Annotated in this window: 57 protein-coding genes and 1 pseudogene (2 of these 58 running past the window's edge); 30 read left to right on the plus strand and 28 right to left on the minus strand. The window is 73.1% G+C overall.

Annotated elements, in window-relative coordinates:
* The 5 genes in view from ACF3NS_RS08395 to ACF3NS_RS08415 are tightly spaced (at most 22 nt apart) and all read left to right on the plus strand, a layout consistent with a single transcriptional unit that may run on beyond the window.
* Nucleotides 1–1,048: the 3' portion of an ABC transporter permease gene (locus ACF3NS_RS08395; protein WP_154593175.1), read on the plus strand. Its footprint begins 80 nt before the window's first position; 1,048 of the gene's 1,128 nt are visible here — the last part of the coding sequence; its start codon lies off the left edge, out of view; its stop codon occupies nt 1,046–1,048.
* Nucleotides 1,045–2,313: an ABC transporter permease gene (locus ACF3NS_RS08400; RefSeq protein WP_154593174.1), complete on the plus strand. Its 1,269-nt coding sequence runs from the start codon at nt 1,045–1,047 to the stop codon at nt 2,311–2,313. The genes ACF3NS_RS08395 and ACF3NS_RS08400 overlap by 4 nt, the downstream gene beginning before the upstream one ends.
* A gap of 5 nt (nt 2,314–2,318) precedes the next feature.
* The gene (locus ACF3NS_RS08405; RefSeq protein ID WP_154593173.1) at nt 2,319–2,744 is read left to right on the plus strand and encodes a cytidine deaminase; all 426 of its coding nucleotides are present in this window, start codon (nt 2,319–2,321) and stop codon (nt 2,742–2,744) included.
* 22 nt (nt 2,745–2,766) lie between these two features.
* Nucleotides 2,767–3,615, plus strand: a complete 849-nt coding sequence (locus tag ACF3NS_RS08410) for a nucleoside phosphorylase (RefSeq protein ID WP_392465493.1) — start codon at nt 2,767–2,769, stop codon at nt 3,613–3,615.
* A gap of 2 nt (nt 3,616–3,617) precedes the next feature.
* The gene (locus ACF3NS_RS08415; RefSeq protein ID WP_392465494.1) at nt 3,618–4,301 is read left to right on the plus strand and encodes a hypothetical protein; all 684 of its coding nucleotides are present in this window, start codon (nt 3,618–3,620) and stop codon (nt 4,299–4,301) included.
* 78 nt (nt 4,302–4,379) lie between these two features.
* Here the strand turns inward: ACF3NS_RS08415 and ACF3NS_RS08420 are convergent, their stop codons facing one another.
* From ACF3NS_RS08420 to ACF3NS_RS08430, 3 genes are all read right to left on the minus strand, one after another.
* On the minus strand, nt 4,380–5,702 hold the full coding sequence (locus ACF3NS_RS08420) for a DUF4921 family protein (RefSeq protein WP_288798756.1): 1,323 nt from the start codon (nt 5,700–5,702) through the stop codon (nt 4,380–4,382).
* Between the two features lie 120 nt (nt 5,703–5,822).
* Entirely contained in the window at nt 5,823–5,987 is a 165-nt protein-coding gene (locus ACF3NS_RS08425; RefSeq protein WP_392465497.1) for a hypothetical protein, read from the minus strand.
* A 9-nt stretch (nt 5,988–5,996) separates the two neighbouring features.
* A complete protein-coding gene (locus ACF3NS_RS08430) occupies nt 5,997–6,614 on the minus strand; it encodes a malonic semialdehyde reductase (RefSeq protein WP_392465500.1) in 618 nt (205 codons plus the stop codon).
* A 72-nt stretch (nt 6,615–6,686) separates the two neighbouring features.
* On the opposite strand from ACF3NS_RS08430, the gene ACF3NS_RS08435 reads away from it, so the two are divergent.
* The 7 genes from ACF3NS_RS08435 (at nt 6,687) to ACF3NS_RS08465 (ending at nt 12,635) form a co-directional block, all read left to right on the plus strand.
* Nucleotides 6,687–7,997: an MFS transporter gene (locus ACF3NS_RS08435; RefSeq protein ID WP_392465501.1), complete on the plus strand. Its 1,311-nt coding sequence runs from the start codon at nt 6,687–6,689 to the stop codon at nt 7,995–7,997.
* The gene (locus ACF3NS_RS08440) at nt 7,994–8,734 is read left to right on the plus strand and encodes a DinB family protein (protein WP_392465502.1); all 741 of its coding nucleotides are present in this window, start codon (nt 7,994–7,996) and stop codon (nt 8,732–8,734) included. The genes ACF3NS_RS08435 and ACF3NS_RS08440 overlap by 4 nt, the downstream gene beginning before the upstream one ends.
* A 381-nt stretch (nt 8,735–9,115) precedes the next feature.
* The gene (locus ACF3NS_RS08445; RefSeq protein WP_392465503.1) at nt 9,116–9,808 is read left to right on the plus strand and encodes a benzoate/H(+) symporter BenE family transporter; all 693 of its coding nucleotides are present in this window, start codon (nt 9,116–9,118) and stop codon (nt 9,806–9,808) included.
* Between the two features lie 6 nt (nt 9,809–9,814).
* Nucleotides 9,815–9,973, plus strand: coding sequence for a benzoate/H(+) symporter BenE family transporter (locus ACF3NS_RS08450; protein ID WP_289032939.1), 159 nt, complete (start codon nt 9,815–9,817; stop codon nt 9,971–9,973).
* A 9-nt stretch (nt 9,974–9,982) separates the two neighbouring features.
* On the plus strand, nt 9,983–11,266 hold the full coding sequence (locus ACF3NS_RS08455; RefSeq protein ID WP_392465505.1) for a thymidine phosphorylase: 1,284 nt from the start codon (nt 9,983–9,985) through the stop codon (nt 11,264–11,266).
* Nucleotides 11,263–12,465 (plus strand): MalY/PatB family protein, encoded by a 1,203-nt coding sequence (locus ACF3NS_RS08460; RefSeq protein ID WP_154593169.1) that lies wholly within the window; start codon nt 11,263–11,265, stop codon nt 12,463–12,465. Before ACF3NS_RS08455 ends, ACF3NS_RS08460 begins: the two co-directional genes overlap by 4 nt.
* Entirely contained in the window at nt 12,462–12,635 is a 174-nt protein-coding gene (locus ACF3NS_RS08465; protein ID WP_154593168.1) for a hypothetical protein, read from the plus strand. The genes ACF3NS_RS08460 and ACF3NS_RS08465 overlap by 4 nt, the downstream gene beginning before the upstream one ends.
* 25 nt (nt 12,636–12,660) lie before the next feature.
* Here the strand turns inward: ACF3NS_RS08465 and ACF3NS_RS08470 are convergent, their stop codons facing one another.
* Complete coding sequence (locus tag ACF3NS_RS08470) at nt 12,661–12,789, minus strand: hypothetical protein (RefSeq protein ID WP_283809780.1); 129 nt, start codon at nt 12,787–12,789, stop codon at nt 12,661–12,663.
* A gap of 108 nt (nt 12,790–12,897) precedes the next feature.
* Here ACF3NS_RS08470 and ACF3NS_RS08475 point away from each other — a divergent pair, with 108 nt between their 5' ends.
* Nucleotides 12,898–13,254 carry a cupin domain-containing protein gene (locus tag ACF3NS_RS08475; RefSeq protein WP_392465506.1) on the plus strand — a complete coding sequence of 119 codons (357 nt, stop codon included), beginning with the start codon at nt 12,898–12,900 and terminating at the stop codon, nt 13,252–13,254.
* A 2-nt stretch (nt 13,255–13,256) separates the two neighbouring features.
* Here the strand turns inward: ACF3NS_RS08475 and ACF3NS_RS08480 are convergent, their stop codons facing one another.
* On the minus strand, nt 13,257–13,496 hold the full coding sequence (locus tag ACF3NS_RS08480; RefSeq protein WP_154593166.1) for a hypothetical protein: 240 nt from the start codon (nt 13,494–13,496) through the stop codon (nt 13,257–13,259).
* Between the two features lie 165 nt (nt 13,497–13,661).
* Here ACF3NS_RS08480 and ACF3NS_RS08485 point away from each other — a divergent pair, with 165 nt between their 5' ends.
* Nucleotides 13,662–14,813: an adenosine deaminase gene (locus tag ACF3NS_RS08485; RefSeq protein WP_392465509.1), complete on the plus strand. Its 1,152-nt coding sequence runs from the start codon at nt 13,662–13,664 to the stop codon at nt 14,811–14,813.
* Nucleotides 14,814–14,829: 16 nt separating this feature from the next.
* Here ACF3NS_RS08485 and ACF3NS_RS08490 read toward each other — a convergent pair whose 3' ends face one another.
* On the minus strand, nt 14,830–15,651 hold the full coding sequence (locus tag ACF3NS_RS08490; RefSeq protein WP_392465512.1) for an RDD family protein: 822 nt from the start codon (nt 15,649–15,651) through the stop codon (nt 14,830–14,832).
* Nucleotides 15,652–15,725: 74 nt separating this feature from the next.
* On the opposite strand from ACF3NS_RS08490, the gene ACF3NS_RS08495 reads away from it, so the two are divergent.
* The gene (locus ACF3NS_RS08495) at nt 15,726–16,721 is read left to right on the plus strand and encodes a stage II sporulation protein M (protein WP_392465513.1); all 996 of its coding nucleotides are present in this window, start codon (nt 15,726–15,728) and stop codon (nt 16,719–16,721) included.
* A gap of 36 nt (nt 16,722–16,757) precedes the next feature.
* Complete coding sequence (locus ACF3NS_RS08500) at nt 16,758–17,129, plus strand: DUF4440 domain-containing protein (RefSeq protein ID WP_311966506.1); 372 nt, start codon at nt 16,758–16,760, stop codon at nt 17,127–17,129.
* A gap of 230 nt (nt 17,130–17,359) precedes the next feature.
* Here the strand turns inward: ACF3NS_RS08500 and ACF3NS_RS08505 are convergent, their stop codons facing one another.
* The 8 genes from ACF3NS_RS08505 to ACF3NS_RS08540 are packed head-to-tail and all read right to left on the minus strand — an operon-like array spanning nt 17,360 to nt 26,165.
* A complete protein-coding gene (locus tag ACF3NS_RS08505; protein WP_392465516.1) occupies nt 17,360–18,652 on the minus strand; it encodes a DUF58 domain-containing protein in 1,293 nt (430 codons plus the stop codon).
* A 10-nt stretch (nt 18,653–18,662) separates the two neighbouring features.
* Complete coding sequence (locus ACF3NS_RS08510; protein WP_154593162.1) at nt 18,663–19,622, minus strand: MoxR family ATPase; 960 nt, start codon at nt 19,620–19,622, stop codon at nt 18,663–18,665.
* On the minus strand, nt 19,619–20,950 hold the full coding sequence (locus ACF3NS_RS08515; protein WP_392465518.1) for a DUF4350 domain-containing protein: 1,332 nt from the start codon (nt 20,948–20,950) through the stop codon (nt 19,619–19,621). The genes ACF3NS_RS08510 and ACF3NS_RS08515 overlap by 4 nt, the downstream gene beginning before the upstream one ends.
* The gene (locus tag ACF3NS_RS08520) at nt 20,947–21,600 is read right to left on the minus strand and encodes a DUF4129 domain-containing protein (protein WP_288798800.1); all 654 of its coding nucleotides are present in this window, start codon (nt 21,598–21,600) and stop codon (nt 20,947–20,949) included. The genes ACF3NS_RS08515 and ACF3NS_RS08520 overlap by 4 nt, the downstream gene beginning before the upstream one ends.
* A 4-nt stretch (nt 21,601–21,604) precedes the next feature.
* Nucleotides 21,605–22,831 (minus strand): hypothetical protein, encoded by a 1,227-nt coding sequence (locus tag ACF3NS_RS08525; RefSeq protein ID WP_288798801.1) that lies wholly within the window; start codon nt 22,829–22,831, stop codon nt 21,605–21,607.
* Between the two features lie 45 nt (nt 22,832–22,876).
* Nucleotides 22,877–23,554, minus strand: a complete 678-nt coding sequence (locus ACF3NS_RS08530) for a uridine kinase (RefSeq protein ID WP_288798802.1) — start codon at nt 23,552–23,554, stop codon at nt 22,877–22,879.
* Nucleotides 23,551–25,314, minus strand: a complete 1,764-nt coding sequence (locus tag ACF3NS_RS08535) for a phospho-sugar mutase (protein WP_154593157.1) — start codon at nt 25,312–25,314, stop codon at nt 23,551–23,553. Before ACF3NS_RS08535 ends, ACF3NS_RS08530 begins: the two co-directional genes overlap by 4 nt.
* A 5-nt stretch (nt 25,315–25,319) precedes the next feature.
* Complete coding sequence (locus tag ACF3NS_RS08540; RefSeq protein ID WP_154593156.1) at nt 25,320–26,165, minus strand: purine-nucleoside phosphorylase; 846 nt, start codon at nt 26,163–26,165, stop codon at nt 25,320–25,322.
* A 79-nt stretch (nt 26,166–26,244) separates the two neighbouring features.
* Here ACF3NS_RS08540 and ACF3NS_RS08545 point away from each other — a divergent pair, with 79 nt between their 5' ends.
* Nucleotides 26,245–26,412 carry a hypothetical protein gene (locus ACF3NS_RS08545; RefSeq protein WP_154593155.1) on the plus strand — a complete coding sequence of 56 codons (168 nt, stop codon included), beginning with the start codon at nt 26,245–26,247 and terminating at the stop codon, nt 26,410–26,412.
* A 25-nt stretch (nt 26,413–26,437) separates the two neighbouring features.
* Nucleotides 26,438–27,874: an NAD(P)H-quinone dehydrogenase gene (locus ACF3NS_RS08550; protein ID WP_392465521.1), complete on the plus strand. Its 1,437-nt coding sequence runs from the start codon at nt 26,438–26,440 to the stop codon at nt 27,872–27,874.
* A gap of 74 nt (nt 27,875–27,948) precedes the next feature.
* Here the strand turns inward: ACF3NS_RS08550 and ACF3NS_RS08555 are convergent, their stop codons facing one another.
* On the minus strand, nt 27,949–28,299 hold the full coding sequence (locus ACF3NS_RS08555) for an antitoxin (RefSeq protein WP_288798808.1): 351 nt from the start codon (nt 28,297–28,299) through the stop codon (nt 27,949–27,951).
* 163 nt (nt 28,300–28,462) lie between these two features.
* Here ACF3NS_RS08555 and ACF3NS_RS08560 point away from each other — a divergent pair, with 163 nt between their 5' ends.
* Nucleotides 28,463–28,987, plus strand: coding sequence for a type 1 glutamine amidotransferase domain-containing protein (locus tag ACF3NS_RS08560; RefSeq protein ID WP_154593152.1), 525 nt, complete (start codon nt 28,463–28,465; stop codon nt 28,985–28,987).
* Nucleotides 28,988–29,238: 251 nt separating this feature from the next.
* Here the strand turns inward: ACF3NS_RS08560 and ACF3NS_RS08565 are convergent, their stop codons facing one another.
* A complete protein-coding gene (locus ACF3NS_RS08565; RefSeq protein ID WP_392465523.1) occupies nt 29,239–31,020 on the minus strand; it encodes an acetyl/propionyl/methylcrotonyl-CoA carboxylase subunit alpha in 1,782 nt (593 codons plus the stop codon).
* A gap of 118 nt (nt 31,021–31,138) precedes the next feature.
* On the opposite strand from ACF3NS_RS08565, the gene ACF3NS_RS08570 reads away from it, so the two are divergent.
* On the plus strand, nt 31,139–31,990 hold the full coding sequence (locus ACF3NS_RS08570; RefSeq protein WP_154593150.1) for an aldo/keto reductase: 852 nt from the start codon (nt 31,139–31,141) through the stop codon (nt 31,988–31,990).
* A 431-nt stretch (nt 31,991–32,421) separates the two neighbouring features.
* Here the strand turns inward: ACF3NS_RS08570 and ACF3NS_RS08575 are convergent, their stop codons facing one another.
* From ACF3NS_RS08575 to ACF3NS_RS08590, 4 genes are all read right to left on the minus strand, one after another.
* Complete coding sequence (locus ACF3NS_RS08575; RefSeq protein ID WP_392465525.1) at nt 32,422–33,432, minus strand: VWA domain-containing protein; 1,011 nt, start codon at nt 33,430–33,432, stop codon at nt 32,422–32,424.
* A gap of 58 nt (nt 33,433–33,490) precedes the next feature.
* Nucleotides 33,491–33,775 carry a hypothetical protein gene (locus ACF3NS_RS08580; RefSeq protein ID WP_392465527.1) on the minus strand — a complete coding sequence of 95 codons (285 nt, stop codon included), beginning with the start codon at nt 33,773–33,775 and terminating at the stop codon, nt 33,491–33,493.
* 107 nt (nt 33,776–33,882) lie between these two features.
* Nucleotides 33,883–35,559, minus strand: a complete 1,677-nt coding sequence (locus tag ACF3NS_RS08585; protein ID WP_392465528.1) for an excalibur calcium-binding domain-containing protein — start codon at nt 35,557–35,559, stop codon at nt 33,883–33,885.
* Nucleotides 35,560–35,708: 149 nt separating this feature from the next.
* Nucleotides 35,709–36,095, minus strand: a complete 387-nt coding sequence (locus tag ACF3NS_RS08590; RefSeq protein ID WP_154593571.1) for a MerR family DNA-binding transcriptional regulator — start codon at nt 36,093–36,095, stop codon at nt 35,709–35,711.
* A 110-nt stretch (nt 36,096–36,205) separates the two neighbouring features.
* Between ACF3NS_RS08590 and ACF3NS_RS08595 the strand changes: the two genes are divergently transcribed.
* Both ACF3NS_RS08595 and ACF3NS_RS08600 read left to right on the plus strand, forming a co-directional pair.
* Nucleotides 36,206–37,399: an acyl-CoA dehydrogenase family protein gene (locus ACF3NS_RS08595; RefSeq protein ID WP_392465530.1), complete on the plus strand. Its 1,194-nt coding sequence runs from the start codon at nt 36,206–36,208 to the stop codon at nt 37,397–37,399.
* A gap of 38 nt (nt 37,400–37,437) precedes the next feature.
* Nucleotides 37,438–38,988, plus strand: coding sequence for an acyl-CoA carboxylase subunit beta (locus tag ACF3NS_RS08600; RefSeq protein WP_288799503.1), 1,551 nt, complete (start codon nt 37,438–37,440; stop codon nt 38,986–38,988).
* A gap of 66 nt (nt 38,989–39,054) precedes the next feature.
* On the opposite strand, the gene ACF3NS_RS08605 is transcribed toward ACF3NS_RS08600, so the two are convergent.
* The 7 genes from ACF3NS_RS08605 to ACF3NS_RS08635 all read right to left on the minus strand — a co-directional run bounded on the left by ACF3NS_RS08605 (nt 39,055) and on the right by ACF3NS_RS08635 (nt 47,196).
* Complete coding sequence (locus ACF3NS_RS08605; RefSeq protein ID WP_154593568.1) at nt 39,055–39,852, minus strand: MerR family transcriptional regulator; 798 nt, start codon at nt 39,850–39,852, stop codon at nt 39,055–39,057.
* Nucleotides 39,853–39,885: 33 nt separating this feature from the next.
* On the minus strand, nt 39,886–40,527 hold the full coding sequence (locus ACF3NS_RS08610) for a Maf family protein (RefSeq protein WP_392465532.1): 642 nt from the start codon (nt 40,525–40,527) through the stop codon (nt 39,886–39,888).
* A 110-nt stretch (nt 40,528–40,637) separates the two neighbouring features.
* Nucleotides 40,638–41,363 (minus strand): alpha/beta fold hydrolase, encoded by a 726-nt coding sequence (locus tag ACF3NS_RS08615; RefSeq protein ID WP_392465535.1) that lies wholly within the window; start codon nt 41,361–41,363, stop codon nt 40,638–40,640.
* A gap of 7 nt (nt 41,364–41,370) precedes the next feature.
* Nucleotides 41,371–43,230, minus strand: a complete 1,860-nt coding sequence (locus ACF3NS_RS08620) for a Na+/H+ antiporter (protein WP_392465537.1) — start codon at nt 43,228–43,230, stop codon at nt 41,371–41,373.
* 301 nt (nt 43,231–43,531) lie between these two features.
* Complete coding sequence (locus ACF3NS_RS08625; RefSeq protein WP_392465540.1) at nt 43,532–45,238, minus strand: DUF885 domain-containing protein; 1,707 nt, start codon at nt 45,236–45,238, stop codon at nt 43,532–43,534.
* 37 nt (nt 45,239–45,275) lie between these two features.
* Nucleotides 45,276–45,548 (minus strand): acyl-CoA carboxylase epsilon subunit, encoded by a 273-nt coding sequence (locus ACF3NS_RS08630; RefSeq protein WP_154593562.1) that lies wholly within the window; start codon nt 45,546–45,548, stop codon nt 45,276–45,278.
* Between the two features lie 43 nt (nt 45,549–45,591).
* The gene (locus ACF3NS_RS08635) at nt 45,592–47,196 is read right to left on the minus strand and encodes an acyl-CoA carboxylase subunit beta (RefSeq protein WP_392465543.1); all 1,605 of its coding nucleotides are present in this window, start codon (nt 47,194–47,196) and stop codon (nt 45,592–45,594) included.
* A gap of 74 nt (nt 47,197–47,270) precedes the next feature.
* Between ACF3NS_RS08635 and ACF3NS_RS08640 the strand changes: the two are divergent.
* The 4 genes and pseudogenes from ACF3NS_RS08640 to ACF3NS_RS08655 form a co-directional block, all read left to right on the plus strand.
* Nucleotides 47,271–47,576, plus strand: a pseudogene (locus ACF3NS_RS08640) (biotin--[acetyl-CoA-carboxylase] ligase); the annotation flags it as partial.
* A gap of 82 nt (nt 47,577–47,658) precedes the next feature.
* Nucleotides 47,659–48,033, plus strand: coding sequence for a biotin--[acetyl-CoA-carboxylase] ligase (locus ACF3NS_RS08645; RefSeq protein ID WP_392469102.1), 375 nt, complete (start codon nt 47,659–47,661; stop codon nt 48,031–48,033).
* Nucleotides 48,034–48,094: 61 nt separating this feature from the next.
* Nucleotides 48,095–49,261, plus strand: a complete 1,167-nt coding sequence (locus tag ACF3NS_RS08650; protein ID WP_392465544.1) for an adenylate/guanylate cyclase domain-containing protein — start codon at nt 48,095–48,097, stop codon at nt 49,259–49,261.
* Nucleotides 49,258–50,061 (plus strand): enoyl-CoA hydratase/isomerase family protein, encoded by an 804-nt coding sequence (locus tag ACF3NS_RS08655; RefSeq protein WP_392465545.1) that lies wholly within the window; start codon nt 49,258–49,260, stop codon nt 50,059–50,061. Before ACF3NS_RS08650 ends, ACF3NS_RS08655 begins: the two co-directional genes overlap by 4 nt.
* A 38-nt stretch (nt 50,062–50,099) precedes the next feature.
* On the opposite strand, the gene ACF3NS_RS08660 is transcribed toward ACF3NS_RS08655, so the two are convergent.
* Nucleotides 50,100–50,606 carry a GtrA family protein gene (locus tag ACF3NS_RS08660; protein WP_392465547.1) on the minus strand — a complete coding sequence of 169 codons (507 nt, stop codon included), beginning with the start codon at nt 50,604–50,606 and terminating at the stop codon, nt 50,100–50,102.
* Nucleotides 50,607–50,629: 23 nt separating this feature from the next.
* Here ACF3NS_RS08660 and ACF3NS_RS08665 point away from each other — a divergent pair, with 23 nt between their 5' ends.
* The 4 genes from ACF3NS_RS08665 to ACF3NS_RS08680 form a co-directional block, all read left to right on the plus strand.
* Nucleotides 50,630–51,853, plus strand: a complete 1,224-nt coding sequence (locus ACF3NS_RS08665) for a 5-(carboxyamino)imidazole ribonucleotide synthase (protein WP_392465549.1) — start codon at nt 50,630–50,632, stop codon at nt 51,851–51,853.
* Nucleotides 51,850–52,380 (plus strand): 5-(carboxyamino)imidazole ribonucleotide mutase, encoded by a 531-nt coding sequence (gene purE, locus ACF3NS_RS08670; RefSeq protein ID WP_392465552.1) that lies wholly within the window; start codon nt 51,850–51,852, stop codon nt 52,378–52,380. Before ACF3NS_RS08665 ends, purE begins: the two co-directional genes overlap by 4 nt.
* 75 nt (nt 52,381–52,455) lie before the next feature.
* A complete protein-coding gene (locus tag ACF3NS_RS08675) occupies nt 52,456–53,439 on the plus strand; it encodes a glycosyltransferase (RefSeq protein ID WP_392465555.1) in 984 nt (327 codons plus the stop codon).
* Nucleotides 53,436–54,142: the 5' portion of a hypothetical protein gene (locus tag ACF3NS_RS08680; protein WP_392465558.1), read on the plus strand. It continues 607 nt past the right edge of the window; 707 of the gene's 1,314 nt are visible here — the first part of the coding sequence; it begins with the start codon at nt 53,436–53,438; the stop codon falls past the right edge of the window. Before ACF3NS_RS08675 ends, ACF3NS_RS08680 begins: the two co-directional genes overlap by 4 nt.

The following is a 54,142-nucleotide window of genomic DNA, read 5'->3' on the forward strand; positions in this document are numbered from 1 at the left end:
CCTGGTGCTCGTCGTGGCCGGCGACCCGGTGGGCGCCGTCTGGACCGAGCTGCTCCGCCAGCCGAGCCCCCGGCTGATCGCCAAGATCGTCAACGGCGCCGTCGTCTACTACCTCGCCGCCGTGGCCCTGGCCATCGGCTTCCGGATGAACCTGTTCAACATCGGCGCCGAGGGGCAGTACCGCGTGGCGGTCTTCGCCGCCGCCGTGTTCGGGGCGCAGGGCTACCTGCCGGGCTGGGCCAACGTCGTCGCCACGACCCTGGTCGCCATGCTCGTCGGCGCCGGGTGGGCCGCGATCGCGGGCTATCTCAAGATCAAGCGCGGTGTTTCCGAGGTGATCTCCTCGATCATGCTCAACGCCATCGCGACCAGCGTCGTGGCCTTCCTGCTGACCAAGGCGCGGGACACCTCGGCCGGCGCCGGCAGCAACGTCACCAACACCAAGCCCCTGCCGCAGGACTCGTGGGTGCCCGGCCTGCAGCTCGTCAGCGGCACGACCACCAAGGTCTACGGCCTGATCGTGCTCGCGCTCGTCGTGGGCCTGCTCTACTGGCTGGTCCTCGGCCGGACGCGGTTCGGCTTCGACCTGCGCGCCGCCGGTCAGTCCGAGAGCGCGGCGATCGCGAGCGGAGTCGACGCCCACCGCATGATCATGTCGACGATGATCCTGTCCGGCGCGATCGCGGGCCTGATCGGGCTGCCGCTGCTGTTCGGCCAGGACCACGCCTACGGCACCAACTTCCAGCCAGGGATCGGTTTCGCCGGCATCGGGATCGCGCTGCTCGGGCGCAACCACCCCATCGGGATGGCCCTCGCCGCGCTGCTGTGGTCCTACCTCGACCAGCAGGGCAACGGGCTGCAGATCAATGCCGGCGTCTCCTCCGAGCTGGTCTACATCATCCAGGGCGTGATCGTGCTGGCCGTCGTCATCGCCTACGAGCTCGTGCGGCGGGCCAACGTCCGGCTCGAGCAGGCCAAGGTCGCCCGCGAGCTCGCGGCCCGGTCGACACCCCCCACGTCCACCTCCATGCAAGGAGCGAGCGCATGAGCACCACCGCCACCCCGGTGACGGAGCGGCCGGACGGGCGCAGCGCCGTGCCCCGTCGTCGCCGGCGCCTGTCCGGCCTGCAGATCGCCGGGCTCGTCCTGCTCGCACTGCTGTTCGTCTCCGTGATGCGGGTCGTGACCGGCGAGAACGACCTCGCGTCCTCCGGCGCCCTCGCCGCCGCCCTCGGCCTCGCCGTGCCGATCGGCATGGCCGGCCTCGGCGGCTTGTGGTCCGAGCGGGCCGGCGTGGTCAACATCGGCCTCGAGGGGATGATGATCCTCGGCACCTGGGGCGCGGCGTTCTTCGCGTGGCACTGGGGCGCCTGGGCCGGCATCGTCGGTGCGGTCCTGCTGGGCATGGTCGGCGGCGCGATCCACGCCCTCGCCACGGTCGTCTTCGGCGTGGACCACATCGTCTCGGGTGTCGCCGTCAACCTCATCGGCATGGGCGGCGCCAAGTACCTCTCGGCCCGCGCCTTCACCGGCACCCCCGGTGGTGGCGCGACCCAGTCGCCGCCCCTGCCGCACCTGCCCGACGTGACCGTGCCGGGCCTGTCACCCGCCCTGACCTCGCTCGAGGGCAAACGCATCTTCTTCGTCTCGGACGTGGCCGGCGTGCTGGCGGCGTTCGTCACCAACCTGTCGGTGCTGACCATCATCGCCGGGCTTCTCGTGCTCCTGTCGTGGTGGGTGCTGTGGCGCACGACCTTCGGGCTGCGACTGCGCTCCTGCGGCGAGAACCCCTGGTCCGCCGAGTCGCTCGGCGTCAACGTCTACCTCCACAAGTTCCTCGCCGTGCTGATCTCGGGCGGGTTCGCCGGGCTCGGCGGCGGCTTCCTCGCCCTCGTGGCAGCCAACGTCTTCCGCGACGGGCAGACCGGCGGCCGCGGCTACATCGGCCTCGCCGCCATGATCTTCGGCAACTGGCGGCCCGGGTCGCTGGCCGCCGGCTCCCTGCTGTTCGGCTACTTCGACGCCGTGCAGCTGCGCGGCGGCGCGGTGCACGCCCTGCTGCTGGTCGGCGGCCTGCTGCTGCTCGTCCTCGGCGCCTGGCAGCTGCTGCGCCGCAACCTGGTCGGCGGCGCCTTCGCGATCGCGCTCGGGGCGGTCCTGGTCTGGACCTTCCTCACGACCGACTCGGTGCCCGGCGAGCTGACGAGCGCCGCGCCTTACATCGCCACGCTGCTCGTCCTGGCCCTCGCGTCGCAGACCCTGCGGATGCCGGCCGCCGACGGTGCGGTCTATCGCAAGGGTGAGGTGGGTTGAGCCGTATGCCGTCCCGCGCCGGCGAGGTCGACTGGGACGCCCTGCGCGCGGCCGCCGTCGAGGCGATGCGGCACGCGTACGCCCCCTACTCGTCCTTCCCCGTCGGCGTGGCCGGCCTCGTCGACGACGGGAGGGTCGTGGTGGGCTGCAACGTCGAGAACGCCTCCTACGGCGTCGGCCTGTGCGCCGAGTGCGGGATGGTGTCGCAGCTGCACGCGTCGGGCGGAGGGCGGCTCGTGGCGGTCTCGTGCGTGGACGCCGAGGGTGCGTCGCTCATGCCGTGCGGCCGCTGCCGGCAGCTGATCTGGGAGCACGGCGGCGCGTCCTGCCTGCTCCAGACGCCCCTCGGGGTGCTGCCGATGAGCGAGGTGCTGCCCCAGGCCTTCGGCGCCGAGGACCTGCAGCGCAGGGGTGGGGGTGTCCAGAAGTGACCAGTCGGCGAGGGGAGGGGACGTGACGGGGCTAACGGGGCTGCACCTGCCGGGTGACCTGGACGAGCCGGGGGTGCTCGAGCCCGCCGCCATGTATCCCCGCCTGCACGACGACGAGATCCCCGACGCCGCGGTCATCTGCTTCTTTCCCGACACGGTCCGCGCGGTGGGGGAGCGCGAGGGCTCGGCCGTCGCCTTCAGCTTCACCTCGATCATCGGCGGGCAGCCCTGCTACGTCCGCGAGGTCGCAGGCCGACGGATCGCTTTCTTCTTTCCCGAGATCGGGGCGCCGCGGGCCGTGATGTTCCTCGAGGAGTCGATCGCGCGCGGCATCACGCGGTTCGTGGCGGTGGGGTCGGCGGGGGTCCTCGTGCCCGACCTGGTGATGGGCCATCCGTTCGTCGTGACCTCGGCCCTGCGTGACGAGGGCACGAGCGCGCACTACGGGGCCGTGTCGCCGGTGGTCGAGGCGGGGGCCCTCGGCATACGGGCTTGCCTCGACGCCCTCGACGCGGCCGGCGCGCCGCACGAGACCGGCCGCACGTGGACCACCGACGGCATCTATCGCGAGACCCGGTCCACCGTCGCACGCCGGATCGAGGCCGGGTGCGCGGTCGTCGAGATGGAGGCCAGCGCATTCCTCGCCGTGGCGGCCTACCGCGGGGTCGAGCTGGGACAGATCCTGTTCAGCGCGGACTCGCTCGCCGGGGAGGACTGGGACCACCGCGGCTGGGTCACGGCGGGGGACGCGCACGAGCAGGTGTTCTGGATCGCGATGGACGCGGCCGCCCGACTCGCGGAGGTGCGCCGGGAACGCCTGGGACAAGGCCCTCGTTGCTCGGACAGGACGACCGACGACACACGGGAGTGACCATGGGATTCCTCGACCGACTGCTGGGCCGCACGCCGCAGCAGGGCTACCAGCAGCAGGGCTACCAGCAGCACCAGCCGCAGTACGCGCCGCCGCCGGTCGGCTACGAGCAGGTGGGGACGCCTCGGCAGGGCGCGGCCGGCGCGGGGCAGCCGGGCCAGACGGCTCAGTCGGCCGAGGACCAGCAGGCCATCGAGCGCTACCGCTACCTGCTGCGCACCGCCCCGCCGGAGAAGGTCGAGGAGGCGCACGCCGAGGCCTTCGCCAAGCTCACGCCCGAGCAGCGCCAGCAGGTGCTGACCGGCCTGTCGCAGTCCGGCGAGACGCCGGCCGGGGACGACCCGCAGTCGCTGGCCCGCGCGGCGACTCGCGCCGAGATGCGCCAGCCGGGGTTCATGGAGCGGACGTTCGGTGGCGCCGGGGTCGGGGGCGGCCGTGGCGGCATGGGCATGGGCGGCATGATCATGGGCTCGATGCTGGGCTCGATCGCCGGCGTCGTGGTCGGCACCGCGGTGGCCGGGGCGATCTTCGATGGCATGGACGGTTTCGGGGACGGCGGGGCGGACCTCGCCGGGGACGGCTTCGGCGACGGGGGCGGGGACTTCGGCGGCGACGGGGGCGGCGACTTCGGCGGAGGCTTCGACGGGTTCGGCGACTTCGGGGACGTCGGCGGCTTCGACTTCTGACGCTCGCCCCCACGCTCGTCGCCCGCTCCCCAGCACACCCGGGGGCGGGCGACGGCCGTGGGCCGGCCCCCGGGTCAGCTATGGTGCAGATCCGGTCGGCGCAGCGAGTCGTATGCCGTCCGCCAGCCGCCCCTCGTCGGCGAGGACCCGCAGCCGGGCGACCACCCGGTCGCGCAGCGCCCATGGGTCGATGGTGCTGACGTAGATCTTGGTGCCGCCCTCGAACCCCGCCAGCGTGGAGACCCGCCACTTGAGGACGATCCGCCAGGGCAGGGGCAGGTCGACGCCGGTGGGGGTGTGGTGCCACTCCTCGTTGCAGGGCACGTGGGCGCCGGTGGCGGCGTGCAGGGCGTGCAGCAGGTCCGCGACGGCGTCGACCTCGTGGCGCTGCTGCCGCCAGGGCTGGCGGGTCGGGGACAGGGAGTGGACCTCGAGGGTGGGGTAGCGGTGCCCGAACCCCGCGTAGGCGATCGCGTGCTCGGTGCGGGCGACCACGAGTCCGGAGCGTTCGGCGAGGGCGGGACCGGCGTCGGCATACAGCGTGGGGTGGCGGCGCAGCCGCTCCTGCTCCTGCTCGGCCTGGGTGCCCAGCTCGTCGACGGCAACGAGCTGCTTGTGCAGGTGGTCGAAGGAGGCGCCGGCGGGCTTCAGCCAGTTCTGGAAGGCGGCGACGTAGCGCACGTTCGGGTTGGCGGCGTAGAGGTCCGCCATGGCGTCGACGGTGAATCGGACGTAGGCGCGGTGCTCCTCGGGGGTGAGCATGCCCGACGAGGCGAGACCGCCCGTGTCGGTGGCGCCGTCGACCAGGTGGCGGCGCGCGACGATCACGTCGTGCCCGCCGCCGAAGAAGGCCTCGGTCCCCGAGAGGCGCCGCTCCTCGTCGAGGAGTTCCCACGCCTCGCGTGACGTCCCGCTGGCGAGCGCCTTGGTGCGGGCGACGGCGAGCATGTGCGCCCGCCCGGCCGGGTCGGCGAGGTAGGCGTCGCGGCGGGCGCGGGCCGCAGCGGACAGGGTGACGCCGTGGTTGAGCCGCCAGTAGTCGTAGCTGAGGATCTCGAACAGGTTGGGCACGCGCCGGAACTCGGCGACCGTGTCGTGAAGCTCCGTGCGGGACAGGCCAGTCAGCGTCGCCCACCCCGGGCCTGCCTGACCGGCGCGGGTTCTCACGAGCCGCGACTTCTCCGGAGGTGTCTCGGCGTAGCGCTCCGGGCAGAACGCGCACAGCCGGTCCCGCTCGCCCTCGGCCACGGGTGCCGCGGCCAGGGCGGGGGCCGCCAGCGGCCGGTTGCCGCGCCCCGGCACCGTCCACACCTGCGTGCCGGTGAAGGGGTTGACCTGCTTGACCGTCCCGTCCGGCAGCCGCGCGAGGTAGTGGTCGTCCAGGCGGCGGGCGCTCGTCATACGGCCATCATGGACCGGGCGCCCGGCGAGCTCACAGCAGGGCAGGCGACGGTGCGGCGCTGCACGCCTGACAGGATCGTCCGGCGGGCAGCCTGGCGCGGGTGCCGGCGACCTTGCGGGTCAGCCCTCGGCGCCGCAGATCGCGGCGGGTCGGTCGGCCAGGTGCACCAGGCGCGGCGACGAGGACCTCGCCGCGAGCTGGGCCTGGGTGACGGGCATGCGCGTGATCAGGCCGGCCTTGTCGCCGTCGCGGCGGTTGTCCGGGCCCGCGAGCCGCCACGTCATACGGCCGGGTCACACCGTGGTGAGCACGTCGTCGAGGTCCAGTCGCGGGCCGCGGGGGTAGTAGGAGGAGTCGTCCGGTCGACCCACGTTCGCGACGACGAGTGCGGTGTGTCGGCCGTCGGGGAAGAAGGTCTGGTCGACCTTGGCGAAGTCGACGCCCGTCATGGGGCCGATGGCCAGCCCGGCCGCGCGCACGCCCAGGACCCAGTAGCCGATCTGCAGCGCCGCGTTGAGACGGGCGGAACCCTCGCGGCCCTCGCGGCCGAAGCCCTCGAACAGGTCGCGCGCGCCGGGGTTGGCGGGGAACTGGGTGACCAGGTGGTCGTGGAAGTCCTTGTCCGCGGCGAAGATCAGCGTCAGCGGGGCGTCCTGGGTCTTGGCCTGGTTGCCACCCATCATGGCGTCGACAAGGGCGGCGCGCTGCTCGGGGGAGCGGACCGCCACGACGCGCAGCGGCTGCTGGTTCATCGAGGTGGGGGCCCACCGGACCAGGTCGTGGATCTCGCGCAGCTGCTCGTCGGTCACGGGGTCGTCGGTGAAGGCGTTGGGGGTGCGAGCCTCTCGGAAGAGCAGGTCCTGGGCGTCCTGGGGGAGAGTGAGGGCGGGAGACAGCGTCGAGTCGATCATGGGTCGTAGAACTTTCAATCAACGTCTGTCATTCCCGTCGGCCGGGCGGGTGCGAGGACCTAGGCTGTCCCGGTGAACCTGCGCTCCGTCGTCGCCGACACCCGACCGCTGCAGCACGGGGACTTCCGGCGGCTGTGGACCGCCAACATCGTCACCGTGATCGGCGCCCAGCTGACCATCGTCAGCGTCCCTGCGCAGATCTACGCCGACACCGGCTCGTCCGCGTATGTCGGGCTGACCGGGATCTTCGGGCTCGTGCCGCTGGTCGTCTTCGGGCTGTGGGGCGGGGCGCTGGCCGACCACCTGGACAAGCGGCGGCTGCTGACGATCACCACCGTCGGCCTGATCGTGACGACGCTCGGCTTCTGGCTGCAGGCGGCGCTCGGGTCCACGAATGTCTGGCTGCTGCTCGGCCTGTTCGCCGTGCAGCAGGCGTTCTTCGCGGTCAACCAGCCGACGCGCACCGCGGTGCTGCCGTCGATCCTGCCGATGGACCTGCTGCCCGCCGCCAACGCGCTGAACATGACGCTCTTCATGGCCGGCGCGATCGCGGGACCGCTCGTGGCGGGCGCGCTGATCCCGCTCGTGGGCTTCTCGTGGCTCTACCTCGCCGACGCGATCTGCCTGCTGGCCACGTTGTATGCCGTCCGCCGGCTGCCGCCCCTGCCCGCGGAGCGCCATCCGGGGTCGCCGTCATCCGCGCCGGGGCTGCGCTCGGTCCTCGACGGGATCCGTTATCTCGGAGGGCATCCCGTGCTGATGATGAGCTTCGTGGTGGACCTGATCGCCATGGTTTTCGGGATGCCGCGGGCGCTCTTTCCCGAGATCGCGCACGTCGACCTGGGCGGCGAGGTCGGCGGCGGGCTGGCCTTCGCGGTGCTCTTTGCCGCGATCCCGGCGGGGGCGGTGCTCGGCGGGGTCTTCTCCGGGTGGGTGTCGCGCGTGACGCTGCACGGGCGGGCGGTGGTGCTGTGCATCGTCGCGTGGGGCGCGGCGGTGGCGCTGGCGGGGGCGGCGGTGCTGCCGGCTGGTGGTCGGCTGCACCCGTGGATCTGGCTCGCGGCGGTGGCCCTGGCCGTGGCAGGGGCTGCGGACATGGTCTCGGCGGCGTTCCGGCAGGCCATGCTGCAGAGCTCGGCGTCGCCGGAGGTGCGGGGCCGGCTGCAGGGGATCTTCATCGTGGTGGTGGCGGGCGGTCCGCGGATCGCTGACGTGGCGCACGGCTATGCGGCGGGGCTCGTCGGGGCGGCGTGGGCGACGCTGCTCGGCGGCGTGCTCGTGGTCGTCCTGGTGCTGGTGGCGTCGGCGCTGGTGCCGTCCTTCGCCCGCTACCGCGCCGACCTACCCCCGGCGGGGGCATCGACCGGCAGGATCGACGCATGAGCGATGACGCAGAGCCGCGCGAGTTCGTCCGGACGAGCCTGCGCGGGGCGCGGTTCGTGGAGGTGGACCTGAGCGGCGCGGTGATGCGGGCCGTCGACGTCGCCGGGATGGAGATGGACGCACCGTGGCTGCTGGGTGAGGGAGATGCCTTGCTGGTCAACGGCGTCGACGTCGCTCCATACGTCGACGCGGAGCTGGACCGCCGCTTCCCTGGGCGGGCGTTGCGGCGCGCCGACGACCCGGATGGGCTGCGGGCGGCCTGGGCCGCCGTCGAGAGCGCGTGGGCCGCGACCCTGGCGCGGGCCGCTGCGATGCCGCCCGGCACCGTCGACGTGTCCGTCGGTGGCGAGTGGTCCTTCGCGCAGACGCTGCGGCACCTGGTGATGGCCACCGACACGTGGCTGGGGCGCGCGATCCTCGAGGTCGAGCAGCCCTACCACCCGCTCGGCCAGCCGAACGACGAGTACGAGCTCGACGGCTATGACATGTCGGTCTTCACGACCGAGACCCCCACGTATGCCGAGGTGCTCGCGGTCCGCGCCGACCGGGTTGCCATGGTGCGGGACTTCGTGGCAGGCGTCGACGAGGCCGCCCTGGGCGTCCCGCGCCAGAACCCGTGGGCCCCGCAGCACCCCGAGACAACGCTGTCGTGCCTGCACACCATCCTCGAGGAGGAGTGGGAGCACCACCGCTTCGCCGTCCGCGACCTCGACGCGATCGCGGCGGCAGCTCGCTAGCGGTGGCTCAGATCCCGGGCTCCGCGGCTCCGCGCCACCGAGCGACGGCGACTGTCACGCTCCGCACCAGCAGCGCGATCGATGCCCACGGCGCACCGTCAGGAGCGTTGTCGGATGACGTCAACTCTCCTGACGATGCCTCGATCGCTGCACTTCCGCCGCGGTCGCGCCGGAACCGAGCCCCGACAACGGGGAAGTTGGTGGTTGCCATGACGACACCCAGCGTCCCCGATGCCGGGGCGGGCCCCGCGAGCGGGCGGGGCGTCATACCTCCGGGCCAGACCTAGGCACATCCCCGGGGTGACCGGAGGGCCACCCCCGCTAGCCTGAGCGCGGCCATCGCCGGGCGGCCCGTCCCGGTGCCCCCGACGAGAGGCCCGCGTGAGCACCCCCGCCACCACGACCCGCACCCGCCCCGACCTGCGCCGCGACGCCAGCCTGTCCGCCGTGCTGGCCGGGTTCATCACCGTGGCGATCTCGTATGCCGGCCCGCTGCTCGTCATGCTGGAGGCGGCACGGGCGGCGGGGCTGTCGAGCCAGCTGACCGCCTCGTGGGTTTGGGCGATCTCGGTCGGCTCGGGTCTGGTCTGCCTCGTCATGTCGTGGGGGACCATGCAGCCGGTCATGGTGGCCTGGTCGATCCCGGGGGCGGCGCTGCTCATCACCTCGCTCGGCGGCTACCGGTTCTCCGACGCGGTGGGGGCCTACATCGTGTGCGGGGTCGTGTCCGTCCTGCTCGGCGCGACCGGCCTGGTGGGGCGGCTGCTGCAGGCGGTGCCGCGGCCCATCACGGCGGCGGTGCTGGCATGGGTGCTCTTCCCGTTCGCGCTCAAGGTGGCGGCGGCAGTGGTCGGACAGCCCATCGTGGCCGGCGGTCTGGTGCTCGGCTACCTGCTGGGGCGGCGGTGGCAGCCGCGCTACGCGGTGTTCCTCGCGCTCGCGGTCGGTGGGGTGCTGGCCGTGGGGGGGTTCGCGTCGGCGACGATCGTGTCGTTGTTCTTCGCCATACCCGCAGGCATGCTCACGGCCCTCGCGGGGGTGGCGCTGCTGTCGCCGCTGCAGGCCGCGATCTAGGACACCATGCACGAGGGCGACCACCACCGCAGCGTCACCGAGGCGGCCCTGATCACCCTGGCCGTGACGGCGTCGGGGGCGCAGGCGCTGGGGATCATGTCGGCCTTCTGGGGGTTGGTGGCGGGGCTGGTGGCCTATGCCATCCTCCGTCCGCGCCCCCGGTAGGGTCGGTGCATGAGTGAGCAGCACGATGCCGTCGACGTCATCCGCGCCAAGCGCGACCGGCACCCCCTGAGCGACAGCCAGATCGCCTGGGTGATCGACGCCTACACCCGCGGGGTCGTCGCGGACGAGCAGATGTCGGCCCTCGCCATGGCGATCTTTCTCAACGGCATGAGCCGCGAGGAGATCTCGCGGTGGACCGCCGCGATGATCGAGAGCGGCGAGCGGATGGACTTCTCCTCGCTGAGCCGCCCCACCGCCGACAAGCACTCGACCGGCGGGGTCGGCGACAAGATCACCCTGCCGCTGGCGCCCCTGGTGGCTGCGTGCGGCGTCGCGGTGCCGCAGCTGTCCGGTCGCGGGCTCGGCCACACGGGGGGCACGCTCGACAAGCTCGAGTCGATCCCCGGCTGGCAGGCGGAGCTCACCAACGAGGCGATGCTGCGCCAGCTCGAGGACCTCGGCGCGGTGATCTGCGCGGCCGGCTCGGGCCTGGCCCCCGCCGACAAGAAGCTCTATGCCCTGCGCGACGTCACCGCCACCGTGGAGGCCATCCCGCTGATCGCCAGCTCGATCATGTCCAAGAAGATCGCCGAGGGCACGGGCGCGCTCGTCCTGGACGTCAAGGTCGGGTCCGGCGCCTTCATGAAGACCACCGACGACGCCCGCGAGCTCGCCCGCACCATGGTCGATCTCGGGACCGACGCCGGTGTCACCACGGTGGCGTTGCTCACCGACATGTCGACGCCCCTCGGCCTGACGGCGGGCAACGCCCTGGAGGTCCGCGAGTCCGTGGCGGTGCTCGCCGGTGGCGGCCCGGCGGACGTCGTCGAGCTCACCGTGGCGCTGGCGCGCGAGATGCTCTCTGCCGCAGGGGTGTCCGACGTCGACCTGGCCGACGCGCTGGCCGACGGCCGCGCGATGGACGTATGGCGCCGCATGGTCGCCGCCCAGGGTGGCGACCCGGACGCCGAGCTGCCCACTGCCGCAGAGCAGCACGTCATCACGGCACCGGAGAGCGGGGTGCTGCAGTCGCTCGACGCCTATGCCGTGGGAGTCGCCGCCTGGCGTCTCGGCGCCGGTCGCGCCCGCAAGGAGGACCCGGTCCAGGCCGGTGCCGGCGTCGAGCTGCATGCCAAGCCGGGCGATCCCGTGACGCAGGGGCAGCCGCTGCTCACGCTGCACACGGACACACCGGAGCGGTTCGAGCGGGCAGAGGCCTGCCTCGAGGGCGCGTGGTCGATCGGGGAGGGGCAGCCTGAGCGGCCCGACGTCGTGATGGAGCGGATCGCATGAGCGGCGTTGCGGCACAAGTGGAGTGGCTCGACCTGCCGCACCTGCGGGCGCGGCGCAGCGCGAAGTGGACGCTCTACGACCGCGACGTGCTGCCCATGCCGGTGGCCGAGATGGACTGCCTGCTGGCGCCGCCCGTCGCCGAGGCGCTCAATCGTGCTGTGGCGCTAGGAGACACGGGCTACCCGAGCTTCGGGCGGGGGCTGCAGGAGGCATTTGCCGGGTTCGTCGCGCGGCGGTGGTCGTGGGAGGTCGACACCGACCAGGTGACGCTGTGCGCGGACGTCTCGGTCGGGATGATGGCGGCGATCTCGGCGCTGCTCGCGCCCGGGGACGCGTTCGTCATCATGCCGCCGGTCTACCCGCCATTCTTTCGCTGGGGCAGCGAGACCGGCATGCGCACCGTGGAGGTCCCCCTGCTGCAGTCGGACTCGGGCTATGCGCTGGACCTCGAGGGCATCGAGCGCGAGCTGCGGGCCGGCGCCAAGGCGGTGCTGCTGTGCAACCCGCACAACCCCGTCGGGTGGGTGCACACCCGCGAGTCCCTCACGGCGCTGGCAGATCTCGTGTCCGGCTACGACGCGGTCGTGCTCAGCGACGAGATCCACGCCCCGCTGACCCTGCTCGGGCACACGTTCACGCCATACCTCACCGTCTCGGACGCGGCCCGCACCCACGGGGTCGCGGTGCACGCGGCCTCCAAGGCCTGGAACCTCGCCGGCCTCAAGGCCGCCCTGATCGTCTCGGCGTCAGATGCCATGCGGGACAGGCTGTCTCGAGGTCTTCCGTACGAGACGCCCTGGCACGCGGGACAGTTCGGCTACCTTGCGTCGGAAGCCGCCTACTTGCACGGCGACCCGTGGCTCGATGCGCTCGTGACCGACCTCGCTGCTCACCACGAGCAGGTGCGCGACGGCCTCCCCTCGGGGGCGCGGATCGCGGTGCCCGCGCAGGCGACCTTCCTGTCGTGGGTCGACGCGAGCGGCCTTGACCTGGGCCAAGATCCGGCGGCGCGGCTGCTGGCGGACGCGCGCCTGGCGGTGGGGATCGGCCGCGAGTTCGGCGCGGCGTGGGGCGATCACATCCGCCTCAACGTCGGCACCGGGCCGCAGGTCATCGCCGAGGGGCTGCGCCGGCTCGGCTCGACGGTGTCCCGTGCGCCGGCGCCCGAGACGCCACGACCGCACGAGGAGACCCGATGACTGACCGGACGACCGGCAAGGTGCTGGCGGTGCTGATCTGCCTGATCGTGCTGGTGCCCCTGGCGCTGCTCAGCCGAGCCGAACCCGTCAAGGTCGGGCTGCCCGCCCTGGTGTTCGTGCTGACCGGTGTGGTCGTGCTCGTCATGAACGCTCGCAAGCCCAGACGGTGACCATCTCCGGCGTACCGGCTCGGGCTCAGTGGCTGAGCAGGTCGGGGTAGGGGTCGGTGAGACGCGGGCGGGCCGAGAGCTCGAGGCGGACTCCTTGGATCTCTGCCACCACATCGAGGTCGTGACGTGTCAGCTCTGGGGTCTGGAACGGCATCGCCGCCTCCTGTCCTGATGTCTCCATCCAAGAGACACCACACAGTGGCCTTTGGATAGAGACATAGCGTCTAGCCGACGTGCGCGGTCGACTGGGTAGGCTCCTGGCATGCCCGAGCTGATCACCGACCCCGTCCGCATCCCCGTCCCCGGCGGCAAGATCATCGACGAGCACGTCGGCAGCGCCTCGACCGGTGACCGCGGCGTCTCCGTCGCCCGGATGGAGGCGCCGGCGGGGTGGTCCGAGCCCTACCAGACGCCTGACTTCGACGAGGTGACCGTCGTGCTGGGTGGCGAGGTCGTCGTCGACCACGACGGCGGCCCCACCAGCGTCGTCACAGGTCAGAGCATCGTGACCCGCGCGGGCGAGCGGATTCGCTATCGGGTGGGCGGGGAGGGTGCGACATACCTCGCGATCTGCACGCCGGCGTTCACCCCCGATGGAGTGCACCGCGACGAGGAGTGAGGTCAGCGTCGCGTTCGGTCCTCCTTGCGCGCCTTGTCCCGGCGGAGGTACTCGAGGGCGATGCCCATCGCGATCCCGAAGGCGATGCCCGGGGTGGTGACCTTGTCGTCCCAGGAGGTCAGCAACCGGACCAGCAGCGTGATCACGGCCCAGGTGGCCATCATGATCGCTCCGTAGGCGGTGCAGCGGGTCCAGCTGAACTCGGTGGGCGGGGTCTTCGCGTCGATCTGCTCCATCCTCATGACCCCACGACAGCGCGGCACCCCTGCGCGTGTCATCCGCCCTGAGGCGGATCTCGGGTCCCGCCCCAGTCGGTAGGCCATCCCGCCGAGACCCGCCGGGGGCGGGGGCATCAGCCTGGGGGACGAAGGCCGGTCGATGCCTCTACCCCCGGTAGGGTCGTGAGGGTGACCAGTCGAGACAGCAGCCCCCCGGCATACGACGTCGACCCGCAGGTCGCCCGAGCACCCAAGGTGCTCCTGCACGAGCACCTCGACGGCGGGCTGCGCCCTGCCACGGTCCTCGAGCTGGCCCGCGAGACGGGGTATGACGCCCTGCCCGCCGACGACGCGACCGACCTCGGGCGCTGGTTCCGCGAGAGCGCGGACTCCGGCTCGCTGGTGCGCTACCTCGAGACCTTCGCGCACACCGTCGGGGTGATGCAGACCCGGGACGCCCTGCGCCGCGTCGCCCGCGAGGAGGTCCTCGACCTGGCCCGCGACGGGGTCGTCTACGCCGAGATCCGTTATGCCCCAGAGCTGCACCTCGAGCGGGACCTCACCCTCGAGGAGGTCGTCGAGGCCGTCAACGAGGGCTTCCGCGAGGGCGAGGCGCTCGCTCGCGAGGAGGGCCGCGAGATCCGGGTCACCGCGCTGCTCACCGCCATGCGCCACGCCGCGATGAGCCGCGAGATCGCCGAGCTGGCCGTGCGCTACCGCCAGCAGGAGGTCAGCGGCTTCGACATCGCCGGCGCCGAGGCCGGCTACCCGCCCACCCGGCACCTCGACGCGTTCCAGTACCTCGCCCGCGAGAACGCCCACTTCACGATCCACGCGGGGGAGGCCTTCGGGCTGCCGTCGATCCAGGAGGCGCTCACCTGGTGCGGCGCCGACCGCCTCGGGCACGGCGTGCGGATCGTGGACGACCTCACGGTGGACGGCGTCGCCTACCCGCAGTGGATGGCCGAGCACCACCGGCTGCCCGACATGCACGACGTGCGGCTCGGTCTGCTCGCGGCCTACGTCCGGGACAAGCGCGTGCCGCTCGAGATGTGCCCCAGCAGCAACGTCCAGACCGGCGCGTCCCCGAGCATCGCGCTGCACCCGATCACGCTGCTCAAGGACCTGCGCTTCCGCGTGACGGTCAACACCGACAACCGGCTGATGAGCGACACGAGCGTGGGCCAGGAGATGACCCTGCTCGTGCGCGACGCCGGCTGGACGATGACGGACCTGCGCTGGGTGACGATCAACGCGATGAAATCCGCGTTCATCGCCTTCGACCAGCGGCTCGCCCTCATCGACGAGGCCATCAAGCCGGGGTATGCCGAGCTGGTGTGAGCGTTCGCGGGGCGCGTCAGAGGTGGGGGAGGACGCGGTGCCGGGTGGCGGCGTCGCGGACCAGCCGCTCGGCGTCGCGCCGACCCCGCTCGGCGACCACGGTCTGCAGCAATGCCTCCGGGTGGGTGCCGGGGGGAGGTAGTGGCATGACGTGCTGGGCGACGGTGGCGGCCAGCTCCTGAGCGATGCGGGCCCGGGCCACGCGCTCCAGGCCGTCTCGGCGGTGCAGGAACTGACGCGTCGCCAGCGAGAGCCCGTCCGGCAGAGGGGCGATGTCGGCGGTCGCGGCCCAGGCGGACAGCTCGGGGGCGGGCGGCACGGGCGGTGGCAGCTGCAGCCGGAGGCGGTCCCGGACGGCATACGTGCCTGCGGCGAGGTCGCCGAGCCGCTTGCCGCGCGCGGTGAGCACCACCGCGCAGAAGGCCACGGCGCCGCTCGTGCCCCAGATCTCCAGGAACCCGACGAGCGATCGCGTCAGGCACTGGCGGAAGGCCACCGGGCCGCCGTCGTCGCGGACGATGCACGTGCCGGTGACGAGCCGACCCAGGGAGCGGCCGCGGGTGAGGGTCTCGACGGCGGCGGGCAGGATGACCAGGGTCGTCACGACGGTGGTGAGGACCAGCGCCGCGCCCGCCGCGTCGTCGAGGTCGCCCAGCACGCCGCCGAAGGCGATCCCCAGGCCGAGCAGCAGCAGCCCACCCACCGCCACGTCGATCGCGCCGGACGCGACGCGCAGCCCCGGGCCCGCGGCCGGCACGCGCAGGGCCACGGCGTCACCGGTGACGAGGTCGTCCTCGCCCACCCCGATCGTCGGGCGGGCTGACCTGGACGGGTGCATGTCCGGCAGCCTAGCGGGCAGGTCGGTGGACGGCGGTGACCCGGTCCTCGCAGGGCGCGGGCTAGGGTGAGGCCGTGGACCTGGACGCCTACGTCGCGGCCCACCGGGGGGAGTGGGACGAGCTCGACGCGCTGACGCGCCGCTCGCGGTTCTCCGCGGAGGAGGCCGACCGCCTGCTCGACCTCTACCAACGGGTCGGCACGCACCTCGCCGTCGTGCGCACGAGCGCACCGGACCCTGGTGTCGTGCAATGGCTCTCGGGGGTGCTGGCGCGGGCGCGGCGGCGCGCCTCGGGCACCCGGACCGGGTCGGCGCGGGACATCGCGCGGTTCTTCGGCGAGACCTTCCCGGCGACGCTCTACCACCTGCGCTGGTGGTGGTTGACGACGACGGTGGTGAGCCTGCTCGTGGCGTTCGGGGCGGGCTGGTGGTTCTACCACAACCCCACCCTCGAGAACTCGCTGATGAGCCCGGCCGAGGTGGCGCAGTACGTCAACACCGACTTCGAGAGCTACTACTCCGAGCACGCGGCCACGAGCTTCGCGGCGCGGGTGTGGACCAACAACGCCTGGATCGCCGCGCAGTGCATCGCCATGGGGGTGCTGGGTGCGCCGGTCGTCTACGTCCTGCTGGCCAACGTGATCAACCTCGGGGTCATCGCCGCGCTGATGGTGCGTCACGGGCGGGGCGCGCTGTTCTTCGGCCTGATCCTGCCGCACGGGCTGCTCGAGCTGACCGCGGTGTTCGTGGCGGCGGGGGTGGGGCTGCGGCTGTTCTGGTCATGGGTCGAGCCGGGGCCTCGCAGTCGTATGGCGTCGCTCGCCGCAGCCGGCCGCACCACCGTCGGGGTGGCGATGGGGCTGGTGGTGGTGCTCCTCGTGTCGGGGATCCTCGAGGCCTTCGTGACGCCCTCGGGCCTGCCGACCTGGGCGCGGATCGCGATCGGCGTGCTGGCCGAGGTCGCGTTCTTCGTCTACGTGTTCGTGGTGGGGCGGCGGGCGGCCTTGCGGGGGGTGACCGGTGACGTGGACGCCGCCGACCGCGAGGAGGAGGCCGTCGCGACCCTCTGACCTCGACTCGACCGCCCACCAGGCACAATCGCAGGTGTGGAGGAGACCGAGGCCCAGATCGACGACGTCCTGGCGCTCGAACGTGAGCTTCAGTCGCCGGACGCGCGGCGCAACGAGCGTCGGTTGAGGGAGCTGTTGGCCCCGGGCTTCATCGAGATCGGCGCCTCTGGCCGTCGGTGGGACCTCGAGACGATCCTCGCCTTGCTGGCCGCGGAGTCCGGCGACGGTGACGGCAGTGCCTGCGCCATCGGGATCAGGGACCTCGAGGCGCGGGTGCTGGCGCCGGGCATCATCCAGGTCTTGTGGGACTCGGATCGCGACGGCTGTCGGGCTCGGCGCACGTCCTTGTGGCAGCGCACCGCGAACGGGTGGCGTCAGACCTACCACCAGGGCACCCCGCTGCCCTAGGCCGGGCGCGGTCGCCCTCCCATGGGCGCGGCTCGTCGAGTGGTCGCCTGCGTGGGGCTCGCGCGTGTCGTGAGAGGGCGCGTATGGCGCCCCCCGGTCGCACGGAGCCGCCATTCTTGCCCTTTCGCCGAGGCGTCGGAGACACGTGGGCGGCCGGTCCATGCCCCTACCCCCGGCGGGGGCATCAGCCTGGGGGACGAAGGCCGGTCGATGCCCCTACCCCCGGTAGGTCAGAGGAGGCCGCGGGACTTGAGCGTGAGGTAGTGGTCGGCCAGGGCCGGCGCGAGGTCCTCGGGCGGCGCGTCCACCACGGTCACGCCGAGCCGGGCCAGCGCGTCGGCGGTCTGCAGGCGCAGCGTCCGTGTCCGCTCGGCGGCGGCCGCGCCATAGGCCTGCTCGGCGGTGCGGCGGGCGGTCGCCATACGGTCCAGGTCGGGGTCGGCGCAGGACGCGATGCACACCCGCTGACGCTGGGTGAGCAGGGGCAGCACGGGCAGGAGCGACTCGGCGACGGCGGCGGGTTCGAGGGGCGTCAGCAGCACCACGAGTGAGGGCCGGCGCGCCTGCCGGGCCACGGCGGCGGCCAGCGCCTGCCAGTCCGCCTCGACGATGGCGGGCTGCACGGTCGCCAGCGCGTCGGACATGGCAGCGAGCATCTCGGGACGAGCCACCCCCGCGAGCTGGGTGCGCACGACGCGGTCGCCCGCGACGAGGTCGACGTGGTCGCCGGCGTGCGCGGCGAGGGCCGTGAGCAGCAAGGACGCCTCGATGGCCGCGTCCAGCCGGGTCGTGTCGTCTACGCGCCCGGCCGACAGCCGCGAGGTGTCGACGACCAGCGTGATCCGCCGGTCGCGCTCGGGTCGCCAGGTCCGCACGACCAGCTCGCTGCGCCGCGCCGAGGCTCGCCAGTCGATCGAGCGGACGTCGTCGCCCTCGACGTACTCGCGCAGGGAGTCGAACTCCGTGCCCTGCCCCCGCACCCGCACCGCCGAGCGCCCGTCGATCTGCCGCAGCCGCGCGAGCCGGCTCGGCAGGTGCCGCCGCGAGTGGAAGGGCGGCAGCACCCGCACGGTCCCCGGCACGTCGACCGACGCCTGGCGCCCTGCGGTCCCCAGCGGGCCGAGGGTGCGGACGGTGACGAGGTCCGTATGCCGGTCCCCGCGCCGCACGGGCGTCAGGCCCGTCTCGACGACCACCGTGGCGCCGGCGGCCACCGTGAGGCGGTGCCGCTCGCCGGCGGCCCCGGCCGACGGCTGCCATGCGTCGCGCAGCACGCCGCGGGCGGTCCGGCGGGACGCGTTGTGCACGTGCAGCCGGCTCGTGGTGGTGGTCGCGGCGCGGATGGTCCCGACGCGGTCGCGGGTGATCGACAGACGGCGCGGCGAGGCGGCCAGCAGCGCGTCGGCCCCGGCCACCACCACGACGAGCACCAGCCACAGCGTGGCGGTGAGGGGCTCGGGGCGCAGCAGCACCGGCGCCACGCCCAGCAGGGCGAGCACCACGGCGCGGCCGGTGAGGGTCATCGAGCGCTGCTCACCGCGGCACCGGCACGGCGTCGAGGGCGGTCTGCAGGACGGCGCCCACGGACACGCCCTCGAGCTCGGCCTCGGGCCGCAGCGACAGCCGGTGGGCGAGCGTGGCGTGCGCGAGGGTCTTGACGTCGTCCGGCGTCACGAAGTCCCGCCCGTTGAGCCACGCCCAGGCCCGCGCGGTCGCCAGCAGCGCCGTCGCGCCGCGCGGCGAGGCGCCGAGCGACAGGGACGGCGCGGTGCGGGTGGCACGGCACAGGTCCACGACGTAGGCGACGACCTCGGGGGCGACGCCGACGGTCTGCACGGCCAGGGCCCCGGCGAGCAGGTCCTCGCCCGACGCCACCGCCCGGACTCCCGCGGCGGCCAGGTCGCGCGGGTCGAAGCCGTGGGCGTGCCGCGAGATGACCTCGATCTCCTGGTCGCGCGGCGGCACGGGCAGGACCACCTTGAGCAGGAAGCGGTCGAGCTGGGCCTCGGGCAGGGGATAGGTGCCTTCGTACTCGACGGGGTTCTGCGTCGCGGCGACGAGGAAGGGCTCGGGCAGGGGCCGGGAGGTGCCGTCGACGGTGACCTGCCGCTCCTCCATCGCCTCCAGCAGCGCGGCCTGCGTCTTGGGCGGGGTGCGGTTGATCTCGTCGGCGAGCAGCAGGTTGGTGAAGACGGGGCCCGGCCGGAACGCGAACTCCGTCGTGCGGGCGTCGAAGATCATCGACCCGGTCACGTCGCCCGGCATCAGGTCCGGCGTGAACTGCACCCGCCGCGTGTCGATCGACAGCGCCGTCGCGAGGGTGCGCACGAGCAGCGTCTTGGCGACGCCGGGGACCCCCTCGAGCAGCACGTGGCCGCGGGACAGCAGGCCGATGAGCAGCCCGGTGACGGCGGCGTCCTGCCCGACGACGGCCTTGGCCACCTCGGAGCGCACGGCCTGCAGGGCCTCGCGGGCGCGGGTGTGGTCGGTCATGGGTGGCGTACCTCTTCCTCGAGCTGGGCCAGGTCGGTCGCGGTCGCGGCCAGGTCGGCGTCGGTGGTGGGGTCTGGTCCGGCGAGCAGGTCCCGTATGCCGTCGCGCTCGCGCCCCGTGGCCTGCGCCACGGCCGCGACGACGGCCTCGGCGTCGGCGCCCGCGGGGAGGCCGAGCCGGGTCGCGAGACGTCGCCGGGTGGCGTCGCGCAGGGCTGCAGCGGCGTGGCCGCGTCCGGCGGCGCGGCGATAGAGCCGGCCCCGGGCGACCGCGGTCTCGCTCGCCCGCACGACCACAGGCAGGGGCTCGACGGCGAGTCGTCCGAGGCGGCGGCCGCGCCACCACATGGTGAGCAGCACGGCGCCCCCGAGCAGGAGCAGCAGCGGCATGAACCACGCTGGGGCGATGGAGGGTGCGCCGCGCGGGGTGTCGCCCTCGGCGATGTCGGAAAAGGCCGGGGCATACCACACGAGGTGCCGCTGGCTGCCGAGCAGCCGCAGGGCGAGGGAGGCGTTGCCCTGCTTGGTGACGGTGGCGTTGGTGACCACGTCCGTGGGGGCGAGCAGGTCGGTGCGGGGCTGGCCGTCGGTGGCCGGGATGGTGAGCAGGGCGTGCCCCTCGCCGACGGGGTAGCAGCCGCGGGCCCCGCTGGTGTCCCAGGAGGTGCCGAGGTCCTTGGCCGGGGGACCGGAGGAGGGCTGCTGCGTGGGGTCGCCGCCCAGGCCGGGCGGCAGGTCCGAGCCACCCGGGTCGTCCGAGCCGCTCGCGTCGTCCGACCACTCCTGCGCGGCCTTGGTGATCTGCTCGCTGGTCATGACGGCGTAGCCGACGCTGCGCGCGGAGATGTCGGGGGAGGCCGCAGCGGCCCGGTCGGTGCAGCGGGCGCCCTCGGGGTCTTCGCTGCCCGAGCGGGTCAGGGTGACGGGCAGGTCGAGGTCATGCAGGGCGGTGCGGGGCAGCCCCAGCAGGACCAGCCGACCGGCGTCCTCCCGCCGTTCGTCGACCGCCCACATCGCCTCGGTCGTCAGCGCCCCGGTGGCGGACACGACCAGGGTGGTGTCCGCGTCGACGCGGGCCCCGGCCAGCTCCTCGCGGGTGCGGACCACGTCGACCTCCACGCTCTCGCGGCGCAGGACCTCGGCGACCGCCTTGGTGCCCTGGGCGTCGGCGGTGCCCGGGTCCATCGGCGCGCCGCTGCCCTCCGGCAGGCTGCGCCACACCGCCAGGGCCAGCAGCGCCAGCAGCACGACGACGCCGACCACCCGCGTGCGACGGCTCGTGGGGCGCCGGTCGCGCTTGCGGGGCCCCAGGATGACGTCGAGACTCATCGCGCCGCCCGCAGCTCTGATGCGAGCACCAGCGTCTCCTCGGCGTCGCTCGCGCTGGTGCGTTGCGGCTCGCCCGCCCCGGGGACCGGGCCGTCGGGATGCCCGTAGCACGCGGCGTCGAAGACCTCCGCGGACCGGCGGGCGCGGTCGGCATACGGCGGGAGGGCCGCCGCGGCGGCGCGGCCGACCTCCTGGGCGGTGCGCCCGGGGGCGTCGTGGAGGAGGTCGCGGTCGTCGAGGGCGACCACGAGCGCCCGGAAGGCCGCCACCACGGCCCGGTCGTGGGCACCGCCGTCCAGGTGCGCGCGCGCCTCGGCGAGGTAGTCGACGGCCGACCACGACGGGTCGGTGAGGCCGCCGGCGCGGCGGCGGCGTTCCTCGGCGACGGACCTCAGGTCGCGCAGCTTCCACGCAAGTAGGGCGATCAGCAGGAGCAGGAGGGCGACGAGCACGGCCACGCCGACGCCGGGGGTGGCGCCGGGCACCCCGGCGAAGAGGTCGTCGAACCACCCCAGGACGATCTCCAGCAGGGACGGGCGGGGGTAGCCGGGGCGGGCCAGCTCCTGCTCCAGGAGGCGGCGCGCCTCGTCGGCGCTCGGCTCGACGGGGACCGAGGAGACGTGCAGGGGCAGACCGCGCGCACCGGGCACGCCGTCAGCGCTCCAGGCTCGCTCGCCGGTCCACGGCCCGCGCCAGCTCGACGTCCAGGCCCTCGCGGCGGATGCGCTGGTCGATGTAGAGCAGCGTGCTCACGGTCGAGGTGATCGGTGTCGTGACGGCGCCGACGAGGATCTGCGCCAGCCCCACGATCACCATCATCAGCACGAACCCGAAGGTCAGGCTGTCCGAGCTGCCGGTGGACGTCGCGAAGACGGCGACCATGCCGATCACCATGATGGGCAGCGTGAGGGCCACGCTGGCGAACCCGACGACCAGGCTGGTGAGCAGCTGGATGCCGAAGATCCGCCAGAACGCGCCACGGCTCAGGTCCCAGCTGCGGCGCAGCGAGGCGAGCACGCCGATCCGCTCGAGGATGAGGGCCGACGTCGCCAGGCTCAGCCGGACGTAGACGAAGACCAGGAAGGGCAGCAGGGCCAGGACCCCGAGGAAGGCGAGCGCGCCGTCGACCTGGGCCAGGACGAAGGCGAGGAGCAGGGCGAGGCCGGCCCCGGCCACCCACAGCAGGCCCGTGACCAGCAGGTAGAGCAGGCAGCGGCCGATCTGCGGGCGCAGCTCGCGCCAGGCCTCGCCGATCGTGGCGCGCTCGCCGATGACGGCGCGGGACACGACGATGCACAGCACCAGCGTCGCGATCCCCGCGAGAAGGCTGGACGGGACCTGCACGAGGTTGACGACGACGTTGGCGCCGCCGCCGTTGTCGGGGTCGGTGAGGTCGCCGAGCTGCTGTGCGCCACCCCGCAGGAGCCACGCGACGAGCGGGATGATCAGCAGCAGCCCGATGAGCTGCAGGGCCAGGGACAGCCCGATCGTGGCGCGCGGGTTGAACCGCAGGATCTTGAAGCCGGCGCCGAGGATGTCGCCGAGCTGCAGCGGTCGCAGCGGGACGATCCCCGGGCTGGCGACCATGGGCATCGAGGGATAGCTGCCCGGGGGTGGTGCCTGCCCGTAGGCCGGACCCTGCCCGTAGGCCGGACCCAGCCCGTAGGCCGGCGGCTGCCCGTAGGCCGGAGGTTGCCCGTAGGCCGGCGGCTGCTGACCCTGACCGGGCTGGTAGGGCGGTGGGGGAGGAGCGTCGCCGGTGGGGTCGTAGGGCATCGGCGCGGGCGGCATCGGCGATGACGGCGGTGGCGTCCAGGGCGTGCTGCCCGCGGCCCGGTCGCCGTCGCCGCGGCCTGGTGCCGCCCACTGGTCGTCGCTCATGCCGCCCCCTCGGTGCGTCCCCCGCGCGTGCTCGCCGCCACGCTATCAGCGCAGGTCGGCGGCACGGCGACAGGCCTCGCCCGGGGTGATCGGCGTGGCGCCGAGCGCGACCTGGTGAGCGACGATCGCGGGCTCGGCCCGGCGCAGCGCGAGACCCCGTCGGACCAGCGTGACCGGCGGCTTGCGGCGTTCCTTGAGGTCGCGGGCGAGGCGCAGCGCGAAGGTCACCCACGGGGTGCGGCGTACGCACCAGGCCTGCGCGAGCAGGCCCCGGTCGCGCAGCGCCCCCACGAGCTCGGCGGCAAAGATGCCCTCGGCCACGACGAACGCCCTCGCGGGCAAGGTGATGCGGACGCCCTCGATGCGGCGGGACCGCGCGATGTCGTAGCCCGGGACGTGGACCTCGCCGGTGCGGACGAGCGTCTCGAGCGCGGTGAGGGCCGCGTCGGCGTCCCAGCTCGCGGGGTCGTCCCAGTCAGGGATGCCGAGATCGTCCTGCAGCGGCAGCCTGGGGTCGTCGCCGTCGAGGTAGAAGTCGTCCAGCCGCAGCGTCGGCCAGCCCAGCTCGTGGCGCAGCCGGTCCGCGAGGCGGGACTTGCCGGCGCCGCTCGGGCCGCAGGCGACGACGACGCGGGCCAGACCCGCCGGGCGGCCCTCACCGGTGTGGTCGTCGGCGCGCCCGGCGGACGCGCGGGGCTCGGAGCCGGGGGCCTGCCCGCTCACAGCGCGGTGAGGGCGGCCATGTCGACCTTGATGGCGGCCAGCCGCTCGGCGGCGGTGGCCCGGGCACGTGCGAGATCGCCGGCGCCGTCGACGGGTTCGATGGCCTCGAGGTAGACCTTGACCTTGGGCTCGGTGCCGGACGGCCGCACGATGACGCGGCTGTCGTCGGCGAGGTGGTAGCGCAGCCCGTCGGTGGGCGGCAGCCCGCCGACGCCGGCGGCGAGGTCGTCGAGCCGCTCCACGGGGGACCCGGCGATGGTCTCGGGGCGTTCGCCGCGGAGCCGCTCCATCAGGGCGGGCATCAGCGCGAGGTCGCTGACCCGCACCGACAGCGCGTCGGTCGCGTGCACGCCGTGGGCGACGGCGAGGTCGTCGAGCACGTCGAGCAGGGTGCGGCCCTCGGCCCGCAGCTGGGCGACGAGCCCGACCACCAGCAGGGCCGCCGAGACGCCGTCCTTGTCCTGCACGGCGTCCGGGTCGACGCAGTAGCCGAGGGCCTCCTCGTAGCCGTAGGCCAGGCCGGGCACCCGAGCGATCCACTTGAAGCCGGTGAGTGTCTCGCGGTGCTCGAGCCCGGCCGCGCGGGCCATCGCGCCGAGCAGGCGGGAGGACACGATCGAGCTGGCGAGCACCCGTCGCTCGGCGTCGGGCCGCGCGCTCAGCCGCGCGATCATCGCGTGCCCGAGCAGCGCGCCGAGCTCGTCGCCCCGCAGCATCCGCCAGGTGCCGTGGTCGTCCACGGCGACGGCGCAGCGGTCGGCGTCGGGGTCGTTGGCGACCACCACGTCCGGGTGCACCTCGGCGGCGAGCGCGAGGGCCGCGTCGATGGCGCCCGGCTCCTCGGGGTTGGGGAAGGTCACCGTCGGGAACTCCGGGTCGGGCTGCTCCTGGCTCGAGACCGCCTGCGGCGCAGGGAAGCCCGCGCGCTCGAAGGTCATCCGCAGGGTCTGCGAACCCACGCCGTGCAGGGCCGTGTGGACGACGGCGACGTCGCGGGGGGCGTCGGGGGAGACGACGGCGGCGGCGCGCTCGACATACGCCTGCAGCAGCTCGTCGCCCAGGGTGTCCCAGCCGTCCTCGGCCATCGGCACGGACCCAGTCGACGCGACGGCGGCGATGTGCGCGGCGATCTGCGCGTCGACCGGCGGCACGATCTGCGAGCCGTCGCCGAGGTAGACCTTGTAGCCGTTGTCCTGCGGCGGGTTGTGGCTGGCGGTCACCATGACCCCGGCGTCCGCCCCCAGGTGCCGTATGGCGAACGCGAGCACCGGCGTCGGCAGCGGCCGGGGCAGCACCATCGCCGACCCGCCCGCGGCCTCGACCACCGCCGCGGTGTCACGGGCGAAGACGTCACTGTTGTGGCGAGCGTCGTAGCCGATGACCACGGCGGGGTCCGGCCGCCCGCCCTCGGCCTGCAGGTAGGCCACGAGCCCGGCGGCGGCGCGGATGACGACGGCGCGGTTCATCCGGCGCGGGCCCGCACCGAGCGCTCCGCGCAGGCCCGCGGTCCCGAACTCCAGCATCCCGGCGAACCGGTCGGCCAGCTCGGCGCGCGCGGCCTCCCCGTCCCCTTGGCCCTCGCCGACATCCCCGGCACCGTCGTCCCCGCCGGCCTCGGCCGCCGCGATCAGCGCGTCGAGCTCGGCGCGGGTGGCCGGGTCCGGGTCGTCGTCGCGCCAGGCGCGGGCCGCCGCGAGGAGCTCGTCGGTGGCGGGTCCGCAGGTCGAGCCGGCGGCGGGGGAGGTGGGCAGGGTCGGCATACGGCTCAGTCCTCGGTGGCGATGCGGGTGACGACGTCGGCGAGCAGGCGCCCGCAACGGGCCGCCGCGGCCTGACCGGCCTCGATGACCTCCTGGTGGGACAGCGCCTGGTCGCTGGTGCCCGCGGCGGGGTTGGTGACCAGGGAGATGCCGAGGATCTCCAGGCCGGCGTGGCGGGCGGCGATCGCCTCGAGCGTCGTGGACATGCCGACGAGGTCGCCGCCGAGGATGCCGGCCATGCGGACCTCCGCGGGGGTCTCGTAGTGCGGCCCGCGGAACTGCACGTAGACCCCCTCGTCCAGGGAGGCGTCCACCTCGCGGGCCAGCGCCCGCAGCCGCGCGCTGTAGAGGTCGGTGAGGTCGACGAAGGTCGCCCCCTCCAGCGGAGAGGCGGCGGTGAGGTTGAGATGGTCGCTGATGAGCACCGGGGTGCCGGCGGCCCACTCGGGACGCAGCCCGCCGCAGCCGTTGGTGAGCACGACCTGGCGGCAGCCGGTGGCCGCGGCGGTGCGGACGCCGTGCACGACCGCCCGCACCCCCTTGCCCTCGTAGAAGTGGGTGCGGGTGCCGTAGACGAGGGCGCGACGGTCGGTGTCGCCCAACGAGACCGAACGGATCGTGCCGCTGTGGCCGACGACGGCGGCGCGGGAGAAGCCGGGCACGTCGGCGTTGTCGATGACCGCGCGGGTCTCGCCGATCAGATCGGCCGCGCCGCCCCACCCGGACCCCAGGACCAGCGCCACGTCGTGCCGCTCGACACCGGTGCGCTCGGCGATGACGGCCGCGGCCGCCCGGGCCACCTCGAAGGGGTCGACGTCGGGGTCGCTCAGGTCCATGCGGGTCTCGCTCATGGGCTCACCCTACGGGGACGGCCGCCGCGCGTCCGAGCCCCGGCCCAGCCCGAGCTGCCGGCGTGGGTACCACGCGCACATGGGGGCCGACGCGCTGTGGGAGGTGTATGCCGCGCACCCCTGGCTCGCGACCTTCCCGATCGAGCGGGCTCCGCGCTGCCGCCACCCCGCCCTTTCCACCGGCGGTGCTCGCCCGGCGACGGCGCAGGAGGAGCTGCGGTCCGTCATACGGCGTCTGCTCGGGTGAGCCGAGGACCAGCCAGGATGGTTGGATGGGGGCCGTGATCGAACGCAACCAGTCAGTCGTCATCCTCGGTGGAGGGCCCGGCGGCTACGAGGCCGCCCTCGTCGCCGCCCAGCTCGGAGCGACGGTCACCGTCGTGGACCGTGACGGACTCGGTGGCGCGGCCGTCCTGTCGGACTGCGTCCCCAGCAAGGCCCTCATCTCGACCGCGAGCTTCATGACCCGCATGGAGGACTCGCGGGCCCTCGGCGTGCACTACCAGGACCCGAGGACCCACCGGGAGTCCGACCTGGAGGGCGATGACGTCACCGTCGCCGACCTGCCCGCGGTCAACGCCCGGATCCTCGCGCTGGCCCGCAAGCAGAGCGAGGACATCGAGGCCCGCCTCCTCAGCGAGGGGATCACCATCGTGCGCGGCGTCGGCCGCGTCGCCGGCCCGGGCCGGGTCGTCGCCACGCCCGCGGACGGCTCGGCCGAGCAGGAGCTGACCGCCGACGTCATCCTCGTCGCCACCGGAGCGACGCCGCGCGTGCTGCCGACCGCCCAGCCCGACGGCGAGCGGATCCTCACGTGGAAGCAGATCTGGGACCTGCCGGACATCCCCGAGCACCTCATCGTGGTGGGCTCCGGCGTCACCGGCGCGGAGCTGGCGCACGCCTACCTCGCGCTCGACAGCACGGTCACGCTGATCTCCTCGCGCGACCGGGTGCTCCCGGGGGAGGACCCCGACGCGGCACGCGTCATCGAGGACGTCTTTCGCCGCCGTGGCATGAACGTCCTCAACCGCTCCCGCGCCGCCTCCGTCGAGCGGCACGGCGACCGCGTCGTGGCCACCCTCACCGACGGCCGGACCGTCGAGGGCTCGCACTGCATCATGGCAGTCGGGTCGGTGCCCGCCACGGATGGTCTCGGCCTCGAGTCGGTCGGCGTGCAGCTGGCCGACTCCGGGCACATCGAGGTCGACCGGGTCTCGCGCACCTCGGTCAACGGCATCTACGCCGCCGGCGACTGCACCTCGGCGCTGCCGCTCGCGTCGGTCGCCGCCATGCAGGGGCGCACCGCCATGTGGCACGCCCTCGGCGACGCCGTCCACCCGATCAGCCTGACGGGCGTGTCGGCCACGATCTTCACCGACCCCGAGATCGCCACCGTGGGGGTCTCGGCCCAGCAGGTGGCCGAGCAGCGCCTGGACGTGCGCGAGGTCACGATGCCACTCGCCACCAACGCCCGCGCCAAGATGGACCGCTTCACCGACGGATTCATCAAGCTCTATGCCCGCAAGGTCTCCGGCCTGGTGATGGGGGGCGTGGTCGTGGCGCCGAAGGCGTCGGAGCTGATCTTTCCCGTCGCCCTCGCCGTCGAGAACCGCCTCACCGTCGACCAGATGGCGCAGACCATCACGGTCTATCCCTCGATCAGCGGGTCGCTCGCGGAGGCCGCCCGCCGCCTGCACACCAACGAGTGACCTACCGGGGGTAAGGGCATCGACCGGGCTTCGTTCGCCAGGCTGATGATCCCGCCCCCGGTAGGTCTGCTCGGTCAGCCGACCTGGCCGGGTCCGCGTCCCGTGGTGTCAGCGTCGGGACGGACCGTGGTCGTGTCGAAGGTCTCGCCGGTCGACGGCCGGACCGTGGGATCGGTGGTGCCAGCGGGCTGACCGGCCGGCGAGGTCCCGGACCTGCCGTGCACCAGCTTGTCCTTGGCCAGGTCACGGCCCTGCTGGATCTGGCGGCTGAACCGACCCTTGGTGCCCTTGTCGACGAGGCCGCCCACCTTGTCGAGCCCGCCGGACACCTTGTCCGGGTTGTCCTCGATGTACTGCTTCGCCTTGCCCGCAGCCTGGCTGGCCGCCTTGCCGGCCTTGCCGACGATGTCGTTGAACTTCACCATGCTCGCTCCTCGTCCGGACCGCCGACGGCGGTGTCGTGATGCTCAGCGAGTCTAGGCACGCGAGGGTTCCCGCAGGACCCCAGGTATCGCGCCGCCCCGACCCGGGTACGGACAACCGGCGGGGGACGGATCGCGTCCCCCGTCATCATCCCTAGGAGGCAGCATGTCCAAGGTCGCATTCCTCGTCGCCAGCGAAGGCATCGAGCGCGTGGAGCTGACCGACCCCTGGCAGGCCGTCAAGGATGCAGGCCACGAGCCGGTCCTGCTCAGCCCCGAGCCGGGTGAGGTCCAAACCTTCGACCACCTCGACAAGGCCGCGACGCAGGCCGTCGACGTCGTGGTGTCCGACGCCGCGGTCGGCGACTACGCCGCTCTCGTGCTCCCCGGCGGCGTCGCCAACCCCGACGCGCTGCGCCTGGACGAGGACGCCGTCGGGTTTGTCAAGGAGTTCATGGGGTCGGGCAAGCCGGTCGCCGCGATCTGCCACGCCCCGTGGACCCTGATCGAGGCGGACGTCGTGCGCGGCAAGCGGCTCACGTCCTGGCCGAGCCTGCAGACCGACATCCGCAACGCCGGGGGCGAGTGGGTCGACGAGGAGGTCGTGACGAGCGACAACCTCATCACCTCGCGCAAGCCCGACGACATCCCGGCGTTCAACAAGGCCGTCGTGGCGGCGCTGGCGGGCTGAGCCACCTCGTCCGACGGCGGGCCTGTCGGCATACGACCTCTCGGGGCTCGTATGCCGACAGGCCCGTTGCACGACCAGCCACCGTCACCCCGCCTCGGTGCGGCCGATCGACGCGCCCCCGAGCCTCGGCGCGGCCATGCCCCCGGAGACGCCCCCGTCACGCCTCGGAGACGCCCGCCCCACAGATCCGCCGGGGGTAAGGGCATCGACCTGGCGAACGAAGGCCGGTCGATGCCCTTACCCCCGGGAGGTCAGGCGGGGTCCTTGATCTCCATGAGCACGGCGCCGTTGGAGACGGTCTCGCCGACGGCCGACGAGATGCTCGCGATGGTGCCGGCCTTGTGGGCGTTGATCGGCTGCTCCATCTTCATCGCCTCGAGGACGAGCACGAGCTCGCCGGCCTGCACCTCCTGGCCCTCCTCGACGGCGATCTTGACGATCGTGCCCTGCATGGGCGCGGTGAGGGAGTCGCCCGACGCCGCGCCGCCGCCGGCACGACCGCCCGAGGCACGCCGCGGAGCCTTCTTGCGGGCGGCGCCGCCCCCGCCGCCACCGAGCGACAGGGTGCCGGGCAGCGACACCTCGAGCCGCTTGCCGCCAACCTCGACGACGACCTTCTGGCGCTCCTCGGTCTCGGGGGCCTCGGCCCCGCCGCCGGCGAACGGCTCGATGTCGTTGTCGAACTCCGTCTCGATCCACCGGGTGTGCACCGTGAACGGCGCGTCCGGCTCGCTCGGGGCGAAGGCCTCGTCGCGAACCACCTTGCGGTGGAAGGGAAGAACCGTCGGCATGCCCTCGATGACGAACTCGTCCAGGGCGCGGCGGGCACGCTCCACCGCCTGCTGACGGGTGCGGCCGGTGACGATCAGCTTGGCGAGCATGGAGTCGAAGTTGCCGCCGATGACGTCGCCCTCGACGATCCCGGTGTCCAGGCGCACGCCCGGCCCGGCCGGCGGCTCGAAGACCGCCACGGTGCCCGGGGCGGGCAGGAAGTTTCGGCCGGCGTCCTCGCCGTTGAGACGGAACTCGATGGAGTGCGCGTGGGCCGGCGGGTCGTCGTAGCCCAGCTCCTGGCCCTCGGCGATGCGGAACATCTCGCGGACCAGGTCGATGCCGGTGACCTCCTCGGACACCGGGTGCTCCACCTGCAGGCGGGTGTTGACCTCGAGGAAGGAGATGACGCCGTCCTGGCCGACGAGGAACTCGCAGGTCCCGGCGCCGTAGTAACCGGCCTCCCGGAGGATCGCCTTGGAGGCGCGGACCAGCTCGGCGTTCTGCTCGTCGCTGAGGAACGGCGCGGGGGCCTCCTCGACGAGCTTCTGGTTGCGGCGCTGCAGGGAGCAGTCGCGCGTCGACACCACGACGACGTTGCCGTGCTGGTCGGCCAGGCACTGGGTCTCGACGTGCCGCGGCTTGTCCAGGAAGCGCTCCACGAAGCACTCGCCGCGCCCGAACGCCGTGACCGCCTCGCGCACCGCGGAGTCGAACAGCTCGGGGATCTCCTCCATGGTGCGGGCGACCTTGAGGCCGCGCCCGCCGCCGCCATACGCGGCCTTGATGGCCACGGGGAGACCGTGCTCCTGAGCGAAGGCGACCACCTCGTCGGCCCCGCCGACCGGCTCCTTGGTGCCGGGCACCAGCGGCGCGTCGGCCTTGGTCGCGATGTGGCGGGCCTTGACCTTGTCGCCGAGGCCGTCGATCGCGGCGGGCGGCGGCCCGATCCAGATCAGCCCGGCGTCGATCACGGCCTGCGCGAAGTCGGCGTTCTCCGAGAGGAAGCCGTAGCCCGGGTGCACGGCGTCGGCGCCGGACTGGCGGGCGATCTCCAGGAGCTTGTCCTGCACGAGATAGGACTCGCCGGGCGTCGACCCGCCGAGGGCATAGGCCTCGTCGGCGACCTTGACGTGCAGCGCATCTCGGTCGGGCTCGGCGTAGACGGCCACGGACCCGATGCCTGCGTCCTTGCAGGCTCGGGCCACGCGGACGGCGATCTCGCCGCGGTTAGCGATCAGGACTTTGGTGATGGACGCCATGGCTCGGACTCTACTGCCGCCCACCCTCGGGGGCTTGCCGACGGGTGTGTGATCTGCGTCAGACGGCGGGTGGTGTGCGACGTCCGGCGTCGGGCACCTCGCGGCATAGGCTGGCCGTATGACGCAGACCACAGCCCCACAGATCACGCTCAACGACGGCCACGCCATCCCGCAGCTCGGCTTCGGGGTGTGGCAGGTGCCCGAGGACCAGGTCGTCGACGCGGTCACGCACGCCCTGGCCACGGGCTACCGCCACCTGGACACGGCCGCCGCCTACGGCAACGAGGAGGGGGTCGGTCAGGCGCTCGCCGCGTCGGACGTGGCCCGCGACGAGGTGTTCGTCACCACCAAGCTGTGGAACGACGCGCACGGCCGGGACCGGACGCTGCGGGCGTTCGACACCTCGATGGACAAGCTGGGCCTGGACGTCCTGGACCTCTACCTCATCCACTGGCCGGTCCCGTCGGCAGACGCGTACGTCGAGACCTGGAAGGCGCTGCTGGAGCTGCGCGACTCCGGGCGGGTACGGTCCGTCGGCGTCTGCAACTTCCACGTCCCGCACCTGCAGCGTCTGGTCGACGAGACGGGGGTCGCCCCCGCAGTCAACCAGATCGAGCTTCACCCCTACCTGCAGCAGCGCGAGCTGCGCGCCTACGACGCCGAGGCGGGCATCGTCACGGAGGACTGGAGCCCCCTCGCCTCCGGCAAGCAGGTGATGCAGGACGAGACGATCCGGGCGATCGCCGACGAGGTCGGGGCGACGCCCGCCCAGGTGATCCTGCGCTGGCACCTGCAGCTCGGCTCCGTGGTGATCCCCAAGTCGGTGACGCCCGCGCGCATCGAGGAGAACTACGGCGCGCTGCGGCTCGAGCTGACCGAGGACCAGATGGAGCGGATCGGCGACCTGGACCGGGGGATGCGCACCGGGCCCGAGCCGGACGAGTTCGCGGTCGGCGCGGTCACCGACTGAGGGCCGACGGTCCTCCCCGCGACACGCTCCCGCAGCACCGGGGACGTTCGTGCCCACGTATCGAGCACGAACGTCCCCGGTGTGCCGGGCTGTGGTGGGCGGCGCAGCTCGACGCGTCAGCTCACTTGCCGAGCAGCCAGATCAGCAGCAGGACGATGAGGACGGCGACGGCGACGTCGCGCGAGGCCGAGAGCGGCGCGGCAGCCAGCGCGGCAGCGGTGTGCAGTGCGGTCATGCCAAACATGTTGCCACGTGGACGCCCTCGCGGCGGACATGCGCGCCGATCAGGCCGTATGCCGTGGGAGCGTGCACAGCTGCTGCACTCCTGAGGCGCCGAGGCGGACCGATCGCTAGCGGCACAACGGGATTCGTGAGCGCGTCGGGGGCCCGTGCAGCAGTCGTGCACGCGGGGCCTGCCGAGCCGAGCCCGATCAGTCCCTGCGCTCGCCGGTGCGTCGTCCGCCCCCGCGCGTGAGCAGCCACAGGAGCAGCAGGACGAGCATGGTGGCCCCGATCGCGCCCGGGTTGGCGTCGCCGCCGAGCCCGGCCAGGCCGCCTCGCCCCCACCAGCCGCTGCCCGGCGCGGACCAGCCGGAGCCGGCGGACCGGGCCGAGCCCACGGCGGCGGACACGATGCGGGTGAGGTCGTCCCCGGTGGCGTCCTGGTAGGTGCCGCCCGTCGCCTCGGCCACGCACCGCAGCTGACGGCGGGCGGCGGGCTCAACCTCCAGGCCGACCGTGTGCACGTGCAGGTCGATGCCCTGCCCGGCGAGGCTCCTGGCGACCAGGCACGGGTCGGCGGAGCAGGACTCCTCGCCGTCCGAGACCAGCACGACCGACCGGCGACCGGTGCTGCCGAGGTCGCCCGCCACCTGCTCGAGCGCGTAGCCGATGGGGGTGTCGCCGTGCGGCGAGAACGCGTCGATCGCCGTCGTGAGGGCAGGACGATCGAGAGGCCCCACCGGCGTCACGAGCCGCGTGTCGGTGCAGGCGCGTGAGCCGGGGGCGGCCCTGCCGGCGACCTTGACCCGTGAGCCGTAGACGCGGAGGCCGACCTGGGCACCGTCCGGCAGCTCCTGCACGAGGGAGCGCAGCGCGTCCTGGGCGCCCTCCATGCGGGTGCGCCCCCGCCCGTCGCGCTCGGCCATGGACCCCGAGGAGTCGAGCACGAGCAGCAGGCGGGCGTCACCGGAGCCCGCCGTGTCGCCCGCCGCGTCGCCCGCTGCAGAGCCGACCTGACCCGCGGAGGACGCCGACGTCGCCCGGGCCACGGCCCCCGACGCGGTGCCCTGCACCGCCGACGTGACCGTGCTCGTGCTGGTGGTCGTGCGCGTGGCGTCGGAGCAGCCGGCGAGCACCAGCGTCGCGGCCGACAGCGCGGACAGCGCCGACAGGACCCGCGCCGTGGCGGCGACGGGGGCGTGACGGTGGCGGGACGGCATACGGTGCATTGTGCCCGGGCGAAGGTGACGAATCGGGCATCGTGCGGTCACGATCAGGTCATGGGCGCGAACCTCGCGGTGAAGTGCCGCAGAGCCGGCGGCTCCTCCACGATGCGGTGTCCCGGCAGGTTGCCGGCGCGCGGCTCATGGCGCCGGTCCCCGAGTCGGTGAGCAGGTCGATCAGCACGTCCTCGACGCGCAGCTGGAAGAGGTTGTGGTGCGCCTCGGCGGCCTTGGTGCGGCGCTCGGCGGCGGTGGTCAGGCGCAGCGGCTCCAGGCTGTGGCTGCGGAACGGCTCGATGACGGTGCGGAGCTGCGGCTCGTGGCAGACGTCGGTGTCCATGGCCCCTTGTGCCAGGGGCCTGCGACAACCCCTCGGCCAGGGTTCGTGCCAGGCCGTATGCCGGTGCGCGGGGAGTCAGGTGCGCGCGGAGTCAGCCCCGCGCGAGGTCAGCCGTGGGCGCGGCGACGACCGAGACGCACCAGCAGGGCGCCCACCCCGATCGTCCCGAACGCGAGGGCGGACAGCTGCGGCGCCTCGAAGCCCGTCTGCGCCAGCGCGCCCGAGCCGCGGGGTCCCTCGTAGGACTCGCACGCGATGCCGTCACCGTCCCGGTCGAGGTCGGCGCGGTAGAGGGGGTCGCCCGAGGGGATGCTCGAGCGGCCCGACGCCCGCAGCGCGTCGCAGCTCTGGCCGCCCGTGGTGGTGGTCGAGGCCGTCGTGGCGCCGGGCGTGACGGTGGCCTGGTTGGTGGTCTGCGGGGCGGCGTTGACGCGGTTGCCACCGAGGTTCACCGCGCCGTCGGCGCCGTTGCTCTCGCAGGCGATCCCGTCGTTGTCGCGGTCCAGCGCCGCCCGGTAGTCCGAGTCGAGGCGGGACACGTCCGTACGCCCGAGCGCGGTGCAGGAGCTGGTGTCGGCGGCAGGGCGCGACACGGTGGGCAGCCGAAGGGCGCCTGGCGTCGCGGCGCGGGCTGGCGACACGGGCGAGCGGGCCGCGCGCCTCAGGTCAGGAGCCGAGACGGCCGGAGCCTGCGCCGACGGCGCTGCCTTGGCCGCAGGGGCCTTGGCTGCGGGGGCCTTGGCTGCGGGGGCCTTGGCCGAGGTGGCGACCGTGGCGGCGGGCGCCAGGGGAGCGGCCGGCCGGGTCCGAGGCAGGGGCGCGGACCCGGCGGCGCGCGCCACGACGAGCGCCGGGGTCGCGGAGGTCGCTGCGGCGGCGACCAGGCCTCGGCCTCCGGTGACGTGCAGGACGGCGCCAGAGGGGGCGGCGTCCGGCGGCTGGACCCGATAGACGTCCACCTCGCCGGGGGTGGTCAGCGACGCGTCGTCGACGAGGCGGTCCGTCATGGTCCGCAGGAGGGCGGTCTGCCGGGAGTCTGCGGCATACGGCTGGTCTGCGGCGAGCGTGACGCCGGAGGAGAGCCGCCACACGGCCAGCTGGGCCGCCTGCAGGACGAGCCGGTCGACGTCGGCGGGGCTCCCCAGGCTGCCGAGGCCGGCACGCTGCGCAAGCATCGACCGGGACCGCTGGTCCGCGACCGCGCGGGCGATGCCGGCGACGCGCGGGGCGATCCGGTCCCATGCGGCCGGGTCGGGGACGGCCCGGGCGGACGAGTCGCTGGACCACTCCTGCTCCACGCTCAGGGTGACGTTGGAGCCGGTGGGCAACGGCAGGTCGGCCTCCATGACCAGCGCGGTCGACTCGCGGACGCCGTCGTGGTCACGGTCGAGGGTGTAGGGGAGGGCCAGCACGGCGCGTCGCTCGCCCGTGCCCGGCAGGACGATCGTGACCGGAGCGACGCGTGCGGCCGGCGTGGGCTGCAGGGCGGCGTCCGCCGGGGTCAGGTCGGGGAGCGCGGGCAGCGCAGGAGGAGCGGCGGGGGCAGCGGGAGCGGCGGGGGCAGCGGGAGCGGACGGCGCGGCGGGAGCCGGTGCGCTCGGGCTCGGCGAGCCGGAGGCGGGGGGGATGCCGGTGACGGCGGAGCTGCCCATGACGCTCGCGGGGGTGGGCGACGGGGCCACCGGTGAGGGTGAGGCCAGCGCCGGAGCGGTGCCGGCCGCCGTCAGCGCGACGAGCAGGACGGTGGATCCCAGGGCGGAGCGAGCGCTCAGGGGCTGGTACATGCGCGTCCTTCGGTCGTCGACGGTCCGTCGCAGGATAGCGGATAGAACGGTCAAACCGTTACGCAAAGTGTGCGTGCTAGGCCGAACGGGTTATCGTGCCCGATCCCCGGCCATCTCCGGTCTGGCGGGGGCATGCCGTGGCTCCCGGCTCACGGCTCGCGGCGCGCCAGCTCCTCGCGGCACCGCTGCTCGAAGGCGTCGAGCTCGCGCATCGACTCCTGCAGGTCCGCCAGCCGCCGCTGCAGGTCGGCGCGCCGGTCGTCGATCTGCTCCAGCACATATCTCAGCTGTGAGGTCGGGCCCTGCGCCTCGTCATACATGTTGACGATCGTCCGGATCTCCTCCAGCGGGAAGCCCAGGCGCTTGCCGCGCAGGATCAGTGACAGCCGGGTGCGGTCGCGACGGCGGTAGACGCGCTGCGTGCCCCGGCGCTCGGGCGCGAGCAGCCCCAGGTCCTCGTAGTGCCGGACGGTGCGGTGGGTCACGCCGAAGTCGTCGGCGATCTGCGCGATCGTCCACTCCTCGGGGGTTGTCATGGGCGCTATCGTGCTTTACGTTTACGTCAACGTCAAGCAGTCGTTCGTATGCCGGCACCGCCCGCCATCGCCCAGCCCCGTTCGCCACCGCCGCCCGAAAGGCCCACCCCGTGTACGAGCTCAGCCAGGACCACGAGGACTTCCGCCGCACCGTGCGCGACTTCGCCGAGGGCGAGATCGCCCCGCACGTCGCCGAGTGGGACCGCGAGCACCACTTCCCGGCGCACCTGATCCCCAAGATGGGCGAGCTCGGGCTCTTCGGCCTCGTGGTCCCCGAGGAGCTCGGCGGCCACAAGGACGCGGACGGGGAGGGAGGCGAGTTCACCTACCTGTGCCTCGCGATCGAGGAGCTCGGCCGCGTCGACCAGTCCATGGGCATCACCCTCGAGGCCGGCGTGGGCCTCGGCATCAACCCGATCCTGACCTACGGCACGCAGGAGCAGAAGGAGCGCTGGCTCCCCGACCTGGCCGCCGGCCGCACACTCGCGGGCTTTGGCCTCACCGAGCCCGACGCCGGCTCGGACGCGGGCGGCACCAAGACCCGCGCCGAGCTCCGCGACGGCGAGTGGGTCGTCAACGGCGCCAAGTCGTTCATCACCAACTCCGGCACCGAGATCACCTCGGTGGTCACCGCCACCGCGCGCACCGGCACCCGCGAGGACGGCAAGCCCGAGATCAGCGCCATCATGATCCCTTCCGGCACACCGGGATTCGAGGTCGCGCCGCCCTACCACAAGCTCGGGTGGAACATCTCGGACACCCACGGGCTGTCCTTCACCGACGCCCGCGTGCCCGAGGACAACCTGCTGGGCGAGCGCGGCAGGGGCTTCGGGCAGTTCCTGGCCACCCTCGACGACGGCCGCATCGCCATCGCCGCCCTCGCGGTCGGCTGCATCGCGCGCATGCTCGAGGAGTCGATCGCCTACTCGCGGTCCCGCCTGGCCTTCGGCAGGCCGATCGCCGTCAACCAGGGCGTGTCCTTCCAGATCGCCGACATGGCCGTCATGCTCGAGAACGCCCGGCTGCTCACCTACAAGGCCGCCTGGCTCAAGGACGAGATGGACGCGGGCCGCCGCAGCCTCGCCGAGGTCAAGCAGGCCGCCTCCATCGCCAAGCTCTACACCTCCGAGGCGGCGGTGACCTCCACCCGGATGGCCACGCAGATCTTCGGCGGCAACGGCTTCATGGAGGAGTACCCCGTCGCGCGCTTCTACCGTGACTCCAAGATCCTCGAGATCGGTGAGGGCACCTCCGAGGTGCAGCGCATGCTGATCGGTCGCGGCCTGGGTCTGCCCACCGCCTGACCCGGCGCGCCCGACATACGACACCCGAAGGGAATCCCATGGCCTATCAACCGGATCCGAAGGTCGCCGACGTCCGGGAGCGGCTCGAGGCGGCGCTCGAGGCCTCGGCCACGCCACCCGACAAGGCCGCCGCCAAGCTCGCCTCGCAGGGCAAGCTCTATGTGCGCGACCGGATCTCGTTGCTGTTCGACGAGGGGAGCTTCGTGGAAGACGGGCGCTACGCCAACGCCACGGCGACCGGCCTGCCGGCCGACGGGGTGGTCACCGGACGCGGTCTCGTGGACGGCCGACCGGCCATCGTCGTCGCGAACGACCCCACCGTCAAAGCGGGTTCGTGGGGTGCGCGGACCGTGGAAAAGATCGTGCGCGCCACCGAGAGCGCGCTGCGCGAGGAGCTCCCGGTCTTCTGGTTCGTCGACTCCGCGGGCGCCCGGATCACCGACCAGGTCGAGATGTTCCCGGGGCGGCGCGGCGCCGGTCGCATCTTTCACAACCAGGTCGCGCTGTCCGGCAAGGTGCCCCAGATCTGTTGCCTCTTCGGGCCGTCCGCGGCCGGGGGCGCCTACATCCCGAGCTTCACCGACATCGTGATCATGGTCGACGGCAATGCCTCGATGTACCTCGGGTCGCCGCGCATGGCCGAGATGGTCGTGGGGGAGAAGGTCTCGCTGGAGGACCTCGGTGGGGCCCGGATGCACTGCACCGTCTCGGGGGTCGGCGACCTGCTGGCGGGCAGCGACGAGGAGGCCATCGAGCTGGCCAAGGAGTACTTCTCCTACATGCCGCTGTCCTGGCGGCAGCCGACGCCGCACTTCCACCCGGAGGAGCCGAGCTCGCCACTGACCCGGGACGACGTCCCCGAGGTCGAGTCGGTCCCCTTCGACATGCACGAGGTCATCGACCGCCTCGTCGACGACGAGCAGTTCTTCGAGGTCAAGCCGATGTTCGCCGCCGAGCTGATCGTCGGCTTCGGCCGGATGGCCGGGCAGACGGTCGGCTTCGTCGCCAACAACTCCGCCGTCAAGGGCGGCGTGCTGTTCAGCGACTCCGCCGACAAGGCGACGCGCTTCATCACCACGTGCGACGCCTACTCGATCCCGCTGGTCTACCTCGCCGACGTGCCGGGCTTCATGATCGGCTCCGAGGTCGAGCGCGGCGGGATCATCCGGCACGGCGCCAAGATGGTGTATGCCGTCTCGGCTGCCACCGTGCCGCAGCTGTGCGTCGTGGTGCGCAAGGCGTATGGCGCCGGCCTCTACGCCATGGGGGGCCCGGGCTTCGCGCCGGACGCGACCATCGCCCTGCCGACGGCCCGGATCGGCGTCATGGGACCGGAGGCGGCGGTCAACGCGGTCTACGCCAACAAGATCGCCGAGATCCCCGAAGGGCCCGAGCGGGACGCGTTCGTCGCCGACAAGCGCGCGGAGTACGAGAAGGACATCGACCTCGAGCGCCTCGCCGCCGACCTGGTCATCGACGACATCGTCGAGCCGGAGTCCCTGCGGGACAGCATCATCCTCCGTCTCAGCTATGCCGGGGGCCGGTCCCGCCACTTCACCGAGCGCCACACCGGCATCTCGCCGGTCTGACGGCGAGATGCCGGCGCCCCAGAGCGCGCCGCGCGGGGCGCTCTGGGCGCTCTGGGCGTAGGAGCGTCAGCGGCGCACCGGCTGCTGCAGCTCGGTGACCCAGCTCGACTGGTCCTCGCCCTCGGCCTGCAGGTAGTCCTCGCGGCAGGGGCCGAGCAGGTCCCAGCCGCTGGTCTCGGCGTGCTGCACGAGCGACTGCCACGCCGCGCCGATCCCCGTCATCGCGCCGAGGTGGACGCAGCAGACCGCCTGCTCGACGGCGGGCAGCTCGACGATGGCGGTGCCCTCGGGAGCCGGCCCGTCGTGGGCGTAGCCCACCGTGATGTGCATGCCGGCAGGCCGCACGTCGTAGGAGGCGATGGCGGTGCGCAGGCTGCCGCCCGCGCGCGCGACGGCCGCCCCCGCCCGCTCGAAGAGCGGACCGACGACCTCGCCGATCGCCTGCCCCTCCTCGAGGTCGGCGCTGCAGGCGGCCAGGCGAACGGCGGGCAGGGACTTGGTGACGTACTCGATGGACATGTCGTGCTCCTTGTCGATGAGGTGGAGGCGCGCCTCGACGCCGGCCAGGCGCTGACGCGCCTGCTCGTGGTCCCGCTCCAGCTCCATCCGCCGCTCGTGCAGCATGACGCGCAGCTCGTCCCCGTCGAGGTCGCCGTCCAGCAGCACGGCCACCTGCGCGAGCGGGAAGCCGAGGTCCTTGAGCGCCACGATGCGGTTGAGCCGGGCCAGCTGGCCGGCGGAGTAGCTGCGGTAGCCCGTCCACGGGTCGACGTGGTCGGGCGTCAGCAGGCCGAGCTGGTCGTAGTGCCGCAGCATGCGCATCGACACCTGACCGAGCCGGGCGAACTCTCCGATGTGGATCATGACCTCAGTCCAGGCCTTGCCACGGTGTGAGGGTCAAGACCCCGGCTGCGAGCGCTCGAGGTCCCACCACCCGATCCCCAGCTCGAGCAGCAGCTCCCGGACCAGCGGCAGCGAGACGCCGACGACGTTGTGGTAGTCGCCCTCGACGGCCGTGACGAATGCCCCGCCCAGTCCGTCGACCGTGAAACCGCCTGCCACGCGAAGGGGTTCCCCGGTGCCGACATACGTCTCGATCTCGGCGTCGGACACGTCGGCGAAGTGCACCACCGTCGACGCGGTGCGGGAGACCTGGTGGCCCGTGCGCAGATCCGTGAGGGCGTGCCCCGAGTGCAGCACCCCGGAGCCGCCGCGCATCCGCCGCCACCGCGCGACCGCGACCTGCGGCGTCTCGGGCTTGCCGTGCACCTCTCCGGCGATCTCCAGCACCGAGTCGCAGCCCAGCACGACCTGCGGACCGTCGTGCGGCGCAAGGGCGTTCGCGACGTCGTCGCACTTGGCGCGGGCCAGGGCGAGCGCGTGCTCCGCCGGCGGCAGGACGCCTCCCCGGGACTCGAGGTCGGCGATCACGGCGGGTTCGTCGACCCCGGACACCTGCACGTGGGGCGCCAGCCCTGCGGCCCGCAAGGTCGCAAGTCGGGCGGGGGAGGCGGAGGCGAGGACGAGCTGGACGGCCATGGCGCCGACCCTACCGGCGGCGAGGGCATCGACCGGCCGTCGTTCGCCAGGCTGATGCCCCTACCCCCGGCGAGGGCATCGACCGGCCGTCGTTCGCCAGGCTGATGCCCCTACCCCCGGTAGGTCTGCGCGGCCCGGTCGAGCAGACCCCGCAGGTGCCTTGCGCATACCTCCGGGTGCGTCAGCGGCAGGAAGTGCGTCGCCCGCGGCACCGTCACCACGCACGCGCCGGGGCAGGCCGCGGCATACGCGCGCACCCCGAGGCGCATCTGGTCCAGCCCACCGTTGAGGAGCAGGACGGGTATGTCGAGCCCGCCGAGCAGGTGAGGACCGCACTGTGCCATCACGGCCGACCAGGCCGCGGGCATCGCCGCGTAGCCCTGCCCGTCGTCGGTGACCTGGCTGATGTCACGCCCACCGGCGAGCCGGCGCATGACGGCGCCCGCGACGCGGGCCACGCGCTCGGCCCCGACCAGCGGCACCAGCTGGGCGAAGCCCCGGTAGACGGCGGCGCCCGCACCGGCCGGGACCCCGGTGGCACCGACGAGCCCGAGGCCCGCGAGACGGGTCGGCTGCGCGGCGGCATACGACATCGCGACATAACCGCCGAGGCTGTGACCGGCGAGGACCACCGGGCCCGCCGGGGGCAGGGCCGACTCGACCGTCGCGAGGGCGGCCTGCCAGGTGAACTCCTCGGAGCCGCGCGCGCCGTGGCCGGGCAGGTCCGGCGTCACGACGCGGACCCCGGGCAGCAGCGCCGGGTAGCCGCGCCAGAAGCCGGCGTTCATGCGGGTGCCGTGCAGCAGCACCAGCGTGGGGGTCGGGGTGGGGCTCATGCGCGCCTCAGTCGCCGGAGGCCAGCAGGCCGTCCACGAAGCACCAGCGCCAGGACTCGCCCGGCTCGAAGGACCGCATCGTCGGGTGCCCGGTCGCCTCGTAGTGGCGGGTCGCGTGCCGGCCCTCGGAGGAGTCGCAGCAGCCGACATACCCGCAGGTCAGGCACAGCCGCATGTGCACGGGCGTCGTGCCCTCGGCCTGGCACCCGATGCACTCGCCGTGGGTGCGGGGCTCGACGAAGGTCGGGGACTGCTCCAGGTGCTCGCACGGCGCGTCAGGCAGGGCGGGGGACAGGGCCCGCAGGCGGCGCACCCGCTGCTCGACGCGCATCAGTGAGGTCTCCTCGAAGTCCAGCGAGGCCAGCACCGCCGAGATCACCTCGGACTCCACCTCGCCCTCGCTGCGCACGCGCAGGACCTCCTCGCGCTCTGCCTTGATCGCGGCGGTCCGGAGCCGACGGTAGGTCTGGCTGGGCGTCTCCTTCTGGTCGTCGGGGCGGCCGAGACGCTCCCAGATGGCGTTGACGCGTCGCTCGGTCTGGTCGCGGAGCGTGGCGATGGTGGCGGCGTCGTCCGGCCCGGCCTCGCGCTCCATGGCGCGGCGGCCGGCCTCGACCGCGCGGGCATAGACGGTGGCCTCCTGCAGGGCGTCCTCGCGAGGGTCGGGGCCGTGCACGTCGAGGCGGCGGGCCAGGACGGGCAGGGTGAGGCCCTGGATGAGCAACGTCCCGGCGGTCACCACGAGGGCGATGAGCACGAGGACGGCCCGGTGGGGCGTGGCGAGCGGCAGGGTGAGCGCGGCGGCCAGGGTCACCACGCCGCGCATGCCGGCCCAAGAGATCAGCGCCGACTCCTGCCACGGCGTCACCCCCTGGCGCTGCCGCACCCGCACGAAGAACCTCGTCGCCATGATCCACACGACGCGCAGCAGCATCACGCCGAGCAGCACCAGCAGGCACGCCGCGATGATGCGTCCCCACCCGAGCGGCGAGCTGGACGCTGCCGACACGATCGACCGCGTCTGCAGCCCGACGAGCAGGAAGACGGAGTTCTCCAGCAGGTAGGTGATGGTCTTCCAGTTGATCCGGGTGGTGACGCGCGACTGGGCGGTCTCGACGACCGGTGCCATGTGGCCGATCAGCAGCCCGGCGACGACCACGGACAGCACCCCGGACGCGTGGAAGTGCTCCGCCGGCGCGAACGCGATGAACGGCAGCAGGAAGGACAGCGCCGTGGTCGCGACCGGGTCGCTGGTGCGCCTGAGGACGTATGACGCCGCCTTGGCCACGACCACGCCGACCACGACGGCGATGACCACCGCCTTGGCGAAGTCGAGCAGGACCGCGCCGACGGTGACCGCCGCGGTGAGGGCCCCCGTGGCCGTGCGGAGCGAGACCAGCGCCGTGGCGTCGTTGACCAGCGACTCGCCCTCGAGGATGGTCACGACCCGCCTCGGCAGGCCGATCTGCTTGGCGACGGCGGTCGCGGCGACGGCGTCCGGCGGGGCGACGATCGCGCCCAGGGCGAACGCCGCGGCGAACGGCAGGGGCAGCAGGGCCCAGGCGAGGAGGCCGATCCCGGCCGTGGTGAACAGCACGAGGCCGATGGACAGCCACCCGATCGCGGACAGGTTGTCGCGGAAGTCCATCAGGCTGGTGTTGTGGGCCGCGGTGTAGAGCAGGGGCGGCAGGATCCCGACCAGCACGAGCTCGGGGGACAGCGTCGGCTTTTGGATGAACGGCAGGTAGGACCCGACGAGCCCGACGACGATGAGCACCAAGGGCGCCGACAGGCCCCAGCGGTTGGACAGGGTCGTGACGGTGAGGACGGTCAGGGCGAGGCCGACCACGAGCGTGAGGATCTCCACGGCGCACATCCTCCCACCTGGGCGGCGATGACGCGGTCGGCGCTCATGCCCCTACCGGGGGCGGGATCATCAGCCTGGCGAACTAAGGCCGGTCGATGCCCCTACCCCCGGCGGGATCATCAGCCTGGCGAACGAAGCCCGGCTGATGCCCCTACCCCCGGCGGGATCATCAGCCTGGCGAACGAAGCCCGGTCGATGCCCCTACCCCCGGCGGGATCATCAGCCTGGGGGACGAAGCCCGGTCGATGCCCCTACCCCCGGCGGGATCATCAGCCTGGGGGACGAAGCCCGGTCGATGCCCCTACCCCCGGTAGGTGTGGAGGACGGCGGTGCGGAGCGTGTCCAGGCCGACACCGCCGATGTCCAGCGCACGCCGGTGGAACTCCTTGAGCGAAAAGGCGTCCCCCTCGTGCCGGCGCACCTCGTCGCGCAGCTGCAGCCACAGGCGCTCGCCCACCTTGTAGGACGGGGCCTGCCCCGGCCAGCCGAGGTAACGGTCCAGCTCGAACCGCAGCACCGCCTCCTCCATGTTGGCGTGCGCCGTCAGGTAGGCCCACGCCTTGTCGTAGGTCCACTCGCCGCCACCGACCTCGGCGGGCGCCTCGAAGCCGCAGTGCACGCCGATGTCGATGACCACGCGGGCCGCCCGCAAGGACTGCCCGTCCAGCCATCCCATCCGGTTGCCCGGGTCGTCCATGTGCCCGAAGTCGGCCATGAGGCGCTCGGCGTACAGCGCCCACCCCTCGCCGTGGCCGGAGGTCCAGGAGAACTGCCGGCGCCAGGTGTTGAGCCGCTCGCGGTTGTGCACGGTCTGGGCGACCTGCAGGTGATGGCCGGGCACTCCCTCGTGGTAGACGGTGGTCAGCTCGCGCCAGGTCGTGAACTCGGTGACCCCCTTGGGGACCGACCACCACATGCGTCCGGGCCGCGAGAAGTCGTCGGACGGGCCGGTGTAGTAGATGCCGCCGGTCTGGGTGGGGGCGATGCAGCACTCGATCTCCCGCACGGGTGCGGGGATGTCGAAGTGCTCCCCGTCGAGCAGCCGGACGACCTCGTCGGCCTCGTCCTGCATCCACCGGCGCAGCGCGTCCGTCCCGTCCAGGCGGTAGGTCGGGTCCTCGTCGAGCAGCGCGATCGCCTCGGCCACCGTCGCGCCCGGGCGGACCTGGTGGGCGACGTCTTGCATGGCCGCGGTGATGCGGGCGAGCTCCTCCTGGCCCCAGCGGTAGGTCTCCTCCAGGTCGACCTCGGCGCCGAGGAAGTAGCGCGAGCACAGGGCGTACTCGTCGCGACCCACCGCGTCCTCGGTCGGTGCCTCGTCGAGCAGCTCGTCCCGCAGGAACTCCGCCATGCGGGCGTAGGCGTCGCGCGCCGCCCCCACCTCGCGGGTCAGGCGCTCGCGCAGCTCCGGGGGCAGGGCGCGGTGAGGTGCCAGCGCTCCCTTGAGGAAGCCGTCGAAGTAGCCCTCAGCCTCGACCAGGTCGTGGCACTGCTGGATGCACGCCTCGACCTGACGGCGGGCGGACACGGTGCCCTTGTCGCGGGCGCAGACCAAGGACTCTTGGTACTGCTCCAGCGCGAGGGGGATGCGGCCCATCCGCAGGGCGATGGTCGCCCAGTGCTCCACCGTCTCGGCGGGCATCAGGTCGAAGGCCGCGCGGATGTCCTGCAGCGGCGAGGCGATGACGTTGAGGGAGGACTCGACGATGCCCGCGGCATACATCTCCTCGGCGAGCCCGAGCCGCTCGGTCATGGCGGTGATGGTGATCCGGTCCGCGTCGCTCGCCGGCTCGACCGCGGCCAGCGCGGCCAGGGTGCGGCGCCGCAGCTCGGACTGGGCGCGGAGCCCGTCCGGGGAGAAGTCGTCGATCTGGTCGTCGTGGCCGGGGATGCCGACGTAGGTCGCGGTGAGCGGGCTCAGCTCGAGGCTCTCGCGGACGAACTCGTCGGCGATGCGGTCGACGGCGCTGGGGCGGGAGGCGGGGGCGGTCTCCGGAGCACGGGTCACCCCGCGCACGCTACCCAAGGTCACCCGCTCCGGCTCGTCAGCGCGCAGAGCGCCACCCCCACGACGACCGTCGGCGCGCACCGAGGGAGGAGACCCCGAGGTTGCGGGCCCGGCTCGCCCAGATGCCGGTGGGCTGCTCCTCGGGGGCCGGCTCGCCGCCCGAGGCGGCGGCGACCACCAGCAGCAGGGCGGCGAGCTCCTCGTCGGTCGGGTTGCCCTTGGTCACGGACAGCAGGGGCGGTATGGCGACCGCCGCCGCCTCCTGGGGCGTGGCCACGGCGGCGGACCCGCCGGGGGTCTCGTTGGTCATCGGGTGCTCCTCCTTCGCCGGTCGCCGGACGACGGCAGCCCGGTCACAGCGGGATGTTGCCGTGCTTCTTGGGCGGGTGGTTCTCGCGCTTGGTCTGCAGCGCCCGCAGCGCCTGCACGACGTTGCGACGGGTCTCCTGCGGGGCGATGACCGCGTCGATGTAGCCGCGCTCGGCCGCGATGTAGGGGTTGGCGAGGTGGTCCTCGTACTCCTTGATGAACTGCGCGCGCGTCGCGTCGACGTCGCGGCCCTCCGCCTCGGCCGCGGCGATCTCCTTGCGGTAGAGGATGTTGACCGCACCCTGCGCGCCCATCACGGCGATCTGCGCGGTGGGCCAGGCGATGTTGACGTCGGCGCCGAGGTGCTTGGACCCCATGACGTCGTACGCCCCGCCGTAGGCCTTGCGGGTGATGACGGTGACGAGCGGGACGGTGGCCTCGGCATACGCGTAGATGAGCTTGGCACCGCGGCGGATGATGCCGTTCCACTCCTGGTCGGTGCCCGGCAGGAAGCCCGGCACGTCCACGAAGGTCAGCACGGGGACGTTGAAGGCGTCGCAGGTGCGCACGAAGCGCGCGGCCTTCTCGGAGGCGTCGATGTCCAGGCACCCGGCGAACTGCATCGGCTGGTTGGCGACGATGCCGACGCTGCGCCCCTCGACCCGCCCGAAGCCGGTGATGATGTTGGGCGCGAACAACGGCTGGACCTCGAGGAAGGCCTGGTCGTCGAGGATCGCCGTGAAGACCTCGTGCATGTCGTACGGCATGTTGGGCGAGTCCGGGATGATCGTGTCCAGGGCGACGTCCAGCTCGTTGATCTCGAGGTCCACCTCGGCCTCGAAGACCGGCGGGTCCTCGTGGTTGTTGCTCGGCAGGTAGGAGAGCAGCTCCTTGACGTAGTCCATCGCGTCGGCCTCGTCGGAGCCCATGTAGTGGGCGCAGCCGGACTTGGAGTTGTGCGACATCGCGCCGCCCAGCTCCTCCATCCCCACGCTCTCGCCCGTGACGGTCTTGATGACGTCGGGACCGGTGATGAACATGTGGGACGTCTGGTCGACCATGACCGTGAAGTCGGTGATGGCGGGGGAGTAGACCGCCCCGCCGGCGCAGGGACCCATGATGAGCGAGATCTGCGGGACGACGCCGGAGGCCAGGACGTTGCGGCGGAAGATCTCGCCATACATCCCGAGGGAGGCGACGCCCTCCTGGATCCGGGCGCCGCCGGAGTCGTTGAGGCCGACGACCGGGCACCCGATCTTCATGGCGAAGTCCATGACCTTGACGATCTTCTCCCCGAACACCTCGCCCAGGGACCCGCCGAAGACCGTGAAGTCCTGCGCGAACACGCACACCTGGCGGCCGTCGACGGTGCCGTAGCCGGTGATGACCCCGTCGCCATACGGCCGGTTCTTGTCCTGGCCGAAGGCCGTCGAGCGGTGGCGGGCGTACTGGTCCAGCTCGACGAACGAGCCCTCGTCGAGGAAGGCCTCGACGCGCTCCCGAGCGGTCTGCTTGCCGCGGGCGTGCTGCTTCTCGACCGCCTTCTCGGAGGCCCCGTGCAGGACCTGCTCGTTGCGGTGGTGCATGTCGGCGAGCCGACCTGCGGTCGTGGCCAGGTCGAAGGTGTCCGTCGTCGGAGCGTCAGCCATGGCGACACCATAGCCTTGGGCTCGTGACCTCCGCTCTGCGACAAAGCGCTCTGACCAGGCATGTGACGGACGCCATGTCGCCGTGGCTCGATGTGCGGGTCCGCGACGCGGTCGGCAGCACCAACGCCGAGCTGCTCGCCGACCCTCGGCCATGGCACGTGCTCACCACGGACCACCAGCAGGCGGGACGCGGTCGGCTGGCCCGGTCGTGGGAGACCCCGGCCGGGACGGCCGTGGCCCTGTCCGCCTGCGTGCCGGTCCCATCGGCTCGTATGCCGGACGCGGGGTGGCTGCCCCTGCTGACGGGCCTGGCCGTGCGGGACGCCCTCGCGTCCCTCGCCGGGCCCGGGCGCGCCGAGGCCTTCGTGCTCAAGTGGCCCAACGACGTGCTCGTCGCCACCGACGACGACCGCAAGGTGTGCGGGGTGCTGTGCGAGCTGGCGCCGGCCCCTGGTCCTGGTGATGGGGGTCGCCGTGCTCGGGCTCGGGATCAACGTCCACCAGACCCGCGAGCAGCTCCCCGTCGAGACCGCGACCTCCTTGCAGCTGTGCGGCGTCGAGGTCGGGCGGGAGGACGTCGTGGTGGCGGTGCTGCGTGCCCTCGCCCACCGGCACGGCCAGTGGGCGACGCCGTCGCGGATGCCGGCCCTGCGCGCGGACTACACCGCGGCCTGCGCGACCCTCGGGCGCGAGGTCGACATCCACCTGCCCTCCGGTGCGGTGGAGCCGGGCCGGGCGGTGCGGGTCGACGGGGCCGGCCGTCTCGTCATACGCACCGCTAGGGGAGAGCGCACCCACGCCGCCGGTGACGTGGTGCACGCGAGGCTGTCGGGCTGAGGCATCATGGCGGGAGCGGTCGGCGGCGAGCGTCGTCCCGCGGGACGGCGAGGAGGCGACGGTGGCGGACCACGGTGACGAGTCGACCCGGCTGTCGCAGGCCCCGGTGCGGCTGGACCCCCTGGTCGAGCAGGTGCAGCGAGAGCTGCTCGGCGGCCCGCTGGACCTCGACCGGCGCGACGTGTCCCGGACCGTCGGGGTCTCCCTGCGCACCGCCGAGCGCTTCTGGCACGCCCTCGGGTTCCCGGGCAACGAGGACGGCGAGGCGGTCTTCTCCCAGCTCGACCTGACCGCCCTGCGCGGCGTCGCCGCGCTCGTGCGGCGCGGAGAGCTCGACGAGGACTCGGCCCTCAGCCTGACCCGGGCCTTCGCCCGCACCGCGGACCGCCTGTCGGTGTGGCAGTGCTCGGTGTTCGCCGAGTCGCTGAGCCCCTGGGCGCAGGGCGAGGTCGACCTCGGGCGCGTGGCCGTCTCCGACGAGAGCCACGACTCGACCCGCGCCGAGCCCGACGAGGACACCGCGCTGGCCGCTGCGCGCAAGGTCGCCGAGCTGGCCGACGAGCTCGAGCCGTTGCTCGTCTACGCCTGGCGCCGGCACCTGGCCGCCGCCACCGCCCGCATGGTCGCCGACGCCGACCCGTCGGTGGGGGAGCAGGGGCTGCGACGCTGCGTGGGCTTCGCCGACCTCGTGTCCTTCACCTCGCTCGTGCGGCGCCTGTCGGAGCGCGAGCTGGCGACCGTGGTGCAGAGGTTCGAGGCGCTGTGCAGCGACGTCATCACCGGGCACGGCGGCCGGGTCATCAAGACGGTCGGGGACGAGGTCCTGTACGTCGCGAAGGTGCCCGCCGAGGGCGCCCGGATCGCCCTGGACCTGGTCGACGCCATCCGCTACGACGACATGCTGCCTCCCGTGCGGGTCGGCCTCGCCTACGGCCACGTCGTGTCGCGGCTCGGCGACGTCTTCGGCACCACGGTCAACCGCGCCGCCCGCCTCACCGCAGTCGCGCCCTCCGGCAAGGTGCTGGCCGATGAGGGGCTCGTGTCACGGATCGCCGACGCGCCCGACCTCATCGCGGTGCGGCAGCGCACCCGCACCCTGCGAGGGGTGGGCGTCGTCGCCCCCTCCCTGCTGCACCGCACCGTCGCGATCCCCGACGGACTGCCCGGCGCGTTGCCCCACCCAGCACAGCCGGCGTTCCTCGACTCTGACGACCTGGAGGTCCGATGACCGACTACGACAACGTGACGATCACCCGCCACGGCGAGCACGGCCACGTCGCCGAGCTCGCCCTGGACCGGCCCGAGGCGATGAACGCCGTCTCGACCGCGATGGCGCGCGACCTCGGCGCCGCGACCACGCAGCTGTCCGCGCTGGCGCTGCGCGGCGAGGTGCGGGCGGTGGTGGTGAGCTCGACGCACCCCAAGGCGTTCTGCGTCGGGGCGGACCTCAAGGAGCGCAACGGCTTCACCGACGCCGACCTGATGGCCCAGCGACCCGTGGCGCGCGCGGCCTACGGCGGGGTGCTGGCGCTGCCGGTGCCGGCCATCGCGGCCGTGGACGGCTTCGCGCTCGGAGGGGGCTTCGAGATCGCGCTGTCCTGCGACCTGATCGTCTGCGGGGACGGCGCGACGGTGGGCCTGCCCGAGGTGTCGGTCGGCGTCATCCCCGGCGGTGGCGGCACGCAGCTGCTCACCCGTCGCGTCGGCTGGTCGCGGGCCTCCCGCATCATCTTCGGCGCCGCCAAGATGCCGGCGGCCGAGGCGCTCTCGCTCGGCGCCGTCGACGAGGTGGTCGACGCCGGGACGGCCCGCGAGCACGCCCTGGAGCTGGCGTCCCTGGTCGCGACGCACTCGCCCGTCGGGGTGCGCAACGCCAAGCGGGCCATGCGCCTCGGCTCCGACGTCGACCTGGCGGCCGGGCTGGAGATCGAGGACGGCTGCTGGCGGGCGGCGGCCTTCAGCGGGGACCGGCGCGAGGGCGTCGCCGCCTTCGCCGAGAAGCGCCGCCCCGCCTGGCCCGGAGTCTGACGGCGAGGGCGGAGCCGGGCGCCCCGGCTCCCGCCGGCTCAGACGACGTGTGTGTGCTCCGTCAGCTCGTCGTCCTCGGCGGCCTTGCCCGCAAAGACCCAACGGCGGTAGGTCAGGAACCGGAAGACCGTCCCCAGCCCGATGCCCACGAACCTGGCGACGTTGTCGGCCAGCTGGGAGTGCTGGTCGAGGGCGTACCGCGACAGGTACAGGCAGGCGAACGTGATCACCAGCGCGATCGCGTTGAACAGCACGAAGAGCATGAGCTCGTGGTGCGCCTTGTCGCGCCGCTGGTCGCGGTAGGTCAGGTAGCGGTTGCCCACCCAGGAGAACAACGTGGCGATGGCCGTCGCGGTGACCGACGCACGCCCGGGGATGCCGTGCATGGGTCCGTCGCCCGGGCCCGGCAGGCCGAACACCAGCAGGTTGTAGCCCCCCATGTCGACCACGAACGCGAGGGCGCCGACGAGTCCGAAGGCGGCGACCTCACGCCACAGGCGGGCCGCGAGCGCGCGCAGGCGACCGATGAGGGAGGTGGTGGGCACCGCAGCACCGTACCCTGTCGCCTGTGACAACTCCGCGCACCGCACAAGGTGGTTTCCCCGTCGTCGGCATCATCGGGGGTGGACAGCTGGCTCGTATGACGGCCCCTCCCGCCGTCGGGCTCGGCGTCACGCTGTCCGTGCTGGCCGAGTCGGAGTCCGCGTCGGCCGCGCAGGTCATCCCGTCCTCGCCCGTCGGGGACCACACGAGCGTCGAGGACGTCGTGGAGTTCGCCCGCCGCTGCGACGTCGTGACCTTCGACCACGAGCACGTGCCTCCGGAGGTGATCGCCGCCGTGCAGGCCGCCGGGGTCCGGGTCGAGCCGTCGCCGGAGGCTCTCCTGCATGCCCAGGACAAGCTGGTCATGCGGCGTCGGCTGACCGAGCTCGGCATCCCCTGCCCGGACTGGGCCCACGTGACGAGCCGTTCCGACCTCGAGGCCTTCGGCGAGCGGGTCGGCTGGCCGCTGGTGCTCAAGACCCCGCGGGGAGGCTACGACGGCAAGGGAGTCCGGGTCGTCACCGGCCCGGACGACGCCCGCGACTGGCTCGACGCCGTCGAGGCCGCCGGTGCCGGTGGGACCGGCGGCGAGCACGGGGCCACGATGGCCGACGGGCTCCTGGCGGAGGCCATGGTCGGGTTCACCCGCGAGCTGGCGGTCCTCGTGGCGCGCTCGCCGTCCGGCCAGGCCGCCGTCTGGCCGGTCGTGGAGACGGTGCAGACCGACGGGATCTGCACCGAGGTGCTGGCTCCCGCACCGGACCTCGACCCGGAGCTGGCCTCGCGAGCGAGCGAGTCGGCGCTGCGCATCGCGGGGGAGCTGGGTGTCACCGGCGTCATGGCGGTGGAGCTGTTCGAGACGCGTGACGGCGACGACCGTCCGACATACCTGGTCAACGAGCTGGCGATGCGCCCGCACAACTCGGGCCACTGGACCATCGACGGCTCGGTCACGAGCCAGTTCGAGCAGCACCTGCGGGCGGTCCTCGACCTGCCGCTCGGCTCGACCCGAGCGAGGGAGCGCTGGACCGTCATGGGCAACGTCCTCGGCGGCGACTATCCCGAGCTGTACGCGACCTACCGCCACCTCATGGCGCGCGACCCCGCGATGAAGTTCCACCTCTACGGCAAGGACGTCCGCCCCGGACGCAAGATCGGCCACGTCGACGTGAGCGGCGACGACCTCGACGACCTGCGGGCACGAGCGCGCCACGCCTGCGACTACCTCCAGGGAGTGATCACCGAATGACCCTGTCCAGCAACGTTTCTCCCGGCATCGCCGTCGGGCTCGTGATGGGCTCCGACTCGGACTGGCCGGTGATGGAGCAGGCGGCGCTGGCCCTCGACGAGCTCGGCATCGCCTACGAGGCCGACGTCGTCTCGGCGCACCGGATGCCGACGGAGATGATCACGTATGGCGAGCAGGCCGCCTCGCGCGGGCTGCAGGTGATCGTCGCCGGCGCCGGCGGCGCGGCCCACCTGCCGGGGATGCTCGCGGCCGTGACGCCGCTGCCGGTGATCGGGGTCCCGGTGCCGCTGAAGCATCTCGACGGCATGGACTCGCTCCTGTCGATCGTGCAGATGCCGGCCGGGGTGCCGGTCGCGACCGTGTCGATCGGGGGCGCGCGCAACGCCGGCCTGCTGGCCGCGCGCATCATCGGCTCCGGCACAGGTGAGGAGGCGCGGCGCGTGCGCGAGGCGATGGTGGCCTACCAGGCGGCGCTGCGGGACGAGGCGCACGCCAAGGGCGAGAAGCTGCGCGAGCGCCGAGCCTGACCACCAGCCCCGCCGGCGCCGGCCCCACCAGCGCGGTGACGCGGCGGCGGGCGCCGCGCCCCTATGCTGGCCGTCGTGACCTCCGCCCCCCGCATCGCCTGTGTCGTCCCGTGCTACAACGAGGAGTCCGCGATCGCCAAGGTCGTCACCGACCTGCGCGCGTCGCTGCCCGAGGCCGAGATCTACGTCTACGACAACAACTCGACGGACCGCACCGCCGAGGTGGCTCGCGAGGCCGGCGCGATCGTGCGCAGCGAGCCGCGCAAGGGCAAGGGCAATGTCATCCGGCGGGCCTTCGCCGACGTGGAGGCCGACGCGCTGCTGATCATCGACGGTGACGACACCTACGACGCGTCCCGGGCGCGCGACCTCGTGGACCTGCTCTTCGAGGGCCCCTACGACCACGTGCTCGGCGCTCGCCGCGAGACCGTCGAGGGCGCTTACCGCCCCGGGCACGCGACCGGCAACAAGATGCTGACCGGCGCGGTGCGGGTGCTCTTCGGAAACGAGGTCACCGACATGCTGTCCGGCTACCGCGTGTTCTCCCGCCGCTTCGTCAAGTCCTTCCCCGCGCTGTCGCGGGAGTTCGAGACCGAGACCGAGATGACCGTCCACGCGCTCAACCTGCGCATCCCCTCGGCCGAGGTGCCCATCGACTTCAAGGACCGGCCGGCCGGCAGCGAGAGCAAGCTGCGCACCTATCGTGACGGCTGGCGCATCCTGCGGCTGATCATGACCCTTGCCCGTCGCGAGCGACCGTCGCTGTTCCACGGCGTGGTCGCGGGCCTGATCGCGTTCGTCGGGCTGGCCCTGGGCCTGCCCGTCGTCGCCGACTTCCTGCGCACCGGCCAGGTCGAGCGCTTCCCGACGGCCTTCCTCGCCTCGGCGGTCATGATCATCGCCGCGCTCGTGCTCCTCGTCGGCTACGTGCTCGACTCGATCATGCACATGCGGCAGGAGCAGACCCGGCTGACCTACCTGTCCTACGACGCCCCCCGTCGTCACCGACAGGCGCGAGACGTCGCCGACGAGCGCGGCTCGTCCCGCCACCCGGCATGACCCTCGGCCGGCGGCTCGTGGCGCTCGTGTGGCCCGCCCTGGCCGTGCAGCTCCTGCTGCCCCTGGTGCTGCTCGTCGGTATGACGGCCGCCATGGCCACGCCCAACCGCGTCGTGGTGCAGAAGCTCTCCCAGGACGTGGCGAGCAGGGTGTACGGACCGAGCTATCTCGGTGACGCCGTCGGTGGTCGGCTCGACCGGTTCACCGAGTGCATCGCGGCGAGCCAGGGGAGCGCCATCCGGGGTGACTACTCTCCCCTCGAGCGCGCCATCTCGAGCCCCCGGCTGCCGTCGTGCGACCAAGGCGCCGGCGTGGTGCGTGAGCTGGCAGCCCATGGGGGCAGCGTCCCGGGGGAGCACGACCACAAGCTCGAGTACTCGCGCTACTGGAACGGCTATGCCCTCGTCTCCCGCCCGGTCATCGCCCTGTGGGGTCTCGCAGGTGCGCGCCTCGTGTCCTTCGGCCTCCTCGCCGCGAGCGTCGTGGGCCTGTGGGCGGCCGTCCTGCGCCGTCGGGGAGGCCTGGCGGCGGTCGCGCTCCTCGCCCCGCTCGTGCTCGGCACCAACCTCGTCACCTCGCCGCTGGCCTACACCCACGCGCTGTCGCTCGCGGCGGCCCTCGGCCTGGCCGCCGTCGTGCTCCGTTGGGGCAATCCCGTGCCGAGGCTCCTGGCCCTCACCGTGCTGTCCGGGGGCCTGTACGT

It is taken from the genome of Arsenicicoccus cauae (assembly GCF_043162025.1).
GTDB classification, from domain to species: Bacteria; Actinomycetota; Actinomycetes; order Actinomycetales; family Dermatophilaceae; genus Arsenicicoccus; species Arsenicicoccus cauae.

Bases quoted from the DNA above. Each gene is read 5' to 3' on its own strand.
- ACF3NS_RS08415 (WP_392465494.1), top strand. From the start codon at position 3,618: ATGGGATTCCTCGACCGACTGCTGGGCCGCACGCCGCAGCAGGGCTAC.
- ACF3NS_RS08440 (WP_392465502.1), top strand. From the start codon at position 7,994: ATGAGCGATGACGCAGAGCCGCGCGAGTTCGTCCGGACGAGCCTGCGC.
- ACF3NS_RS08420 (WP_288798756.1), bottom strand. From the start codon at position 5,702: ATGACGAGCGCCCGCCGCCTGGACGACCACTACCTCGCGCGGCTGCCG.
- ACF3NS_RS08505 (WP_392465516.1), bottom strand. From the start codon at position 18,652: ATGACCCTCACCGGCCGCGCCGTGGTGCTCGCCCTGCTGGGCGTGGCG.
- ACF3NS_RS08525 (WP_288798801.1), bottom strand. From the start codon at position 22,831: ATGAGCGACGACCAGTGGGCGGCACCAGGCCGCGGCGACGGCGACCGG.
- ACF3NS_RS08590 (WP_154593571.1), bottom strand. From the start codon at position 36,095: ATGACAACCCCCGAGGAGTGGACGATCGCGCAGATCGCCGACGACTTC.
- ACF3NS_RS08580 (WP_392465527.1), bottom strand. From the start codon at position 33,775: ATGGACACCGACGTCTGCCACGAGCCGCAGCTCCGCACCGTCATCGAG.
- ACF3NS_RS08515 (WP_392465518.1), bottom strand. From the start codon at position 20,950: ATGAGTCTCGACGTCATCCTGGGGCCCCGCAAGCGCGACCGGCGCCCC.
- ACF3NS_RS08555 (WP_288798808.1), bottom strand. From the start codon at position 28,299: ATGGTGAAGTTCAACGACATCGTCGGCAAGGCCGGCAAGGCGGCCAGC.
- ACF3NS_RS08430 (WP_392465500.1), bottom strand. From the start codon at position 6,614: ATGATCGACTCGACGCTGTCTCCCGCCCTCACTCTCCCCCAGGACGCC.
- ACF3NS_RS08645 (WP_392469102.1), top strand. From the start codon at position 47,659: ATGGGGGTCGCCGTGCTCGGGCTCGGGATCAACGTCCACCAGACCCGC.
- ACF3NS_RS08490 (WP_392465512.1), bottom strand. From the start codon at position 15,651: ATGCACCCGTCCAGGTCAGCCCGCCCGACGATCGGGGTGGGCGAGGAC.
- ACF3NS_RS08615 (WP_392465535.1), bottom strand. From the start codon at position 41,363: ATGAGCCCCACCCCGACCCCCACGCTGGTGCTGCTGCACGGCACCCGC.
- ACF3NS_RS08465 (WP_154593168.1), top strand. From the start codon at position 12,462: ATGACTGACCGGACGACCGGCAAGGTGCTGGCGGTGCTGATCTGCCTG.
- purE (WP_392465552.1), top strand. From the start codon at position 51,850: ATGACCCTGTCCAGCAACGTTTCTCCCGGCATCGCCGTCGGGCTCGTG.
- ACF3NS_RS08565 (WP_392465523.1), bottom strand. From the start codon at position 31,020: ATGGCGTCCATCACCAAAGTCCTGATCGCTAACCGCGGCGAGATCGCC.
- ACF3NS_RS08425 (WP_392465497.1), bottom strand. From the start codon at position 5,987: ATGACGTGGCGGCTCGCGGGCCCGGACAACCGCCGCGACGGCGACAAG.
- ACF3NS_RS08655 (WP_392465545.1), top strand. From the start codon at position 49,258: ATGACCGACTACGACAACGTGACGATCACCCGCCACGGCGAGCACGGC.
- ACF3NS_RS08545 (WP_154593155.1), top strand. From the start codon at position 26,245: ATGGGGGCCGACGCGCTGTGGGAGGTGTATGCCGCGCACCCCTGGCTC.
- ACF3NS_RS08450 (WP_289032939.1), top strand. From the start codon at position 9,815: ATGCACGAGGGCGACCACCACCGCAGCGTCACCGAGGCGGCCCTGATC.
- ACF3NS_RS08550 (WP_392465521.1), top strand. From the start codon at position 26,438: ATGGGGGCCGTGATCGAACGCAACCAGTCAGTCGTCATCCTCGGTGGA.
- ACF3NS_RS08630 (WP_154593562.1), bottom strand. From the start codon at position 45,548: ATGACCAACGAGACCCCCGGCGGGTCCGCCGCCGTGGCCACGCCCCAG.
- ACF3NS_RS08475 (WP_392465506.1), top strand. From the start codon at position 12,898: ATGCCCGAGCTGATCACCGACCCCGTCCGCATCCCCGTCCCCGGCGGC.
- ACF3NS_RS08480 (WP_154593166.1), bottom strand. From the start codon at position 13,496: ATGAGGATGGAGCAGATCGACGCGAAGACCCCGCCCACCGAGTTCAGC.
- ACF3NS_RS08575 (WP_392465525.1), bottom strand. From the start codon at position 33,432: ATGCCGTCCCGCCACCGTCACGCCCCCGTCGCCGCCACGGCGCGGGTC.
- ACF3NS_RS08400 (WP_154593174.1), top strand. From the start codon at position 1,045: ATGAGCACCACCGCCACCCCGGTGACGGAGCGGCCGGACGGGCGCAGC.
- ACF3NS_RS08600 (WP_288799503.1), top strand. From the start codon at position 37,438: ATGGCCTATCAACCGGATCCGAAGGTCGCCGACGTCCGGGAGCGGCTC.
- ACF3NS_RS08560 (WP_154593152.1), top strand. From the start codon at position 28,463: ATGTCCAAGGTCGCATTCCTCGTCGCCAGCGAAGGCATCGAGCGCGTG.
- ACF3NS_RS08570 (WP_154593150.1), top strand. From the start codon at position 31,139: ATGACGCAGACCACAGCCCCACAGATCACGCTCAACGACGGCCACGCC.
- ACF3NS_RS08605 (WP_154593568.1), bottom strand. From the start codon at position 39,852: ATGATCCACATCGGAGAGTTCGCCCGGCTCGGTCAGGTGTCGATGCGC.
- ACF3NS_RS08460 (WP_154593169.1), top strand. From the start codon at position 11,263: ATGAGCGGCGTTGCGGCACAAGTGGAGTGGCTCGACCTGCCGCACCTG.
- ACF3NS_RS08535 (WP_154593157.1), bottom strand. From the start codon at position 25,314: ATGCCGACCCTGCCCACCTCCCCCGCCGCCGGCTCGACCTGCGGACCC.
- ACF3NS_RS08405 (WP_154593173.1), top strand. From the start codon at position 2,319: ATGCCGTCCCGCGCCGGCGAGGTCGACTGGGACGCCCTGCGCGCGGCC.
- ACF3NS_RS08470 (WP_283809780.1), bottom strand. From the start codon at position 12,789: ATGCCGTTCCAGACCCCAGAGCTGACACGTCACGACCTCGATGTGGTG.
- ACF3NS_RS08540 (WP_154593156.1), bottom strand. From the start codon at position 26,165: ATGAGCGAGACCCGCATGGACCTGAGCGACCCCGACGTCGACCCCTTC.
- ACF3NS_RS08585 (WP_392465528.1), bottom strand. From the start codon at position 35,559: ATGTACCAGCCCCTGAGCGCTCGCTCCGCCCTGGGATCCACCGTCCTG.
- ACF3NS_RS08510 (WP_154593162.1), bottom strand. From the start codon at position 19,622: ATGACCGACCACACCCGCGCCCGCGAGGCCCTGCAGGCCGTGCGCTCC.
- ACF3NS_RS08455 (WP_392465505.1), top strand. From the start codon at position 9,983: ATGAGTGAGCAGCACGATGCCGTCGACGTCATCCGCGCCAAGCGCGAC.
- ACF3NS_RS08610 (WP_392465532.1), bottom strand. From the start codon at position 40,527: ATGGCCGTCCAGCTCGTCCTCGCCTCCGCCTCCCCCGCCCGACTTGCG.
- ACF3NS_RS08635 (WP_392465543.1), bottom strand. From the start codon at position 47,196: ATGGCTGACGCTCCGACGACGGACACCTTCGACCTGGCCACGACCGCA.